At 44.1% G+C, this 57,671-nt stretch carries 51 protein-coding genes; 27 read left to right on the forward strand and 24 right to left on the reverse strand.

From position 1 onward, the window contains the following. Positions 1 to 98 precede the first annotated feature (98 nt). From ttcA to AB6E52_RS10355, 4 genes are all read right to left on the reverse strand, one after another. On the reverse strand, positions 99 to 992 hold the full coding sequence (ttcA, locus tag AB6E52_RS10340) for a tRNA 2-thiocytidine(32) synthetase TtcA (RefSeq protein ID WP_102320198.1): 894 nt from the start codon (positions 990 to 992) through the stop codon (positions 99 to 101). Between the two features lie 320 nt (positions 993 to 1,312). Beyond that, entirely contained in the window at positions 1,313 to 1,963 is a 651-nt protein-coding gene (locus tag AB6E52_RS10345) for a DUF2987 domain-containing protein (RefSeq protein WP_102320199.1), read from the reverse strand. 122 nt (positions 1,964 to 2,085) lie between these two features. Continuing rightward, positions 2,086 to 2,934, reverse strand: coding sequence for a glucosaminidase domain-containing protein (locus AB6E52_RS10350; protein WP_102320200.1), 849 nt, complete (start codon positions 2,932 to 2,934; stop codon positions 2,086 to 2,088). Then, entirely contained in the window at positions 2,927 to 3,754 is an 828-nt protein-coding gene (locus AB6E52_RS10355; RefSeq protein WP_102320201.1) for a hypothetical protein, read from the reverse strand. The genes AB6E52_RS10350 and AB6E52_RS10355 overlap by 8 nt, the downstream gene beginning before the upstream one ends. A 329-nt stretch (positions 3,755 to 4,083) precedes the next feature. Here AB6E52_RS10355 and potA point away from each other — a divergent pair, with 329 nt between their 5' ends. From potA to AB6E52_RS10380, 5 genes are all read left to right on the forward strand, one after another. Then, on the forward strand, positions 4,084 to 5,199 hold the full coding sequence (gene potA / locus AB6E52_RS10360) for a spermidine/putrescine ABC transporter ATP-binding protein PotA (protein WP_017059631.1): 1,116 nt from the start codon (positions 4,084 to 4,086) through the stop codon (positions 5,197 to 5,199). After that, positions 5,183 to 6,040, forward strand: a complete 858-nt coding sequence (gene potB, locus AB6E52_RS10365) for a spermidine/putrescine ABC transporter permease PotB (protein WP_017059630.1) — start codon at positions 5,183 to 5,185, stop codon at positions 6,038 to 6,040. The genes potA and potB overlap by 17 nt, the downstream gene beginning before the upstream one ends. Continuing rightward, a complete protein-coding gene (potC, locus tag AB6E52_RS10370) occupies positions 6,040 to 6,810 on the forward strand; it encodes a spermidine/putrescine ABC transporter permease PotC (protein ID WP_017059629.1) in 771 nt (256 codons plus the stop codon). Before potB ends, potC begins: the two co-directional genes overlap by 1 nt. A 149-nt stretch (positions 6,811 to 6,959) precedes the next feature. Beyond that, positions 6,960 to 7,994 (forward strand): extracellular solute-binding protein, encoded by a 1,035-nt coding sequence (locus AB6E52_RS10375; RefSeq protein ID WP_017059628.1) that lies wholly within the window; start codon positions 6,960 to 6,962, stop codon positions 7,992 to 7,994. A gap of 210 nt (positions 7,995 to 8,204) precedes the next feature. Beyond that, positions 8,205 to 9,242, forward strand: coding sequence for an extracellular solute-binding protein (locus tag AB6E52_RS10380; RefSeq protein ID WP_017059627.1), 1,038 nt, complete (start codon positions 8,205 to 8,207; stop codon positions 9,240 to 9,242). Between the two features lie 94 nt (positions 9,243 to 9,336). Here AB6E52_RS10380 and cobB read toward each other — a convergent pair whose 3' ends face one another. The 11 genes from cobB to AB6E52_RS10435 form a co-directional block, all read right to left on the reverse strand. Continuing rightward, entirely contained in the window at positions 9,337 to 10,071 is a 735-nt protein-coding gene (gene cobB, locus AB6E52_RS10385) for a Sir2 family NAD+-dependent deacetylase (RefSeq protein ID WP_017063867.1), read from the reverse strand. Positions 10,072 to 10,327: 256 nt separating this feature from the next. Then, positions 10,328 to 11,548 carry an ammonium transporter gene (locus AB6E52_RS10390; protein WP_102320202.1) on the reverse strand — a complete coding sequence of 407 codons (1,221 nt, stop codon included), beginning with the start codon at positions 11,546 to 11,548 and terminating at the stop codon, positions 10,328 to 10,330. 376 nt (positions 11,549 to 11,924) lie between these two features. After that, a complete protein-coding gene (locus AB6E52_RS10395) occupies positions 11,925 to 12,341 on the reverse strand; it encodes a hypothetical protein (RefSeq protein ID WP_017059624.1) in 417 nt (138 codons plus the stop codon). Next, complete coding sequence (locus tag AB6E52_RS10400; protein WP_017068194.1) at positions 12,325 to 13,398, reverse strand: formate dehydrogenase subunit gamma; 1,074 nt, start codon at positions 13,396 to 13,398, stop codon at positions 12,325 to 12,327. Before AB6E52_RS10400 ends, AB6E52_RS10395 begins: the two co-directional genes overlap by 17 nt. A 13-nt stretch (positions 13,399 to 13,411) precedes the next feature. After that, positions 13,412 to 14,020 (reverse strand): formate dehydrogenase FDH3 subunit beta, encoded by a 609-nt coding sequence (fdh3B, locus tag AB6E52_RS10405; protein WP_004742271.1) that lies wholly within the window; start codon positions 14,018 to 14,020, stop codon positions 13,412 to 13,414. A gap of 11 nt (positions 14,021 to 14,031) precedes the next feature. After that, positions 14,032 to 16,887 (reverse strand): formate dehydrogenase subunit alpha, encoded by a 2,856-nt coding sequence (locus AB6E52_RS10410; RefSeq protein ID WP_017063869.1) that lies wholly within the window; start codon positions 16,885 to 16,887, stop codon positions 14,032 to 14,034. Between the two features lie 10 nt (positions 16,888 to 16,897). After that, positions 16,898 to 17,098, reverse strand: coding sequence for a twin-arginine translocation signal domain-containing protein (locus AB6E52_RS10415; protein WP_008217926.1), 201 nt, complete (start codon positions 17,096 to 17,098; stop codon positions 16,898 to 16,900). A gap of 78 nt (positions 17,099 to 17,176) precedes the next feature. Further along, positions 17,177 to 17,815, reverse strand: a complete 639-nt coding sequence (locus tag AB6E52_RS10420) for a molecular chaperone (protein WP_017059621.1) — start codon at positions 17,813 to 17,815, stop codon at positions 17,177 to 17,179. A gap of 9 nt (positions 17,816 to 17,824) precedes the next feature. Then, the gene (locus AB6E52_RS10425) at positions 17,825 to 19,492 is read right to left on the reverse strand and encodes a 4Fe-4S dicluster domain-containing protein (protein ID WP_102320203.1); all 1,668 of its coding nucleotides are present in this window, start codon (positions 19,490 to 19,492) and stop codon (positions 17,825 to 17,827) included. A gap of 299 nt (positions 19,493 to 19,791) precedes the next feature. After that, positions 19,792 to 20,475, reverse strand: a complete 684-nt coding sequence (locus tag AB6E52_RS10430) for a DUF3306 domain-containing protein (protein ID WP_102320204.1) — start codon at positions 20,473 to 20,475, stop codon at positions 19,792 to 19,794. Next, on the reverse strand, positions 20,465 to 20,926 hold the full coding sequence (locus AB6E52_RS10435) for a DUF3305 domain-containing protein (RefSeq protein WP_017059618.1): 462 nt from the start codon (positions 20,924 to 20,926) through the stop codon (positions 20,465 to 20,467). Before AB6E52_RS10435 ends, AB6E52_RS10430 begins: the two co-directional genes overlap by 11 nt. Before the next feature lie 397 nt (positions 20,927 to 21,323). On the opposite strand from AB6E52_RS10435, the gene AB6E52_RS10440 reads away from it, so the two are divergent. Next, positions 21,324 to 22,145, forward strand: coding sequence for a formate dehydrogenase accessory sulfurtransferase FdhD (locus tag AB6E52_RS10440; protein WP_017068189.1), 822 nt, complete (start codon positions 21,324 to 21,326; stop codon positions 22,143 to 22,145). A gap of 222 nt (positions 22,146 to 22,367) precedes the next feature. On the opposite strand, the gene AB6E52_RS10445 is transcribed toward AB6E52_RS10440, so the two are convergent. Beyond that, on the reverse strand, positions 22,368 to 23,951 hold the full coding sequence (locus tag AB6E52_RS10445) for an ABC-F family ATPase (RefSeq protein ID WP_009846736.1): 1,584 nt from the start codon (positions 23,949 to 23,951) through the stop codon (positions 22,368 to 22,370). 462 nt (positions 23,952 to 24,413) lie between these two features. Here AB6E52_RS10445 and AB6E52_RS10450 point away from each other — a divergent pair, with 462 nt between their 5' ends. Continuing rightward, a complete protein-coding gene (locus tag AB6E52_RS10450) occupies positions 24,414 to 26,759 on the forward strand; it encodes an ATP-binding protein (RefSeq protein ID WP_102320205.1) in 2,346 nt (781 codons plus the stop codon). 1 nt (position 26,760) lies between these two features. Continuing rightward, complete coding sequence (locus AB6E52_RS10455; protein WP_017059614.1) at positions 26,761 to 27,648, forward strand: mechanosensitive ion channel family protein; 888 nt, start codon at positions 26,761 to 26,763, stop codon at positions 27,646 to 27,648. A gap of 368 nt (positions 27,649 to 28,016) precedes the next feature. On the opposite strand, the gene AB6E52_RS10460 is transcribed toward AB6E52_RS10455, so the two are convergent. Continuing rightward, positions 28,017 to 30,044 (reverse strand): cache domain-containing protein, encoded by a 2,028-nt coding sequence (locus AB6E52_RS10460; protein WP_102320207.1) that lies wholly within the window; start codon positions 30,042 to 30,044, stop codon positions 28,017 to 28,019. Continuing rightward, on the reverse strand, positions 30,034 to 31,497 hold the full coding sequence (locus AB6E52_RS10465; protein ID WP_029235435.1) for a sigma-54 dependent transcriptional regulator: 1,464 nt from the start codon (positions 31,495 to 31,497) through the stop codon (positions 30,034 to 30,036). Before AB6E52_RS10465 ends, AB6E52_RS10460 begins: the two co-directional genes overlap by 11 nt. A gap of 303 nt (positions 31,498 to 31,800) precedes the next feature. On the opposite strand from AB6E52_RS10465, the gene AB6E52_RS10470 reads away from it, so the two are divergent. The 6 genes from AB6E52_RS10470 to AB6E52_RS10495 all read left to right on the forward strand — a co-directional run bounded on the left by AB6E52_RS10470 (position 31,801) and on the right by AB6E52_RS10495 (position 37,172). Beyond that, positions 31,801 to 32,607 (forward strand): substrate-binding domain-containing protein, encoded by an 807-nt coding sequence (locus AB6E52_RS10470; protein WP_017077255.1) that lies wholly within the window; start codon positions 31,801 to 31,803, stop codon positions 32,605 to 32,607. A gap of 209 nt (positions 32,608 to 32,816) precedes the next feature. Continuing rightward, positions 32,817 to 33,515 carry an ABC transporter permease gene (locus tag AB6E52_RS10475; RefSeq protein ID WP_017068184.1) on the forward strand — a complete coding sequence of 233 codons (699 nt, stop codon included), beginning with the start codon at positions 32,817 to 32,819 and terminating at the stop codon, positions 33,513 to 33,515. Positions 33,516 to 33,525: 10 nt separating this feature from the next. Beyond that, positions 33,526 to 34,245: an energy-coupling factor ABC transporter ATP-binding protein gene (locus AB6E52_RS10480; RefSeq protein WP_004733775.1), complete on the forward strand. Its 720-nt coding sequence runs from the start codon at positions 33,526 to 33,528 to the stop codon at positions 34,243 to 34,245. Further along, complete coding sequence (gene mobA, locus AB6E52_RS10485) at positions 34,223 to 34,807, forward strand: molybdenum cofactor guanylyltransferase MobA (protein WP_004733776.1); 585 nt, start codon at positions 34,223 to 34,225, stop codon at positions 34,805 to 34,807. The genes AB6E52_RS10480 and mobA overlap by 23 nt, the downstream gene beginning before the upstream one ends. Further along, positions 34,807 to 36,624: a bifunctional molybdopterin-guanine dinucleotide biosynthesis adaptor protein MobB/molybdopterin molybdotransferase MoeA gene (locus AB6E52_RS10490; RefSeq protein ID WP_102320208.1), complete on the forward strand. Its 1,818-nt coding sequence runs from the start codon at positions 34,807 to 34,809 to the stop codon at positions 36,622 to 36,624. The genes mobA and AB6E52_RS10490 overlap by 1 nt, the downstream gene beginning before the upstream one ends. Positions 36,625 to 36,905: 281 nt before the next feature. Continuing rightward, complete coding sequence (locus AB6E52_RS10495) at positions 36,906 to 37,172, forward strand: DUF2960 family protein (RefSeq protein WP_017063882.1); 267 nt, start codon at positions 36,906 to 36,908, stop codon at positions 37,170 to 37,172. 179 nt (positions 37,173 to 37,351) lie between these two features. Here the strand turns inward: AB6E52_RS10495 and nagK are convergent, their stop codons facing one another. Together nagK and AB6E52_RS10505 are read right to left on the reverse strand one after the other, a co-directional pair. Then, the gene (gene nagK / locus AB6E52_RS10500) at positions 37,352 to 38,260 is read right to left on the reverse strand and encodes an N-acetylglucosamine kinase (protein WP_017068179.1); all 909 of its coding nucleotides are present in this window, start codon (positions 38,258 to 38,260) and stop codon (positions 37,352 to 37,354) included. A gap of 163 nt (positions 38,261 to 38,423) precedes the next feature. Next, on the reverse strand, positions 38,424 to 39,170 hold the full coding sequence (locus tag AB6E52_RS10505) for a tRNA-uridine aminocarboxypropyltransferase (RefSeq protein ID WP_080582212.1): 747 nt from the start codon (positions 39,168 to 39,170) through the stop codon (positions 38,424 to 38,426). 68 nt (positions 39,171 to 39,238) lie between these two features. Here AB6E52_RS10505 and AB6E52_RS10510 point away from each other — a divergent pair, with 68 nt between their 5' ends. Beyond that, the gene (locus AB6E52_RS10510; RefSeq protein WP_102320209.1) at positions 39,239 to 40,042 is read left to right on the forward strand and encodes a sterol desaturase family protein; all 804 of its coding nucleotides are present in this window, start codon (positions 39,239 to 39,241) and stop codon (positions 40,040 to 40,042) included. 207 nt (positions 40,043 to 40,249) lie between these two features. Here the strand turns inward: AB6E52_RS10510 and AB6E52_RS10515 are convergent, their stop codons facing one another. Further along, the gene (locus tag AB6E52_RS10515; RefSeq protein ID WP_102320210.1) at positions 40,250 to 42,295 is read right to left on the reverse strand and encodes a methyl-accepting chemotaxis protein; all 2,046 of its coding nucleotides are present in this window, start codon (positions 42,293 to 42,295) and stop codon (positions 40,250 to 40,252) included. Between the two features lie 104 nt (positions 42,296 to 42,399). Here AB6E52_RS10515 and AB6E52_RS10520 point away from each other — a divergent pair, with 104 nt between their 5' ends. Beyond that, entirely contained in the window at positions 42,400 to 42,885 is a 486-nt protein-coding gene (locus AB6E52_RS10520; protein WP_017059602.1) for a C40 family peptidase, read from the forward strand. A 107-nt stretch (positions 42,886 to 42,992) separates the two neighbouring features. On the opposite strand, the gene AB6E52_RS10525 is transcribed toward AB6E52_RS10520, so the two are convergent. Continuing rightward, positions 42,993 to 43,337, reverse strand: a complete 345-nt coding sequence (locus tag AB6E52_RS10525) for a DUF3802 family protein (RefSeq protein WP_010440912.1) — start codon at positions 43,335 to 43,337, stop codon at positions 42,993 to 42,995. Between the two features lie 585 nt (positions 43,338 to 43,922). On the opposite strand from AB6E52_RS10525, the gene AB6E52_RS10530 reads away from it, so the two are divergent. Both AB6E52_RS10530 and AB6E52_RS10535 read left to right on the forward strand, forming a co-directional pair. Then, entirely contained in the window at positions 43,923 to 44,789 is an 867-nt protein-coding gene (locus AB6E52_RS10530) for a fructosamine kinase family protein (protein WP_017059601.1), read from the forward strand. 92 nt (positions 44,790 to 44,881) lie between these two features. After that, positions 44,882 to 45,085 carry a CPXCG motif-containing cysteine-rich protein gene (locus AB6E52_RS10535; RefSeq protein ID WP_004733789.1) on the forward strand — a complete coding sequence of 68 codons (204 nt, stop codon included), beginning with the start codon at positions 44,882 to 44,884 and terminating at the stop codon, positions 45,083 to 45,085. A gap of 168 nt (positions 45,086 to 45,253) precedes the next feature. Here the strand turns inward: AB6E52_RS10535 and AB6E52_RS10540 are convergent, their stop codons facing one another. Beyond that, entirely contained in the window at positions 45,254 to 45,862 is a 609-nt protein-coding gene (locus AB6E52_RS10540; protein ID WP_017063887.1) for a riboflavin synthase, read from the reverse strand. 439 nt (positions 45,863 to 46,301) lie between these two features. Between AB6E52_RS10540 and AB6E52_RS10545 the strand changes: the two genes are divergently transcribed. After that, positions 46,302 to 47,672 (forward strand): MATE family efflux transporter, encoded by a 1,371-nt coding sequence (locus AB6E52_RS10545; RefSeq protein ID WP_017070849.1) that lies wholly within the window; start codon positions 46,302 to 46,304, stop codon positions 47,670 to 47,672. Between the two features lie 101 nt (positions 47,673 to 47,773). Here the strand turns inward: AB6E52_RS10545 and AB6E52_RS10550 are convergent, their stop codons facing one another. Continuing rightward, positions 47,774 to 48,616 carry a DNA ligase gene (locus tag AB6E52_RS10550; RefSeq protein ID WP_102320211.1) on the reverse strand — a complete coding sequence of 281 codons (843 nt, stop codon included), beginning with the start codon at positions 48,614 to 48,616 and terminating at the stop codon, positions 47,774 to 47,776. Positions 48,617 to 48,927: 311 nt separating this feature from the next. On the opposite strand from AB6E52_RS10550, the gene AB6E52_RS10555 reads away from it, so the two are divergent. The 8 genes from AB6E52_RS10555 to AB6E52_RS10590 all read left to right on the forward strand — a co-directional run bounded on the left by AB6E52_RS10555 (position 48,928) and on the right by AB6E52_RS10590 (position 57,530). Beyond that, on the forward strand, positions 48,928 to 49,257 hold the full coding sequence (locus tag AB6E52_RS10555) for an STAS domain-containing protein (protein WP_050621341.1): 330 nt from the start codon (positions 48,928 to 48,930) through the stop codon (positions 49,255 to 49,257). A 62-nt stretch (positions 49,258 to 49,319) separates the two neighbouring features. Beyond that, the gene (locus tag AB6E52_RS10560; RefSeq protein ID WP_102320212.1) at positions 49,320 to 50,156 is read left to right on the forward strand and encodes an OmpA family protein; all 837 of its coding nucleotides are present in this window, start codon (positions 49,320 to 49,322) and stop codon (positions 50,154 to 50,156) included. Further along, the gene (locus AB6E52_RS10565) at positions 50,153 to 52,252 is read left to right on the forward strand and encodes an SLBB domain-containing protein (RefSeq protein ID WP_102320213.1); all 2,100 of its coding nucleotides are present in this window, start codon (positions 50,153 to 50,155) and stop codon (positions 52,250 to 52,252) included. The genes AB6E52_RS10560 and AB6E52_RS10565 overlap by 4 nt, the downstream gene beginning before the upstream one ends. After that, the gene (locus AB6E52_RS10570; RefSeq protein ID WP_065677467.1) at positions 52,252 to 52,941 is read left to right on the forward strand and encodes a tyrosine-protein kinase family protein; all 690 of its coding nucleotides are present in this window, start codon (positions 52,252 to 52,254) and stop codon (positions 52,939 to 52,941) included. The genes AB6E52_RS10565 and AB6E52_RS10570 overlap by 1 nt, the downstream gene beginning before the upstream one ends. A 554-nt stretch (positions 52,942 to 53,495) precedes the next feature. Further along, positions 53,496 to 54,488, forward strand: coding sequence for an ABC transporter substrate-binding protein (locus AB6E52_RS10575; protein ID WP_017063893.1), 993 nt, complete (start codon positions 53,496 to 53,498; stop codon positions 54,486 to 54,488). Positions 54,489 to 54,635: 147 nt separating this feature from the next. After that, positions 54,636 to 55,535 (forward strand): proline/glycine betaine ABC transporter permease, encoded by a 900-nt coding sequence (locus AB6E52_RS10580; protein WP_019823103.1) that lies wholly within the window; start codon positions 54,636 to 54,638, stop codon positions 55,533 to 55,535. Then, positions 55,528 to 56,760 carry a glycine betaine/L-proline ABC transporter ATP-binding protein gene (locus AB6E52_RS10585; protein ID WP_102320214.1) on the forward strand — a complete coding sequence of 411 codons (1,233 nt, stop codon included), beginning with the start codon at positions 55,528 to 55,530 and terminating at the stop codon, positions 56,758 to 56,760. The genes AB6E52_RS10580 and AB6E52_RS10585 overlap by 8 nt, the downstream gene beginning before the upstream one ends. Before the next feature lie 365 nt (positions 56,761 to 57,125). Next, entirely contained in the window at positions 57,126 to 57,530 is a 405-nt protein-coding gene (locus tag AB6E52_RS10590) for an Hpt domain-containing protein (RefSeq protein WP_017059589.1), read from the forward strand. Positions 57,531 to 57,671 lie beyond the last annotated feature (141 nt).

Consider the following 57,671-nt stretch of genomic DNA (forward strand, 5'->3'; position numbering starts at 1 on the left):
CGCTTGTACGGTGGTGTGAGAGGACGGAGGCCGTGAGGCCTCCTCCTACTCGATTGTCTGTTGTAGGCGCATCTATTGCTCTACAACGATTATTCTTATTATACGTTCGTTACGTCGATGAACATTGACTCATCGATGTTAGAAGATGAAATTTCAGCTTCTTCGAATTCGTACGCTTTGCGGTCTTCACTACGGTCTAGTGGAAGGTTCACGAAGTCAAACAGCTCGCGGTCAGCCAGTTGGCTTGGACTTACGTTCTGGATTGACTTGAAGATCTTCTCAACACGACCTGGCGTTTTCTTATCCCAATCAATTAGCATCGCTTTAATGTTCTGACGCTGTAGATTCTCTTGAGAGCCACATAGGTTACAAGGAATGATTGGGAACTCTTTATGTTCTGCGTATTTGATTAGGTCCGTTTCACGACAGTAAGTCAGTGGACGAATAACAACGTTACGACCATCATCTGAACGAAGCTTTGGTGGCATAGCCTTTAAGCGCGCACCGTGGAACATGTTTAGGAACATGGTCTCAACGATGTCGTCTAGGTGGTGACCCAGAGCGATCTTAGTTGCACCAATCTTCTCTGCGAATGAGTACAAAGTACCACGACGAAGACGAGAACATAGGCCACACGTTGTTTTACCTTCTGGCACTTTCTCTTTAACCACTGAATACGTGTCTTTATCTACGATGTAGTAAGGAATGTTCAGCGTTTCAAAGTACTCAGGAAGAATGTGTTCAGGGAACCCAGGTTGTTTTTGATCTAGGTTTACTGCCACAACATCAAATTTGATCGGTGCTACTTCACGTAAACGTAGCAAAATATCTAGCATCGCAAATGAATCTTTACCGCCACTAATACATGCCATTACTACGTCATTCTCTTCGATCATGTTGTAGTCGATGATGGCATTTCCAACATTTCTTCTCAGACGTTTCTGAAGTTTGTTGAATTCAAGTGTTTCTTTTCTATTATCGTTTTGGTTCATTGCGACTCTCACACCGTCGTATTACCGACTGTAGATTGCTAGTGGGACTGTTTTAGGGCGTGGATTATACGGATTTTTATTTAATGTTGAAATAGTAACGGCAGGATAAACAAGCTGAGTAATAGAAAGATTCTGCTTTTATTGTTCGATAAGCTCCCTAGCTGGTAGAGAAACGCGGTTTCACATGCTCTCGGTTGGTATCGCAGATAAAGAAAAGCAGCCTGATCTAATTCGATGAGGCTGCTTTAAGATATGTCGTAAAAGCTTAGGGGAATGATTCCGCTAAGCTTTTACTTCACTAACAATGATTCCGTTAAAAACTATTGCGCGGGAATGTACGGCAATACGCGAACTGTTGGTTCTGGTAACGTGATGCTGTCACTTCCATGAAGTTCTTCTAAGGTGAATTTCGCTCGCCCTTCTTTGATTGGTAGTTGCTTACCATTTGAAAGCTCGATGTTGCCTTCCAGCTTATTAGCGAACTCTAGCGTTAACCCTTGGATATCTGGCGTGAACCAACCAGAGAACATGCCGCTGACGTCTTCAAGCATCGCCTGCATCTGTGGCAATAGATTTTCTATCTGTGTAACTTCAACAGTTTCAACTAAAGGCTCTTGAGTCATCACGACCAAAGAATACGCACATTCCTGTTCTTGAGTTTGTACAAAGATAAGAGGGTTTGCTGAGCGTAGGTTTTGATCTACCGGTAGAAGCAGTTCATTGGCTGGAGAGACTTTTAGCTCTTCGTAGTGCTCTTCTTTTTCCATCCAAGCTTTGCTGATGTGACAGGTTTGCTGAGCTTGTTGATCAACAAAGAAGACCGCAACTTTGACATCATCATGCCCTTCTTTGGTGTTGTTTTTCAGCTGAGTATAAAGCTTAGAATACGTGAACATGTATTCTTGCGCTGTAGCAGGAAGAGAAACCCCAAGGCTTAATGAGGCTAATAAAGCGAGTGCTGTCTTTTTCATTATTATAATCTTGTCGAAGTTGAGCGTTTATAAATAGAAAGAGCAGCCAATGAGCTGCTCTTTTTGTGATATTACTGGTATAAGCCGACTATCGAAGGCAACCAAGTTGGTATCAAAATGAGTTACTTTTTCCAGTATACCTCGTTGTGACGGATCATAGCTTGTAAATCAGTCACATAGTCGGAACCTCGCTCAGAATATTTTAACAAGCCATTGGTGAGCTCTGTCGCCGTTGCGGTTGTTAAAAGATCATCACCTTGCGCATCAAGTTTTGCACGAATCACTCTTAGATCGGCGTAAGCACGATTACGATTAAGGTTCATGAAATACCGATGTACGGATTCTTGGCTTGAAGAGAATGTTGCGACTTCATGCGAGCTACCTTCGTTACGTTGTAGCGGAACAAGGCCACAACCTTTGGTGTAACACCAGTGTCCAAAATAGTTATTTGCTTTAGTGGCGAAACGAGATGTACCCCAAGCTGATTCATTGGCCGCCTGAGTTAACACAAGCGCTTCAGGTAGCACGTTTACACGATTCAACATTTCTTTCAGCCAAGCGTCATCTAAGCCCGATGAAGGTACAGGCAGGCTATATAGCTTCCCTAGTCTCTTTGCGTATGACGCGTCTTCAGAGTCAACATTGTTTAAACCAGACTCAGAGAGCTTAGTTAAAAACGCGCGCTCTTTGGTGATACGTTTGTTTTCAATATTGATGCTTGGACGTAGGAACGAAAAAAATGTGTCCTTTTTCTCATTCACATCTTCGATGGCCGCAAAGTTCGGTGTGCTCGAAGAAACCGTCAAGTCACCAAACTGGTCAGTTGAGTTGGAGCTCTGCTCTGTCGTTCGTCGACGTTCTTCTTCTTGGTAAATATAAGGACCAATCATTGAAATAGAGCCAACAAGAGCCAGTGCCGTCACTTTAAGCGCAAGTGATTTGCTTGTGCTTGCCTGTGTGTCTTTATGCATCGAACACCTGTGGGTTTTTGTTATTGTCGTCGTTATTGCTATCGTTGTTATCGTCTTCGCTCTTTGGACGATCTGAAGCAATCAGTTTCAACTTGATGCCAAACATTTCACGGTAAAGGATTCCTTTCACGTGGAAGAAGAACGGAAGAACGAAGATTAAGCCAATGCCGTACATCATTGCCGCGACGATGAACATCAGCATTACTAATAGGTAGATAGAAGCAACGGTGAAGATTTTTTTGTTGACAGCACGCAGAGAAAGCAGAAGCGATTGCATTGGTGGTACTTTCTTATCGCAAATCAACAGGATTGAGTGGCTGAATGCAAGTGAGAAGTAAATCGACAGAAACGGCAGAATCATACCTGCAATACCTTGAAGCATCAGGCTGAACAGAGTCACAAGAATTACTGGAATCGTAAACTGTAAGCCTTTACCAATGTGGCGTACTTTGGTCTGTAGGCCAGCGGCGTGGCTCATTGCCATTAAACAGATACCGGCATAGATAGGCGCGCTGATCACTTCATAGCTAAAGTTCGCAATAAAAATCGATTCAACGATTTGTGGCGTGAACGACTCTGGGTCGATAACCGCATCCAAGATAACCGCAGGATCACCAAGCTGTAGTTTTAGTGCGATATAAAAGATAGCGAGCTGCACAAACATCAAAGCAATAATCGCTGGGGAAAACGAAAGAAAGTGACTTATCGTATGTTTCCAAGCTTCTTGGAATACAGCCGTTGCTTTGAGCTCATAATCGCCAGAAAGTGCACGGTTGATACTACCGCCCAAATTAAAATCTTTTTCGATGTCGTTGTTCATATTGATACCTAGGTGTGCCGATTAAGCGAAGCCACCTAACTTATTGATAAAAAATTACCTTCATTATACTCATATGTCGGATACAAACTAAAATATGAATCTGTAACAAGGCTTGCTTTTGCGTCTTGATGGTTAATAATTAGACACTTGTTAGGGTGTAAACCCAGTAAATAACAGTATGGTAAAGGATGTTTACTTTTACCTGCGAAATTTTTTATCTTCGAAAGGTAAAAAATGCTTTGAATTCACGTTTTTGGTGATTATGATGCGCGCCTTAAAGGTGTATAGCAACAGGTCTCAAATAGAACCAAGGTGGAGAAAAACAGACGTTGAACGCTAAAAAATCAGTAGGAAAGCCAGTAGTACAGCTAACTGGCATCAGTAAAAGTTTCGATGGTAAGGAAGTCATCGGCAATCTGGATTTAAACGTAAATCATGGTGAGTTTCTCACGATTTTAGGCCCATCAGGTTGTGGTAAAACAACCGTGCTAAGAATGATTGCGGGTTTTGAAACGGCAGATAGTGGTCAAATACTATTAGCTGAACAAAACGTAACCCAAGTTCCTGCTGAACAAAGGCATGTAAACACTGTATTCCAAAGCTATGCCCTATTCCCGCATATGACCGTTTTCGACAATGTGGCATTTGGCTTACGCATGCAGAAAGTTCCAAACAGCGAGATTGAACCTCGTGTAATGGATGCTTTGAAAATGGTGCGCCTAGAACAAATGGCACAACGAAAGCCACACCAGCTATCTGGTGGCCAACAGCAACGTATCGCAATCGCTCGTGCTGTCGTTAATAAGCCTAAAGTTCTTTTGTTGGATGAATCTCTATCTGCTCTGGATTACAAACTACGTAAACAGATGCAAATCGAGCTGAAACAATTACAACGCCAACTTGGTATCACGTTCATTTTTGTAACGCATGACCAAGAAGAGGCGCTGTCTATGTCTGACCGTATTATTGTTATGCGTGATGGCGTGATTGAACAAGACGGAACACCAAGAGAGATCTACGAAGAGCCTAAGAACCTATTTGTAGCGCGTTTCATTGGTGAAATTAACGTATTCGAAGCGACAGCGAAATCTCGTCAAGATGAAAAACGCATTGTTGCGACAATCGAAGGTGAAGAGTCCATTATCTATCACGATAAAGACGTAACACCGGGTCAAAAACTGCAAGTATTGCTTCGCCCTGAAGATCTTCGAATCGAAGAAATTAAAGAGTCAGAGCAACGCGGTATTGTTGGCCACATTGTCGAGCGAACCTATAAAGGCATGACATTAGATTCAGTCGTAGAACTTGAATCTGGTATGCGTGTCATGGTTAGCGAATTCTTCAACGAAGATGACCCTGATGTTGATCACTCACTGGGCCAAAAAGTTGCAGTAACTTGGGTTGAGAGCTGGGAAGTGGTATTAGAAGATGAGCAAGAAGTTTAATTTACAAAACGCAATTGTTGCTTTAATCACAGGTTGGTTAGTGTTGTTCGTGATGATTCCAAACATCATGATCATTGGTACTAGCTTCTTAACTCGTGATGAAGCGAACTTGATCGAGATGACCTTCACTCTCGATAACTACGTGCGTTTGGCTGACCCGCTGTATTTTAAAGTGTTGATGCACTCTTTCTATATGGCAATTGTCGCAACCCTACTTTGTTTGATTATTGGTTACCCATTCGCTTACATCGTGGCAAAAATGCCGGCGAAGTGGCGTCCAATCATGTTGTTCCTAGTGATAGTACCATTCTGGACGAACTCTTTGATTCGTACATACGGATTAAAAATTGTACTGGGTACGCAAGGTGTCTTGAACAAAAGCTTGTTAGCGTTAGATATCATTGATAAACCGCTACGTATCATGTACTCAGAAACCGCAGTAATGATCGGTTTAGTGTACATCCTACTTCCGTTTATGATTCTGCCGCTGTATTCAGCGATTGAAAAACTGGACGATACGTATTTAGAAGCGGCTAAAGATTTAGGTGCGAACAAACTGCAAACGCTATTGAAAGTGGTACTACCACTAACAATGCCGGGCATTATTGGCGGCTGTTTGTTAGTGCTACTGCCAGCGTTAGGTATGTTCTACATCTCTGACCTATTAGGCGGAGCTAAGAACCTATTGATTGGTAACGTGATTAAGAGCCAAGTGCTCAACGCTCGAGACTGGCCGTTTGGCGCAGCGACGAGTATCGCACTGACCATGGCAATGGCTGTGATGCTGTATGCCTACTACCGAGCAGGTAAGCTATTGAACAAGAAAGTGGAGCTAGACTAATGGGGCGCACAGTTAAGTTCAGCTTTATGGCGCTGGTATACGCCTTTCTATACCTACCTATTATCGTATTGATCGCTAACTCGTTTAATGCCAATAAGTTTGGTATGAAATGGGGTGGCTTCACCACTAAATGGTATGACGCGCTTATTAACAACGACAGCCTAATGCAGGCTGCGTGGCACTCGATCAACGTAGCGGTGTTCTCAGCAACAGCCGCAACGATTGTCGGGAGCCTTACAGCAGTAGCCCTATTCCGTTACCAATTTAAAGGTAAAGGCATCGTAAATGGCATGCTGTTCATCGTAATGATGTCTCCAGATATCGTAATGGCGATTTCGCTTCTTGCGCTATTCTTGGTAATGGGTGTTCAACTTGGGTTCTTTACCCTACTTGCTGCTCACATTACCTTCTGTCTACCGTTTGTTGTAGTAACGGTATACAGTCGCTTGAATGGCTTTGATGTGAAGATGCTAGAAGCAGCAAAAGACTTAGGTGCAAGTGAATGGACGATTCTAAAACAGATCATTCTGCCTCTTGCTAAGCCAGCGGTTGCTGCGGGTTGGTTATTGAGCTTCACTCTGTCTTTGGACGATGTCATCATTAGCTCTTTCGTAACCGGCCCAACGTATGAAATCTTACCACTGAAGATTTACTCAATGGTTAAAGTGGGTATCTCTCCTGAGGTAAACGCCCTAGCAACAGTGATGTTAGTGGTGTCGTTAATACTGGTGATCATTTCTCAGTCATTAGCGAGAGAAAAAATCAAGTAAGTCTCCTACTCTATATAGAGACTGGCTTGATTAAGAAGTTAAGAGACTTCAAGTTCAAAAAAAGTGTTAATCATAAACAGAATGGTAAATTGCCATTCTGTTTTTCTATCTACTGCCTTCGGGCAACGTTTAGTTTGGAGCTAACGTCAATGAAAAAATGGGCTACTCTATTAGCTGGTAGTGCATGTGCGCTTTCAATGTTATCTGCACCATCATTTGCAAAAGATAACAAAGAATTGGTATTCATGAATTGGGGACCTTACATCAACAGTGAGATTCTAGAACAGTTCACTGATGAAACTGGTATCAAGGTGATCTACTCGACTTACGAGTCGAACGAAACCCTGTACGCAAAGCTAAAAACACACAACAAAGGCTATGACCTAGTTGTGCCGTCGACTTACTTCGTATCTAAGATGCGTGACGAAGGTATGCTACAAAAGATCGACAAAACTAAGCTGAACAACTTCAAGAATCTAGATACTAACTATCTAGATAAGCCGTACGACCCAAGCAACGACTACTCTATTCCACACGTAGTTGCGATCACAGGTCTTGCTGTTAACACTGACATGTACGATCCAGAAGATTTCCAAAGCTGGGCTGATCTATGGAAGCCAGAGCTTGAAGGTCAACTGATGATGATGGACGACACTCGTGAAGTGTTCCACATCGCACTGCGTAAGTTAGGTTACTCTGGTAACACAACCAACGAAAAAGAGATCGACGAAGCGTACGCTGAGCTACAAAAGCTTATGCCAAACGTTCTAGTATTTAACTCAGACAACCCAGGCGCGCCTTACATGTCTGGTGAAGTGGGTCTTGGTATGCTGTGGAACGGTTCTGCTGCTGCAGCGCAAAACGAAGGTCTACCAATCAAACTGGTTTTCCCTAAAGAAGGCGGTATCGGTTGGGTTGATAACTTTGCGATTAGCTCTGGTGCGGTAAACGTAGAAGCAGCTCATAAGATGATTGATTTCCTACTTCGCCCTGAAATTGCTGAGCAAATTTCTCGTGACACAGGCTACCTAACGGCCGTTAAAGCGTCTAACGAGAAGTTCAAAGATAGCCCTGCGCTATTCCCATCGCAAGAAGACCTTGATCGTGTTGAATGGCAAGCTGCGGTTGGCGATAAGACAGTGAAGTACGAAGATTACTTCATGAAACTTAAAGCAGGTCAGTAATTTAGCTTATTATCTAACTGTGGCTAAGTAACCAGTTTACTTAACAGGTCAACGTAGATAATCAATAAGTTAAAAATAAGAATATCAATGAATAGGCAGCTTAGGCTGCCTATTTTATTATATCGCTGCTATAATATAGCGCGATTTTTCGAAATCCTTTACCTTGGGTTCACTACCCAGCTCCAAATCAAACAAATGAACGGAACAGTAATGAAAAAAACACTGTATACCGGCGCATTGTGTGCTGCTACTTTACTTTCTACACCCTCTTTCGCAGCTGACCAAGAACTGTATTTTTACAACTGGTCTGAATATATTCCAAATGAAGTACTAGAAGACTTCACAGAAGAGACGGGCATTAAAGTCTACTACTCAACTTATGAGTCTAACGAAAGCATGTACGCTAAGTTAAAAACTCAAGGTACGGGTTACGACTTAGTGGTTCCTTCTACTTACTTCGTTTCTAAGATGCGTAAAGAAGGCATGCTTCAAGAGCTTGATAAAACCAAGCTAAGCCACTTTGCAGATTTGGATCCAAATTACTTAGATAAGCCATTTGACCCAAATAACAACTACTCAATCCCATACATCTGGGGTGCGACGGGTATTGGTATCAACTCAGACATGCTAGACAAGTCTTCAGTTAAAAACTGGGGCGATCTGTGGGATACGCAGTGGGAAGGTCAACTGATGATGATGGATGACTCTCGTGAGGTTTTCCATATCGCTCTATCTAAACTGGGCTACTCTCCAAACACGACTAACCCTGAAGAAATCAAAGAAGCCTACGAAGAACTTCGTAAGCTAATGCCAAACGTATTGGTATTTAACTCAGATTTCCCAGCGAACCCTTACCTAGCAGGTGAAGTGTCTCTTGGTATGCTTTGGAATGGTTCTGCTTACATGGCACGCCAAGAAGGCGCAACGATTGACATTATCTGGCCAGAAAAAGGCGCTATCTTCTGGATGGACAGCCTAGCAATTCCAGCAGGCGCTAAGAACACTGAAGCGGCTCATAAGATGATCGACTTCCTTCTTCGCCCAGAGAACGCTGCGAAAATTGCTCTAGAGATCGGTTACCCGACACCAGTTAAAACCGCTTACCCTCTTCTTCCTAAAGAATTTGCTGAAGACAAGAACGTTTTCCCACCACAATCAGTGATGGATAACGGTGTGTGGCAAGATGAAGTTGGTGAAGCGAGCGTTATTTATGACGAGTACTTCCAAAAACTTAAAGTAAACAACTAAGTTATTGTTAGTTAAGAAGTTAAGTAAATAAAGCGGCGTAAGCCGCTTTATTTTTTCAGATTCAGAAACTGATGTGTGTTATTAAAGACAAGGCTTAGGCCGTTAAAGAACCTTTCTCTGTACATAATAACTCGCCAACCAGTTTAGGCACCTCGATACTCGCCTTGCCGTAGCGCTTCTCTTCAAATTCACTTTCAACCGCACTTGGTTCGAGGTTTATCTCGATAGTATGTGCACCATGCATTTTCGCATCGTGAACAAAGCCTGCCGCTGGATAAACAACACCTGAAGTTCCGATAGAGATAAACAGATCCGCTTCTTCCAGTGCGGAATAAATGTCGCCCATTCTTAGTGGCATTTCGCCAAACCAAACAATATGTGGACGCATTTGTGCAGGGATTTGGCAGCAATGACAAAGTTCACCCGTTTCAATATCGCCTTTGTGCTCTACAACTTGATTGGATTCACTGCAACGCGCTTTTAAAAGTTCACCATGCATGTGAATAATGTTGTTGCTACCGCCTCTCTCGTGCAAATTGTCGATGTTTTGAGTAATGATGGTAACTTTGCCATCAAGCTTGTCTTCGAGCTCTCCTAGCGCCTTGTGGGCTGAATTGGGCTGAATGCTCTCACTTTGCAGGCCGTGACGACGCTTGTTATAGAAGGCTTGTACCAAGTCAGGATCTTTTGCGAACCCTTCAGGCGTCGCTACATCTTCGATTTTGTGGTTTTCCCATAGCCCGTCTTGTGCTCGGAATGTTTGTATCCCCGACTCTGCAGAGATGCCAGCGCCAGTAAGAATTACGATATTTCGATATGGGAAATGCATATAACGTCCTTTTAGATATGTCACTTTGTAACAGCTTAGCACTGTTCAAATTCCAACAATAGTTTTGGGGATTAGACCATAGTCTTAGGCAACTGAATTCATTGGCTATTTGTGACATAACTCGCTTGATAGTTGTGGTTGTTGTTACTCAAATTCTCTGTTTTGCTATCCATAGAAACAAAAAAGCGACCGAAGCCGCTTAGTTCTGTTCAACAGTTGTCTACTTGATGTGCTTTACCCCACCAAGTGAACAACGTTAGTCTTCGTTGATAGAAGAGATCTTATGGATAGAAAGATCCGCACCGTTGAATTCATCTTCTTCACTTAAGCGTAGGCCTGTTAGTTTGCTCAACACACCATAAACAATCATTGCGCCAATCAAAGCCACAGCAATGCCCGCTAGTGTACCGACAACTTGAGAAGCAAAGCTCACGCCCCCTAGCCCCCAGAATGTTTGCGAGCCGAAGATACCCGCTGCAATGCCACCCCAAGCGCCACATATGCCGTGTAGAGGCCATACACCTAATACATCATCAATCTGTGTTTTGTTTTGCATATAAGTAAATAGGTAAACAAACAGCGCACCTGCCACACCGCCCGTCACCAAAGCGCCAAGTGGGTGCATCAAATCTGAGCCCGCACAGATAGCGACGAGACCAGCCAAAGGACCATTGTGGATGAAGCCCGGGTCATTTTTACCTGCAATTAGAGCCGCAAGAATACCGCCAACCATGGCCATGAGAGAGTTCATTGCCACGAGACCGCTGATGCCATTGATCGCTTGAGCTGACATCACGTTAAAGCCAAACCAACCCACACATAAGATCCAAGAGCCTAGTGCTAAGAATGGGATATTCGATGGTGCGAAGTTGGTGTGTTTGCCTGCACGGATTCGACCTTTACGCATCCCTAAGAAGTAAACTGCGACCAAAGCAATCCAACCACCTACGCCGTGAACCACTACCGAGCCTGCGAAGTCATGGAACACGTAACCAAACTGACCTTCTAGCCAATCTTGGAATCCAAAGTTGCCGTTCCAAATGATGCCTTCAAAAAATGGATAGATGAAACCAACCGTAAACAGTGTCGCAATCAAAATTGGATAGAAACGAGCACGCTCTGCGATACCACCAGAAACAATCGCAGGAATTGCCGCTGCGAATGTCATTAGGAAGAAGAACTTAACCAGTTCATATCCGTTGCCTTGCGAAAGTGTTTCTGCGTCTGCAAAAAAGTGTGCACCGTAAGCAACCCAGTAACCGATAAAGAAGTAAGCAATGGCGGAGACACCAAAGTCGGAAAGGATCTTAACTAGCGCGTTGACTTGGTTCTTCTTTCGCACGGTACCGACTTCGAGAAACGCAAAGCCAGCATGCATCAGGAAGACCATGATTGCGCCGAGTAATAGGAATAAAGTATCTGAACTTTGGGTAAGGGTTTGTACTGCACTATGAACTTGAGTCACCGTTTCACTCATTAAAGCATTCTCCTTCGCTTTATCTGATTTGCACTGATATCGTGCGATTCAATGTTGTAATTAATTAAAGACTCAACAGTGAACGCAAGATGTGTTCCAAGTGTGAAGGGTAATTTTCGTGCAACAGTTTTTGCTTTTAACTTACTGATTAATTGATAATAAATTTATCGGTGCACTTTCTTGGTTCTTAATGAGCGTGAAAATGGAAACAAGAATTGCACCAATTAAGGGAGTTGCACCATATTGAAGCGGTCAATACTATGCTTCATTAAGTTTCGTTGCTGATTAGAAACAAAAAGCCCAATGACCGAAATCATTGGGCTTTCAAAAGGACTATTGTGCTAGATAATTCGCTATCTAGTGAGCCGATACTCGACTACAAGTTTGGACCTGTTGTCGGGTTTTGCGGTAGGTTTTGACTTAAACGCTGCATACCTTGATACATACGAATAAACCAAACCACAATCGCAACACCACCGAACAACATGCCTACATACGGTATGTAGTAAGCGATGTCATCGATAATATGATTTTGATACCAGTAATCGTTCACACCGATCAACACGCCATTAGAGGTCGCTACCGTTACGATAAGAACGACAAAGAACGTCAAGTTCAAGAAGAACGAGCGAATCAAGCCGTAGTAATGGGTATCCACTACTTCACCATCTTCGCCTTTATCTAAACGATAGCCCGCGTAGATGATGGCAACCACACCAGAGAGAAGACAAGTAAATGGCGTAAAGCAGCTTAGTATGTAAGCGACCCAAATACCTTTATGAGGTTTGTTCATTCTTATTCACCCCTTCCGTTTTCTCTGTTGCTGCGTTAGCGCTTTGTTCAACGCCGTTTTTCTCTTGTTCCATCACTTCTTTGTACCAAAGATCATGGTGCTCTTTAGCCCAAGTCTCATCAACTTCGCCTGTTACCATGCCTTCTAGTGCCCCTTCCATACCGAACAAGCCGATGTAGATGTGGAACACAAAGCCACAGATAAGGATCAAAGCAGCCAACATGTGGACTAGGTTTGAAAGCTCCATATCACGACGCGTTTGACCGAAGATTGGGAAGTCTAAAACCAAGCCACTGATCGCAGCCACACTACCCATTACAATCAATAGCCAGAACAGCGCTTTTTCACCCGCGTTCGAAAACTCTGCAGATGGATGAGAACCTTTATGTTTCCCAACCATACCGCCCAGTTTCATGAACCACTGTACATCGACCATCTTGAAAATAGACTTGCGCCACCACTTGATGAGAACAGCCATCAACAGCACATAGAAAATCGGGCCGATGTAGTTGTGGTATTGCTTCGCCAATAGAACGATGAAGCCCCAAAGGTCTGTTGGAATGTACGGCTTCAAGAAGTGCTTACCGTAAACCAACATCAAACCACTGAACGCCAGTGTTAAGAAGGTAAACGCCATACTCCAGTGCAAGGCACGGTCTAGTCGAGACCAACGTTTGATCTTACGGCCTGTTCTTGGCGCGCTTAGCATTAGCGGGCCAATCACAACGTACATCAAAGTCACGAAAGCAATACTGCCAAAGATAGCGACGGCACCGGCTGGTGACATCCACTTCTCTTTCAATATGTACCACGTTTGACCTGGAGTACTGATCAACACACCATGCTCAGCTGATTGAGATGTGGTGTAACCTTCCTCACCGTTTCTCACTTGTCGCCAAAAATCGGCGCCAGCAAGTTGTGTGATTTCTCGTTGAGCAGAGCTCGATTGAGTTTGTGATGAGTTCGTCTCAGATGCATGACTCATAGGAGAAAGCATTGTTAGTGCTGCCAACATTGGCAGCACTACAAGGAAGAGACGCTTAAACATTGTAAGCATATGTCTCTCCTACTTAGCTCTTAGTCGCATCGTAAGAAAGGTCGTTGCCGTCTGTCCAACCTGCACCTTTCGCACCACGTTCAACAACACGCTGACGGAAAACATCAGAAACTTTCTCTGCGTCACCCGCTAGCAGTGCCTTAGTTGAACAAAGCGAAGCACACATTGGCAGTTTGCCTTCAGCAATACGGTTCGCACCGTATTTTTGACGTTCTTCCACAGAACCTGGCTCTGTTTCTGGGCCGCCAGCACAGAAGGTACACTTGTCCATCTTACCGCGCTCACCAAACGCTTCCTGTTTAGGGAATTGAGGTGCGCCAAACGGACAAGCAAACAAGCAGTAACCACAACCAATACATAGGTCTTTATTGTGAAGTACGATGCCGTCTTCTGTATGTTCAAAACAGTCTGCAGGACAAACTGCCATACATGGCGCATCAGTACAGTGCATACACGCTACTGAGATAGAGTTTTCACCTGGTTCGCCATCGTTCAGTGTCACAACGCGACGACGTTGAATACCCCATTCCAGAGCATCATCATTTTCATTCTTACATGCAGTGACACAACCGTTACATTCGATACAACGCTTGGTGTCACAAAGAAATTTCATTCTAGCCATTTTAAGACTCCTTACGCTTTACGAATATTACAAAGGGTTACTTTCGTTTCCTGCATCAACGTGACAGGGTCGTAACCGTATGTGGTTGCTGTGTTAGCAGCTTCACCAATAACGTAAGGATCAGTGCCTTCTGGGTATTTAGAACGCAAATCTTCGCCTTGGAACTTACCACCGAAGTGGAATGGGATGAATGCCAGACCCGGTTTCACACGACGTGTAACCATCGCTTTAACCTTAATACGGCCCTTCTCTGCACCCTCAACCCAAACATCGTCACCGTCTTTAAAGCCGATGTCGTTTGCATCTTTCGGATTCACTTCAACAAACATCTCTTGCTGTAGTTCTGCTAGCCAAGGGTTAGAACGGGTTTCTTCACCACCACCTTCGTACTCAACCAAACGACCAGAGGTCAGGATAATCGGGTATTCGCCAGATTTGTCTTGCTCTTGAATCGACTTGTAAAGCGTAGGAACACGGAAGATAGCTTCTTTGTCGTCCCACGTTGGGTAATCAGCAACTAGGTCGCGACGTGGCGTGTAAAGTGGCTCACGGTGCAGTGGTACACGGTCTGGGAATGTCCAAACAATCGCACGTGCTTTCGCATTACCAAATGGGATACAGCCGTGTTTAATTGCCACACGTTGGATACCACCTGAAACGTCAGTCTTCCAGTTTTTGCCTTCAGCAGCCGCTTTCTCTTCTGCAGTTAGATCATCCCACCAACCCAGTTGTTTCAGTAGTTTGTCACTGAACTCTGGGTAGCCGTCTTTGATCTCACAGCCTTTCGAGTAGCTGTCTTCTGCCAGTAGGCTTTGACCTTCAAACTCAACACCAAAACGAGTACGGAAGTTACCACCACCTTCAGCAACCGTCTTAGACGTATCGTAAAGGATGTGTGTACCCGGATGTTTCATCTCTGGTGTGCCCCAACATGGCCAAGGTAGACCGTAAGTCTCGCCATTTGCTGGACCGCCTTCTGCTTCTAGAGACGTTTTGTGGAATGTGTGCCAATTCTGTTGGTGTTCTTTCAAACGCTCAGGGCTTTGGCCTGTGTAGCCGATTGTCCACATACCTTTGTTGAATTCACGTGTAATATCTTCAATCAGTGGTTGGTTGTTCTCAACACGGATGTTTTTGAACAGCTGATCAGAGAAACCAAGCTTCTTAGAAAGCAGGTACATGATTTCGTGGTCAGGTTTAGATTCGAATAGAGGATCAACAACCTTGTCACGCCACTGTAGAGAACGGTTTGACGCCGTTACACTGCCGTAGGTTTCAAACTGAGTCGTTGCTGGTAGCAGGTAAACGCCGTCGGTACGATCATTCATTACCGCTGCAACCGTTGGGTATGGGTCAACAATAACCATCATATCCAGCTTCTGCATCGCTTTTTTCATCTCTGGACCACGAGTCTGAGAGTTCACCGCGTGACCCCAGTAGAACATGGCACGGATGTTTTCGCGTTGGCGAATCTTGTCTTTGTCTTCAAGTACGCCATCAACCCAACGAGATACAGGAATACCTGCACTGTTCATTGGTTTTTGACCGCCGTATGCGTTGTCGTCGAAACGGCCTTTCACCCAGTCAAAGTCGATATCCCAAACTTTTGACCAGTGACGCCAAGAACCTTCAGACAAGCCGTAGTAGCCTGGAAGTGTGTCTGACAGTACGCCAAGGTCAGTTGCGCCCTGTACGTTATCGTGACCACGGAAGATGTTTGCACCGCCGCCTGATTTACCGATGTTACCTAGCGCAAGCTCAAGTACACAGTAAGCGCGTGTGTTGTTGTTACCAGTCGTGTGCTGAGTACCACCCATACACCAAACGATACAACCCGGACGGTTTTCAGAAAGTAGTTTCGCGGTGTGGTATACGTCTTTTTCACTAACACCAGTTACGCGTTCAACTTCTGCTGGGTTCCACTTCGCGACTTCTTCACGGATCTCGTCCATGCCGAATACACGTTGTTTAATGAACTCTTTGTCTTCCCATTGGTTTGCAAAGACGTGCCATAACACACCCCAGATAAACGCAACGTCAGAACCTGGACGAAGAGAAACGTAGTGATCTGATTTCGCAGCAGTACGCGTACGACGAGGATCCGCAACAACGATCTTACAGTTGTTCTTCTCTTTCGCGATCAAGATGTGTTGCATCGCTACTGGGTGAGCTTCCGCTGGGTTTGAACCAATGAACAGCATCGATTTACAGTTGTGCATGTCATTGAACGAGTTTGTCATTGCACCGTAACCCCAAGTGTTCGCAACACCGGCTACTGTGGTTGAGTGACAAATACGTGCTTGGTGGTCAACGTTGTTGGTGCCCCAAAGCGAAGCCATCTTACGGAATGCATAAGCTTGCTCGTTACTGTGTTTCGCACTACCTAGGAAGTAAACTGAATCAGGGCCAGACTCTTTACGAAGTTCTAGCGCTTTGTTACCGATCTCTTCAATCGCTTGTTCCCAAGAAAGCTTCTTCCACTTACCGCCTTCCAATTTCATTGGGTACTTAAGACGACGTTCACCGTGGCCGTGCTCACGAAGTGCTGCACCTTTCGCACAGTGTCCACCAGCGTTGAATGGGTGATCGAATGCAGGCTCTTGACCTGTCCATACGCCATTTTGAACTTCAGCGTAGATACCACAACCCACAGAACAGTGAGAACAGATAGTACGTTTCACTTCTGTTTTCGCTTCTGGATCGACTGATTTAGCCTGTGCTTTCTTCATCATACCTGGTGCAAATAGACTTGCGCCTACCACTGCGCCACCAGCAGCTAATGAAGTGTTTTTCATGAAGGCACGTCGAGACACACCTAGCTGATTGGTTTCTTTGCTCACACTATCGGAGCGTTTGACAAGTTTCATCCGTTATCTCCTAAAGTGTGTCGTAGTAATCGCGAATGTGTTGCGTCTCACGATACCCTGTCTTCTTCACGTCTTCTTTCGAAATTTCAACAGTTTCTGAAGCGGTTGCCACTTTAGTTGTACCAGCGACAACGGCACCAGCAACGGCTGCAGTCGTCAAGCCTTTGAGTAGATCCCTACGGCTTGTATTTATATCTTTATTATCTTTCATCATTGCTTCCTTACCTTACGGTAGATCTTTTTTTGGAGGCTTAATGCCCCTCTATCGATATAATCGCGTACTGCTCGATTACTCGTAATCAGTGACGTTTTTCACATCAATCTTTAATTTGTGCTTACTGCTTTTTGTATTCACGCTAAAACGCACTTGTTCTAACGTTAAGAATGCTTCACACAGTTGAGCGGCCGATTTGTAGAAGTTCGCGCTTTCTGCCCCTTCAAGCTGACGCGTGAAAGAGTTAAACCAAGGGCCAAGGTGCTTATTGAATACCGCCTGTTGCAGTGCTTCTTCTTCAGCCGTTAGCATCGCCATCACTTCACACAGTGCTGCGATATGATCTTCCGGCTCTTTCACTTGATCGTCACGCTCAATGCCTAAAAGCTCTAAGTCATGACGAATCTCTGCCAATGGTTTTTCCATCATGGCGCCAGTGCGATGCCAAGAACCAAATGGAACGACTTCTCCACGCCCAATACCGATGAACAAATCTTGATATTCGTCTTCAAGAGCTTCACGGTTTGATTCTGTTGCCGCTTGTTGAATGGCAATCCAAGCCTTTTGCATTGCGCTTTCAGACGCTTCAATATCGAGTGTTTTTAGAAAGTCGATCACCTCTTCAGAAGGTGCGCTGCGAAACAGTGCGGATAGAACCAAATAGATCTCAGTTCTTAGTGTCTGTTCTTGTGCCTGATCCAAATTCGTTTCCAAGGCTAACTCCTAGTATTTCAATTGTTTCAATGGGTCTTGAGCCATTGAATCGAACATATCCACCACACGGCAGTCTTCACACATAGCAATACGATTAATCGCTGCTTCATCTGAAAAGTGAGAGTGACCGCGTAACTTGTTCTGTAACATGTCAATCATAGACTGAGGTGCGAATGGCTTATGACAACGAATACATTCCGCTGCTTTCTCTTCATGAATTACAACAGCCTTCTGACGCTCTTCTTTAACCCAATTCATGCGAGGCGTTAGAGTCAGAACATTTTCAGGACATGCTTTTTCACACAAGCCACATTGAATACAGTCTTGTTCTACAAACTTAAGTGATGGAGACGCGCCGTCGGTATGAAGCGCACGTGTCGGACACACAGCCACACAACTCATACACAAAGTACAATCTTTGCTTTCACACGAAACGTTGCCGTAAGGTGCGTTTGACGGAAGCTCAACAATATTTTCAACAGGAATACGAGCTGAAGACATCGCATCAAGTGCTGTAAATAGACGTTGGCGCTTGTTGCCTTGAAGATCGCCAAGTGCAAGGTCGAATGAATCCACACAAAGTGTTGGAGGACCTTCACGTAGAGATTCTAAGTACAGAATATCGATGGTTTCTTTTGGAATACCGATTTGGTCTAGCAGTTCTTGTGCGATCCCTACTTCGTTATTCAGAACTCGAATGATCGTTTCTGGCATAAAGCGAGATGCGGCAAACAGAACCTGAGTTGCGCCATTAACTAAAGCTGCAAACCAAGTATCGATACCAATAGATGGCAGTTCTTCTACGACAATTGGAATCACGTTATCTGGTAGCGCTTTAAGAGCCATCACGTTGTAAGTCTCATGACGTGAGCTACAGATAAGTACGATTGGATCCAGACCACCCGCTTGCTCGTAGTTAGCTAGCGTACGTTCAATGAATTTTTGAGTATCGTCAGGGTTAGGTAATGCGTAAGAGATAGCTTCTGTCGGACAGCTCGTTGCACACGTACCCACGCCTTGACATAGGTAAGGGTTAATCTCGATCTTATGACCCGTCTTATCTGAGCCTTCACTTGAAAGTGCACCAGCAGGACAAGCATCAACACAACGCTCACAACCTTTAACACCACGAGAACTGTGTGCACATAGGTCTGTGTCCAAACGGAAGAACTTAGGCTTATCAAACGTGCCCATTAACGTAGGAATTTCTTCTAACGCTTCAGCCAGTTTTGGATAACCACGACCTACTGGGTAATAACCAGGAACAGGCACTTCTTCAGTCATGCAGCTATTCAGACATAAGTCCAAAACCACATCAAAACAGTCATGATTGATTGCTACTTTTGCAAGGTTGTTGGTTCGGCCTTTGTTTTCGATTAGAACTTCGAACGTACCAAGGAACCCTGAAACCTGAACAGCATTTGCGTAGTAAAGCTCTGACTCAGTATTCGTTGCCTTCACACCATCTGTCGAAAGCAGTGTTAGGCTTGTTAACTGAGGTAATTGAGCCGCAGCACTTTCAATGATCGCAGTTGGACCAATAACAAGTGTATTACCGCCGCTTTCGTAGCTAACAGTAGGTGGAATCAGATTTGTTAACTCAACTGTATTTTCAAATGCATACAGTCTTGCTTTAGCGTTATTTGAATTTGCTTGTTCTAATAATTGTTTAAGCATTGCTCAGTTCCATCTTTGGACATGGATAATCTGTTCAACCTTTATTGTAGTAAGCGAGAGAGAACTTGCTGAGTAATCCGTTAACAACTAACCCTTTAGCCAGTGTGTCGTTCGTCAGACCGTGAACTCGTCTATCTACAAAAAAGTTGATAATGAACGTTATTTAGCAAATGCCATGCCAATTTAATATGCCTTATATTTCAGTGATTTAATCCTATATAACGTTTATTGTGCGTATAAAAAAACCGCTTGGGACATTTTGTCGCAAGCGGTTCATTGAGTGTTTAGTCAAAATGTACCTATTCTTTGTGTGGTATATTTTGTCCCACCTCTTTCAGGTCTGCTTCGTCTGACATTGTAGCGTTATTATCCGATACTGTGTTTTTATACAGTTCTTTTTCTTGTTCGGTTATTTCGGCACTTTCTGACGTTTCAAGTTTATTATCAGATACCTCAAGATCGCTTTCAGAATTTTCTAAAACTTCACCTTCGTCTTTATTATCAATGATTTGCTCTTCTTCTGGCGCAGTTTCTTCTTCCGTTTTGTCTTTAACCCAATCACGCAAGGTTTCCGCAACCCCTTCAGAAAGAGACTTCAAATTACTGTAATCGTCGTCGTAATCATCTAAACCATCACGAACGTTGAATTCTTCTGAGAGGAATAATTTACGCAATGCCGCTTTTTTTACGCTTTCTGAAGCTTCTGACACCAATAATTGAGCAACAGACAAGTCTTCAGTCGTTTCTGATGCTATCTCCTGAGAGTCAATAGTTTGAGAATCGACAGCGTGTTCTGGAGACTCTTTTTCCAAAGTTCCACGTTCTAGTGACTCCGATGTTTCTGCGTCTATAGATGAAGCAGCAGACGAAGCCTCAGTGGAAGTAAGCTCAGTTTCCTCAAGCGTTTGTTGCGCTTCTAAAGGTTGGTCGGTTGATTCATCAAGCTTTCGTTGAGACCAACGGCTAAAAAAGTTAGTTGCCATTTGATCGACCCGCGCCTTTACGTTTCTTACGTCTTGCTTCTAATAACTCGCCATGACGACCGATGAATGCTTCCATCCAAGCTTGTACAGGCAATGGCATGTCGTAAGACAATACTTGGTTATCTCCGTCCATGTATTGGCCTGCGACTGTTTGTGATGCTGTCAGTAATTGAATAATAGGTTTACCGGAGTCAACATTATCCATAACTAAGAATAGCTTAGGTTGCTGAGAGCTTAGATTGAAGCGGTAGTCGGTACGTTCGTCTTTGTGCAACTGAAGCAAACATACGTCTGGGGTTTCATGTTCAGGTGATAATTCAAAACCGATGAGTTCCCATTGAGTTGTTACCCAAATACCAGTTTTGATCTCTTTCTCTATTCTTTGGACACCGATTGGCCAAGCTGCTTCTGTTTTTTCATATTGTTCTTTGAATTCTTTTATCTCAGACATACTTCACCCAATTGATTTTCTTTGGTCTGAATGCACTTAGGACATTTTGTACTGTGTGCATTCATATACACCCCATAAAGCAATAAACACGCCAATACGGATTAACTGCGAGAGCGTATCTATAGCGTTCGTTATCAAGTTGTCACTATAACGTTAGTCGATACTGGTTATTTCAGACAACTCCACCCGGTGAACTCTCATATTTTGCGCTATTTTAATCTAATGCTTCATGTTTCCATCAATCCCCGTTATTTTGGAATGAGAATTGCTAAATGCTTGAGTTAAAGCTAAGACTGACTAAGTGACAGAGAACGCATGTATTCTAAAGAGTCGTATGATGACTCTTGCCTAACTTCTTATCCCTTATAATCGCTATCTCATTAAGTAGGACGTGACTGTGGTAAAACCAAACATAATAAAAACCAGTGAAAACCCACTTCAGACCATCGAAGTTGAAGTGTTTGATGAATATGGCGAAAAGCTAACGAAACAAATTGCGTGCGAGCGCCCTCTTACCGTTATGTTGAACTGGAAAGAGATCGTAACTCTAATGACATTAGGTTCACGCCCGGAAGCATTAGTCTTGGGTTATTTGAAAAACCAAAGCTTCCTTTCTGATCCAGAAGCCGTTGAATCAATCATCATCGACTGGGAAACCAGCTCAGCAGCGGTTATCACCAAAGAAGATACGAGCCAACTTGAGCAAGCGCTTAAGAAGAAGACAGTTACCTCTGGCTGTGGCCAAGGTACCATGTATGGCAACGTGATGAAGCAATTGGAAGATTACCAAGTGCCTCAAACCAAGATTAAGCAATCTGAAATCTATACGGCTCTAGAAGCGCTGACTCATTATAACGACACCTACAAGAAAGCGGGTGCGGTTCATGGCTGTGCTGTTTGCAAAGACGACAAGGTTCTATCGTTTGTTGAAGATGTTGGCCGACACAATGCCGTTGATACATTGGCTGGTGAGATGTGGCTTAACAAAGAGACAGGTGAAGATAAGATCTTCTACACCACAGGCCGTTTAACGTCTGAGATGGTGATTAAGGTTGCGCAGATGGGAATCCCTGTTCTACTGTCACGCTCTGGCGTTACACAAATGGGCTTAGATTTAGCGCAGAAGTTCGGCATCACTACGATTGCTCGCGCTAAAGGTTTACGCTTCCAAGTGTTCACGGGTGCAGACAAGATTGACTTTGATGTGAAAGGTGAATAATCAGCAGTCGGAAAAAAGCGTAGGTTTGATTGGTGATTCACTAACCGCTTCTAATTGTAAAGTTCTGATGTAAATAGTTAGTGACCCATCAAGGATAAATACATAGAAACTTAGCTAGATACAAAAACGCCGTCATGCTTTTTAGTATGACGGCGTTTTTAATTTTCAATTTATAGCTTAATTTCCAACGCATAGAGTTGAAAACTAAGGCTAACTTAAAGCTTAGCCGCGTGCTTTCAAGAACTCAGCGTAAGTACCGCGGAAATCGTTGATCTTGCCATCTTTGATTTCAAGGATACGAGTTGCAAGCGAGTCTACGAATACACGGTCGTGAGATACGAAGAACAATGTGCCTTTGTAGTTCTCAAGAGCCAAGTTAAGCGCTTCGATAGATTCCATATCCATGTGGTTTGTTGGCTCATCCATTAGCAGGATGTTTGGTTTATGCATCATGATTTTACCAAGAAGCATACGACCTTGCTCACCACCAGAGATAACCTTTACAGATTTCTTAATGTCGTCTTGACCAAATAGCATACGACCTAGGAAGCCACGAACAACTTGCTCGTCTTCGCCTTCTTGGCGCCATTGGCTCATCCAATCAAACAAGTTCATGTCTGTCTCGAAATCGTGTGCGTGATCTTGAGCGTAGTAACCGATGTTTGAGTTTTCAGACCACTTGTACTCACCTGTGCGAGGCTCAAGAGCGCCAGCTAGTGTGTTAAGTAGTGTTGTTTTACCCACACCGTTCTCACCGATGATAGCAACACGCTCACCTACTTCGAAAATACCGTCGAACTTGTTGTATAGGTCTTCTTCAAAACCTTGAGATAGGTTTTCAACCACAAGTGCGTTACGGAATAGCTCTTTAGACTGTTCGAAACGGATGAATGGGTTTTGACGGCTAGACGCTTTAACTTCGTCTAGTTGGATCTTATCGATCTGCTTAGCACGTGACGTTGCTTGCTTCGCTTTAGATGCGTTAGCAGAGAAACGAGATACGAACGTTTGAAGTTCAGCAATTTGTGCTTTCTTCTTAGCGTTGTCAGACAGTAGACGCTCACGAGCTTGAGTCGCAGCCGTCATGTACTCATCGTAGTTACCTGGGAATAGACGAAGTTCGCCGTAATCAAGGTCAGCCATGTGTGTACAAACAGAGTTTAGGAAGTGACGGTCGTGCGAAATGATGATCATTGTGCAGTTACGTTGGTTTAGCGTATCTTCCAACCACTTGATGGTGTCCATGTCCAGGTTGTTCGTTGGTTCGTCAAGAAGCATGATATGCGGGTCTGCAAACAGTACTTGAGACAATAGAACACGAAGTTTCCAACCCGGTGCTACTTCGCTCATCAGACCGAAGTGCATTGATTCTTCAATACCTACCGCTAGAAGAAGCTCACCAGCTTTAGCTTCTGCCATGTAGCCGTCCATTTCAGCGAACTGAACTTCAAGGTCAGCCACTTTCATGCCGTCTTCTTCGCTCATTTCTGGCAAAGAGTAAATGCGGTCACGCTCTTGCTTAATAGCCCAAAGCTCTTTGTGACCCATGATAACCGTGTCGATTACCGTGAATTCTTCGTAAGCAAACTGGTCTTGGTTTAGCTTAGCAACGCGCTCGTTTGGATCGTAGCTTACGTTACCAGCACTTGGCTCAAGTTCACCAGATAGGATCTTCATGAACGTCGATTTACCACAGCCATTCGCGCCGATTAAACCGTAGCGGTTGCCTTCGCCGAACTTAACTGAAATATTTTCGAAAAGTGGCTTAGCGCCGAATTGTTGGGTGATATTTGCTGTGGAGATCAATGCCATTACCTTTTTAATGTGAAAAACGCCGCAACGTTACTTGTTCAGGGCTTTAACTGCAAGTATTGATTGCAATTACTGGCCATTAAGTGAGTGATAACCTAGCCAAATCATAGTTTGAACTGACTCACATTTTTGGTTTTCTATTTATCGCCGTAAAACCGTCGATTTTAAGGAAAAACAAAATATCGAACAGCGCACCATAATGGGCGGTATATAACGTCCCAAATCATGCCAACCATTGAATATATCGTATGCTGATTGGTCACAGTAAAAGCCAACCCGATCAACGCAACAGAAGACATAATAAAGATGCTCAAATACTAGCCTAATCCCTGACAATTTCATGACAAAATCGCTCGAAACAGGAATAAAGTACTCGCCCCCGACACGGGGTTGGATTTCACAAAGTCAGATTATCTAACTATAGTAATCCTAACCTCATAATTCTAAGAGACTTTTATGCGTTCACTATCGCGCTTCTTAATCCTCACTTTGGCCATTCTCTCTTGGCCTAGTCATGCCAACTTGGAATATGACTTACAATCTCAGCCGCAGGTATCCGATTCTGCTGTTGATCTCGATGATCGAATTGATTCGTTACCCGACCCCCTCTTTATGGAACCGTCGGACAGACGCCAAGTCAATATATTGCTCGCTGAAGTGCTACAAGTTCAAAAGCAGGAAATCAAAACCTTCGAGCAACAGATAAAAGCCTACAGAGCGAACAACGACGCTGATCAATGGTTTGCCGTTCAAACCAGTTACGTCACTTTGAATAGCTTGAATGTGAGCAAGCAACACCTGTTAGAGCAGACGAATTCCGCTAATAAAGAGCGCCTAACGGGTTTTGGCCCCTACGGCGTAACTCAATTTAAGCAAGAGTGGGAATTAACCAAGCTCAACATTGAGTATCTTGTTTATTTCCAAATTCGTAGCTTTAAAGCGCTTGTTAAAGACATCTTTATTTCGCCAGTGCCAGTGATTGGTGCCTCACTAAAAGTGTTATTCATCTACTTCGGTTTAGTGTGGTGGCTTGCCAACAGCACCCGCTTGATTGAACTGTTTCGAATTAACTTTCTTGAAGCGAAAACGAACCCTCCTTTTCTGGTTCGCGTGATTTGGTATATCAGCCGCGCTGATCGTGCGATTGCTTGGCTAATTGCCATCACATTGTCATTGAGAGTGCTTTCTAGTATCCCTAGTCTTCAACATTTGATTTTCCTGGAGATCTTCACTTGGTGGATTCTAGGTGGTTCGATTGCCATCAGCTTTATTTTGGAATTTGCCTACCGTTTAGGTCGTACATCAAATCAAGAAGTGATAGCACTACGCCTATCGACTATTCGTCGTTACGTGTGGAGCTTCATCGTTGCGGGTGTGATTCTCCAGATATCAAGTATTACGCTAGGCAAAGGTACGATTTACAGCTGGATTTACAGCGCTCTGTTTTTCTGGTTTGTGCTGGTCACGATCTCAGTTCTCAGACTATGGAGAGCGAAGGTCTTCGATACGTTGCAACACATCTCTGATCGCCCGGTTTGGGTGAATTGGGCAGTAAACCGCAAGGATACCTTCTTACTTAATATATTGGCGACGGCCATTGGCATCGTGTGGTTGAGTGTTTACAACTTTCAACATCGAATTATGGCCCTGCTATCCAATTACACTTTGTTTAGCCAGGCCTTAGCTTATCTATTTAGAATTGAAGTTGCTAAACAGTCTGACCTTGATAAGAATCAGCAAAACTTGGTTCGAATCAAAGGCGATCAAACCTATGAATACATTCTTCCGGGTAATATCGACAGCACGCTGATTGATTACGCCGGTGATGAGGTTAAGCAACTGTCTCGCTACTTGATGTCAGACAGCCCTGCTATCTGTATTGTTTCAGGTGAACGTGGTGTGGGCGCAACAACGCTGCTTTATACCCTGCTGCACAAAGTCTCTAACGCTGAACCTGTCTACGTAAGTTGCCCTTACGCTGGTTATCAAGAGCTGTTAGCGCATCTAGCGGTGAGCATCGGCTTGGAAGAGAAAGCGACTGAGATTCAGATCTTGGCTCACCTTCGTAAAAGCAAGACCACGTACTTGATTGCGATCGATAATGCACAACGTCTAGTTAAGCCAATGGTTGGCGGCTTGTCTGATCTGATACGTTTAACCAATCTACTGCGTCGTTCTAAAAAGAACCACCGTGTCGTGATATCGATCGCCAAATCAAGCTGGCGGTTTGTCGATCGAGCGCGTGGCGAACGTTTGCTGTTTGACTTGGTGTGTTTCCTTCCGCGTTGGACAGAGAAACAAGTCGGTGAGCTTCTAAATAGCCGTATTAATACGGAGCTTGAGAAGCCGTTATCGTTTGATGGTTTGGTGGTGCCTAAACAGTGGGACCAAGATGACATGAGCGAGGAAGATCGCGCACGCCAAGGCTTCTACCGAATCTTGTGGCATTACTCTGATGGTAACCCTACCGTTGCGTTGCGCTTCTTCCGACTCTCATTGAATCGAAACAAAGATACCGATCAAGCCGTGGTGCGCTTGTTCCATGTTCCAGAAGCACAAGAACTAGAAAACATGCCAAAACCTATGCTGGCTGTGCTTCGTTCTATCGTGCAGTTGGAAATCGCGTCTCCGGAAGTCTTGTCTGATTGTACGCAGCTAAGCACGGCTGAGATAACCGGCATTCTGCGTTACTTTGAAAGCCGTGGTTATATTGGTTGGCATGAAGAAAAGGCTCGAATTTCCGAGCACTGGTTCCGCCACATTACTAACGTTCTCGACCGTCAACATCTACTGGTGAAGTAAAATGAAGAAGTTATTTATCCTACTATTTGTTGGCTTGGCAAGTGCTGTCAGTTTCCCGATCTTTGCGACGGAAGAGTTAGCCAATGTAGAAAACATCTCAAAGATAGCGAGTCTAGTGCGATGGAGCGGCGTGTTCTTCTCCATGATCGTTATTGCTGCGATGTGGTTACTGCTTAAGTTTATCAACTCGATGGTGACCAGTTTTGGTAGCCAATTCGTGCAATACCGAATGCTGCTACAGAAACTGCAGTCGTTTACTCAGTTCTTTATCTATGTGAGCACAGGTCTTATCGTGTTCATGATGAGCTTTAGAATCAACGACCAAATACTGGCTTTGATTGGTGGTACCCTCGCCGTGTCAGTCGGCTTTGCGCTTAAAGATTTGGCAGCTTCATTCATCGCGGGCATCACGGTAATGATTGATAGGCCCTTTCAAGTTGGTGACCGCGTCACGTTCGAAGGCAACTACGGTGATATCATTACCATTGGTTTGCGTTCAGTGCGAATGAGAACCCTGAACGATGACATCATTACCATTCCGAACAACAAGTTCTTAAATGAAGTGACCACCAGTGGTAACTACGGTGCGTTGGACATGCAGGTGGTGATTCCGTTTTACGTTGGTATGGATGAAGACATCACCCTAGCCCGCGATCTGATTCAAGAAGCGGCGTCTTCAAGTCGTTATATCCACTTGCCGAAACCTGTAACGGTTTTGGTTAAACAGACGATTACCGATAACTACCTAGCAATACAGCTAACTTGTAAGGCTTACGTTGTGGATACTGCGTATGAGAAGCTGTTTGAAACCGACATTACTTTGCGTGTGATGAAAGAGTTTAAGAAGCACAACATCAACCCACCGAAAATTTCAGTAGCGGCGCATTAGGCTTGATGCTTTAGACGTTTGTTGCTTATAGCAAATGACTAGCCATAAATAAAAACACCTCCGAACTTATCGCAAGTGCGGAGGTGTTTTTTATGAGCTTTTTATCTTTAAGCTAATAGTCCTATTGATGCTAAACCTTAAAGTATTTCAATTGCTCAGTAAGGTGTTCTGTAGTGTTCGCCATTTTCTGACTGTCTTCTGCGAGCGATTGTGAGGCTTGGAGTACCTCATTTGCAGCGAGTTGAGATTTGGTTTGCGATAGATTAGTAGTGCAGAATTTTCGTGCTTGGGTTAAAACGTTCGTGTAATAGCCCAAGCGCGTTAGAAATATTATCAGATGATAATATCAGTGAATGAGTTCTTAGAACTTATAGGTTTGATACAAGCAATTGAGGTGTCGCTTTCTGTTGAAGATAGATACTAAAGCAACTTCCCTTACCTACCTCCGATTCAACTCGGATCTCGCCGCCAGTTTGGCTCAAGATACTCTGAGATACTGACAACCCTAAGCCCGTGCCATCTCGTTTGGTGGTATAGAAAGGCGAGAAGATACGTTTCAGTTGTTCTTCCTTAATACCGCAGCCTTCATCTTGAACATGAACGATAGCGCCATGAGACACACCATTTTCAACCCAGTCTTCACTCGAAATGGTTAACGTGCCCTGACCGTCCATTGCATGAATCGCGTTCATTTGTAGGTTAACCAGAATCTGTAGCAATTGGTTTCGATTGACCTCGACTGAGGTTTTAGCGTTCAGCTGCGATACGTACACAATGCCTTTCTTCTTCGCACCTGTTTTTACAAGCGTAATACTTTCATCCACTATTGGGTTGATATGTTGCCACGTAATTTCGTCTTGTACGCCGCCGTGACGGCTGTATTGAAGCAGGCTTCGTGTGATATTTCGAATTCGGTCAATCTGCTCCATGATCGCGTGGACTTCCTCATCTACACGGCTCACTTCATCGCCCAGTTCAAACTTCATCAGTTCAACGTTGCCAAGAATCACGGCGGTTGGGTTATTGATCTCATGAGCAATACCTGCCGTTAATTCACCTAACGCGGCCAGTTTTTCATTGACCACCAGCTTATCTCTGGCTTGATTGAGAAGCTTGATGTGCAGTTCGAGTTCTTCAGTTTTCTCTTTCAAACTCGCGGTACGAGAATGCACTTTGCACTCTAGTTCAGACGCCGCTTGTTGAATCTCTTGATTACGCTCGTGCAGTAGATCCAACATCTTATCGAACTGTTTAGCGAGCAGTGTCAGTTCGTGTTGATCATCTAAACCTAGCGTACCAATTCGTTTGTCTTGACCCATCTGTACTAGCTTCACCACTTTATGAATGCGTTCGATTGGGTTGAAAAGATCACGCGCGCCACGGTGAACGATCAAACCGGATGCCAACAACAGCAACACAATGGTAATGCTAATTTCGCCAAGGTTGGTCAAGTAGGTTTCTATCAACGGCCAAATCAAATAACCGGTGTAAAGCATGCCGATCACATTATTAAACTGGTCATGGATTGGTTGGTAAGCTGTGATGTACCAAGCATCGTAAACATACGCTCGATCTAGCCACTCTTTACCTTCATTCAAGACTTTCGAGTGAACCTCGTGAGAAACACGTGTACCAATGGCGCGCCCTACACTGTCTTCACTGCTCAAAGGCACGTTGGTGCTGACACGAAGATCATCAAGGAAGACCGTGACCGTACCAATATGACGATTAAACCCTTCTCGTTGTGGATAGATAAGGTTACTGATTTGGTCAACAAGTTGAGTGCTGTTATTCAGTAAGATCCCACCATCCAGAAAACCAATCACATGATCATGTTCATCTTTGATGGATACAACGGTTCGGCTTACCAATCCTCGAGTCTCGACCTCTTGCCCGTTGAGCATCGGAACTTCCGCTTTTTTAGCGAGGTCACGATCGAGATAATTGAGTTCATTACGGCTTAAGACACTGAAAAACGAAGACTTGTGAGTTAAGTTTAGATACTCGAGTTTCTTTTCCATGCTCTCGACACTGCGCCAACGCAGAAAATCGAGCTCATAGCGAGATTTGTTCTCAGACACCCAGCGAGTTAGCTCTTCGTGTGAAAGATCACTCGCGAGTTTGGTTCGAAAGTTATAAGACTCGGCGAACGCACGAACGTTGTATGCTTGCTGATTTTGGATCAGGTGAATACTGTTATCGGCAACATCCAAGCGTTCATCAACATCAATCAGAGCGCCCTGCCACGTGTAACGTATTGACCAATACAGTGTGATAGCCACAAGCGCGCACAAGGTCAGAATGATCGGAGCTGATGTTAGGAATAATAATCGGTAGCGAACCATGGTTTTGAATCGGAACGCCCACTTTGACCACCAACGACGTCTAATCGGCATATTCAGAGCCTTCTGTGTTCCAATCTTTGTACTTACGCTCTAGCGTTTTACGTGCGACGCCAAGATCTCTTGCAGCTGCCGATTTATTGCCATCATGAAAACTAACCAGCTGTTCTATATGAGATTTTTCTACTTCTTTGAGTGTCCAAGTGTTTGGATAACCCTCGGCAGCGTCTGCATTATTCAAGTTTGGCATTTCCGCACCATGTGACACCGTCACTGAAATGCTAGCGGGAACAGGATCACCATTAATCTCGCGCCAATAGTGTGCTGGTGGCTTGTCTAAAAGAATGCATCGTTCGACTAAGTTTTTAAGTTCACGAATATTTCCCGGCCATTCGTATTCGTTCAACGCCAAGATATCTTCATGTGCCCAATTTGGAACTGGCATGCCAAGCTCGCTCGATAAAAGACGAGTAAAGTATGGAACAAGTTCAATCAGGTCTGACGGGCGCTCTCTCAATGGCACCACATCAATCTTAAGTACATTGAGTCGGTAGAACAGATCGCGGCGGAAGTGCCCTTTATCGACCTCTTCTTGAAGATTTCGGTTGGTCGCCGCCACCACTCGTACGTCAACGGAAATTTCCTTCTCGCTACCGACTGGACGAATGGTTCTTTGCTCTAACACGCGTAACAATGCAGCTTGCATTGGCAGTGGCATTTCACCAATTTCATCAAGGAACAAGGTGCCACCACTTGCGACTCGGAAAAGACCTTCACGGTTTTTCTTCGCACCAGTAAATGCGCCTGATGTATGTCCAAACAGTTCACTTTCTAGAAGCTCTGGAGCAATCGCACCACAGTTGATTGGCACAAATGGACCTGTGCGTTTACTGGCTTCATGTACACCACGAGCAACTAACTCTTTACCCGTACCTGACTCACCTTCTATAAGAACGGATGCTCTTGACGGTGCAAATTGACTGATCAGCAATTTAAGCTGTTTAGTTTTGTCTGAATTGCCGATCAATTCGGTCTTGATATGACGGCTAACATCACGCTTCAACGCATACTGCATTCTTTGATCAAGTCGCTTATCCATACAACGCAGAACCGCTTGTATCATCTGTTCGAGGTTGAACGGCTTAAGAATAAAATCTGAAGCACCAAGCTTAAGCGCGGATATGGTCATCTCTAGATCGGCATAACCCGTCATGAAAATCACATCGGCGCGTTTGTCGTTGTCGTTAAACGCCTCTTCCCACTCAATGCCAGAGCGGCCTGGTAGGTTGATATCAAGGACAATCAGATCAAAATGTTCGCTTGAACGCAGCGTTTCAGCCTCTTCAACCGACCCTGCGCTCGACACCTTGCCAAAGAACTTACCTAGTGCTTTCTTTAAGATAGCCTGCATACCCAATTCATCATCGACGACCAAAACGGAAAAGGCCTGATACTGAGTCAATGTGTTCGGGTTGAGATTGGATGCAGATGAACTAGGTAAAGACATAATGATTAGCCGGTGAGAAAAGTTGGGACAGAGTGTACCAATTAACCTTTTCTCCAACAGGGACAATGTGCGACATTTTGTCCTAGCTCATGTTTTGATTCATTTTAGAGGGCTAAATGACGCAGTTTTGTCCGAAATAACAGCAATTTAATGAGATCTGATGCATGATTTATTGGCATTAAGATTGCTTATAAGGTGTAGATTTCTAATTACATCAATTAGCGTCTTATGCACATGCCCTTTTTTGAGCCCTTTAAAACTGAAGGCATGTCATTCATTTATAACAGAATGGACATAATAATAATGAAAGCAATTCCCCTAACTATTGCAGCTCTATCTATCGTCAGTTACACGGCTAGCAGCGCGGAAGACACCACTCATATTAAGTTGGCGACAACCACAAGTACTTATCACTCTGGTCTACTGGACTACTTATTACCTGAGTTCGAAAAAGATTCTGGTATCAAAGTTGATGTTTTAGCGGCGGGTACAGGTAAATCACTTCGCATGGGTGAGAATGGCGATGTAGACCTAGTGATGACTCACGCACCAAAGGCTGAAGCGAATTTCGTTGAACAAGGTTACGGGGTTCTACCTCGCAAGCTGATGTACAACGACTTTGTCATTGTTGGTCCTCAAAGCGATCCAGCGAAGATCGAATCTCAAAAAGCAGTGACTGATGTGTTCAAAGCAATCGCGAACAATAACGTGACCTTCGTTTCTCGTGGTGACGACTCTGGTACTCATAAGAAAGAGATGGGTATTTGGGCACAAACTAAAATGGAACCAAACTTCGGTGGTTATCGCAGTGTTGGTCAAGGCATGGGCCCTACTCTGAACATGGCGTCAGAGATGCAAGGCTACACCATGACAGACCGTGGTACTTGGTTGGCTTACCAAAACAAATTGGATCTTAAAATCCTTTTCCAAGGTGACAAGAACCTCTTCAACCCTTACCAAGTGATTCTGGTTAACCCTGAGCGCTACCCAAGCATTAACTACCAAGCTGCGAAAGTATTCAGTGATTGGTTGGTGAACCCTAAAGGTCAGAAACTGATTAACGACTTTAAACTGCATGGCAAACAGCTGTTTGTAGCGAGCGCAGAGTAGTTTTTCGTCAGCGTAGATTCGTTTATAACAAGCTGAGAATGGTTTGTTGTAAGTACTAATTCCAATTAGCACTACGCTTAACTAACCAGTTAACTGAAGCATTTAAAGAAACAATAGCTGACCAATACACACTCAAATAGTTTGGGTCAGCTATGATTAACATCAGTCATTACCGATAAAACCTATTATCGATTTACACGAGATACTTCATGACCCTATGGCAAACAACGATTGATGCAATGAATCTACTTGTGAGCTTTGACCACGAATTGTGGAAAATCGTCGCGGTATCCTTCAGCGTATCTTTGTCCGCCATCTCATTGGTGATTGTTCCTGCAATCCTTATGGCTTTCTTATTGGCTTATACCGAGTTCCCCGGGAAATGGGCTCTGCTTTCAGTGATCAACACCCTGCAAGCTATCCCAACCGTGGTTATCGGTTTGTTGATGTACATGATGCTCTCTCGCTCTGGCCCGTTAGGTGATTGGGAATTACTGTTCACCCAAAAGGCGATGATTCTAGGTCAGATGCTGATCTGTTTCCCAATCCTAGTCGCGATGATGCACGGCGCTCTCCAAGCCAGTGACCGCCGAGCGGTTGAAACGGCGCGCACGCTTGGCGTATCAACCACACGTGTGGCATGTACCTTAATTTGGGAAACGCGCTTCCCTCTTCTAGCTGCAACTATCGCTGCCTTCTCTCGTATCGTCACTGAGGTTGGTTGTTCAATGATGGTCGGTGGCAACATTATGGGGATGACAAGAAACATCCCAACAGCTATCGCTATGGAAAGCCACAAAGGCGCATTCGCTCAAGGCGTCGCCCTCGGTATGGTGTTATTAGCATTGGCATTAGCCCTTAACTTTTTCCTTTCCAGTGTGAGAGGAAAAGGCTATTTAAGAACTTAGGAACGCTGTCATGAGTATAAAAATAACAACGCAGCAAATTTCAATGCGCTACAAAGAGCGTGTTTTGTTCCATATTCCCGAATTGTCGATCGGCCCCAACGATGCCATTTATCTCAAAGGAGATAATGGTGTGGGTAAAACGACCCTACTTAAAATATTGTCTGGATTGATTCAGCCAAGCTCTGGCCGCATTCAGTCTCCGACACAAAGCTGGCAGCAGATCTTATTCCCTAGGCTAAAATTTAAAGACATCATCTATCTGCACCAAACCCCTTACCTTTTTGATGGTTCGGTGTACCAAAATGTCGCTTATGGCATTCGCTTTAACAAAGAGAGCCAAAAAGATAAGCGAGCTCAAATAATTAATGCGTTGAGAATGGTAGGTTTAGAAACCCTAGCAGACGAGCACATTTCTGTTTTGTCTGGTGGTGAGCGTCAACGCGTAGCAATGGCACGAGCTTGGATTCTCAAGCCTTCAATCTTGCTGATGGACGAACCAAGTGCCTCTTTAGACAAAGAATCTATTGAAAGATTGGTGATAATGGCCGAAGATCTTCTTCAAAGAGGCGCGAGTTTAGTCATCACTAGTCACCAAACTAACGCGTTAACCGACTTATGTAAGAAGCAATGGTGGATCAAAGACAATACTTTGACCGAATCGCCGCTTCTGCAAGTTATTCAGAAAGATAAAGCACAAGAGAATATTTATGCTGCTTCCAACGCAAACTAGTTGGGTTATTTTGGCTGGCGGGCAGGCCAGCCGTATGGGCGGAAAAGATAAAGGACTCGTTGAGCTCAACGGTTCTCCGCTTATTCAATACGTTATAAACAAGCTGTCACAACAAGATGTCAGCATCACTATCAATGCCAATCGTAACTTAGACAGCTACCAAGCATTTGCTCCGGTTGTTTCCGATTCTTTCCCTGACTACCCAGGTCCGTTGGGTGGCATTCATGCTGGCCTTAAAAACGCGAGCACAGACTGGGTTGGTTTTGTCCCTTGCGACAGCCCACAAATCAGTGACGACCTTGTTGAGCGTTTTTGTTCTGCAGTAAAAGAAGACAGTGACATTCTTGTCGCGCATGATGGCGAATTTAAGCAACCTGTATTCACCCTATTCCACAAACGTGTTCTACCAAAGTTAGAAGCGTTTTTGGAACGTGGTGATCGTAAAATCATCTTGCTATACAAAGAGTGTGTCACGGAATATGTCGATTTTAGCGATTCTCCTAACTGCTTTGTTAATCTGAACACGCCAGAAGAACTCACCCAATTCGGAACGCTTCAATAATGAAAGATTCAAAACAACGCCCTAACCTTCCTCTATTGGGCTTTGCTGCTTATAGCGGTACAGGCAAAACAACGGTACTTGAAGCGTTACTGCCTCTGCTGACTAATGCGGGTTTAAAAGTGGGTGTTCTTAAACATGCTCACCACGATTTTGATGTCGATAAGCCAGGTAAAGACAGTTACCGCTTACGTAAAGCGGGCGCGAATCAAATGTTGATCGCTTCTCGTAACCGTCACGTGATGATGACAGAAACGCCAGAAGCCGAAGCTGATTTTGATTACCTTCTGACACGTTTCGATACCAACACGCTTGATCTGATTTTGGTTGAAGGTTGCAAGAACATTGCTTTCCCTAAAATTGAATTGCACAGAGATGAAGTCGGTAAACCTTGGTTATACCCGAACGATGACAACATTATTGCCATTGCTGCAGACAGCCAAGTGGAATCAGAACTGCCACAAATGGCGATCAGTGACTTAGAAGCGATTCGTGATTTCATTATTGAATATGCTCAGTCGTTTGACGGTTCCTCGAAAATAAGCGAAACCGCTTCTTGTTCGTCTTCAAAAGACAACACGCCTGCAGTGTGTTGTGATTCGTTCTCTCCTGCAGGTTTAACCGTTACTCAAGGCCAACAAAAGATTGTTGATAGCATTGACGCGCTTGATCTCACAGAGAGTGTTGAACTACTGCAGGGCTACGGTCGAGTGTTGGCTGAAGATGTGATCTCGCCAATCAATGTACCTCAAAACACCAACTCAGCAATGGACGGCTACGCAATTCGTAGTGAAGATCTAGAATTGGACAGTTACAACATCGTTGCTGAAGTCATGGCGGGTCACAGCTACGAGCAAATCGTGCAACAAGGTGAAGCCGTTAAAATCATGACCGGCGCACCAATGCCAGAAGGCGTTGATGTTGTCGTGATGCGTGAACAAGCCGTCCAAGATGGCGATAAAGTTAGCTTCCCTGATGCTAAAATCTCGGTTGGACAAAATGTCCGTATGGCAGGTGAAGATTTAGAAATCGGCCAACCTGTCTTTACACGTGGCACACGCATTGAAGCGCCAGAAATGGGCATGATGGCGTCGTTAGGTTTTGGTACCTGCCCTGTTCTGCGTAAAGTGAAAGTGGGTGTGTTCTCTACGGGTGATGAAGTTCAAGCGCCGGGTCACGAGCAAAAACCAAACTCTATCTATGACTCAAATCGTTTTACTATTATCGGTATGCTTCAAAAGCTCGGCTGTGACATCGTCGATTACGGCATCATTGAAGATGATGAGCAGAAGATGATGGATGTGCTGCATTCTGCGTCGCTTGAAACCGATATGGTTTTGACTTCTGGTGGTGTGTCTGTTGGTGATGCGGATTACATCAAGCTTGCGTTAGATAAACTGGGTGAAATCAACTTCTGGCGTATCAACATGCGTCCAGGTCGCCCATTGGCTTACGGTAAGATTGAGAACAAGCCGTTCTTTGGTTTACCGGGTAACCCTGTTGCTGTGATGGTGTCGTTCATTAACTTTGTTGAGCCTGCGATCCGCAAGCTTCAAGGTCAAACGAACTGGACACCAGTAAAAGCAAATGCTGTAGCAACTGAACAACTGCGCTCACGCCAAGGCCGTACTGAATTTAGCCGTGGTGTGTTCTCGATGAATGAATCCGGCGTGCTTGAAGTGAAAACAACGGGTAAGCAAGGTTCAGGTATTCTGCGTTCAATGAGTGAAGCGAACTGCTTAATCGAAATCTCTCCAGCAGTTGATACGGTGAAAGTTGGTGAAACAGTGACGATCATTCCTCTGCAAGGGCGTGTTTGATTCAAAGCTCAAACACCTAAATTGACTTAGCTGCTTTTTAATTGACTTAGAAGCTCATTGCTAAGACATAGACGAAGCCCCTTCTATCGAGCTTTCGATGTTAAGGGGCTTTTTGTTCTTTTCGTTTCGTGAAAGACAACCTGTTCGTTGCCTAAAAGAAAAATAGCTTAAATTACGCTAAACGTTAGAACGATAATCTTAAGATTTCTTATCATAACCTTGAGCCACGTACGCTTTTTATGTAGAGTGCGCGCAAAGTAATAATTCTATTGGAGAGCACCATGGCTCGTACCATTCTGTACACTTACAAAGACGAAGACAAAGAGTTACTGTTTTCAAAACAAGAACACCGCACGATCCAAGAAGCTGTTGCTGCAGCTGAAGGCATCGATATCTCTGAGTATCTAAAAACTGAGCAACAGCTTGAGTTGATTTCTGATACTAAAGCGGTTCGCAACTACCAAGACAACTACTTCCGCAAGCTTGGCTTTACTAAGCTTACGTTGAAGCAAAAAGACAATCTTGGTGTTGGTAAAAAGAAGAAGTAAGCCCTCTTGGCTCTTTTCTTGATATGTCGTTTCTAGCTTTTCGTTTGTAGTTAACAGCTAACAGCTAAAGAAACGAAAGCTCCGAACAATAAAAAATGCCGCAACCTCTTTCGAGATTGCGGCATTTTTATTTGTACTTTTTAACTATCTAACCTTAGCTAGCTTAACTTAAGTCACGATTACTTAATGTTAAGGAATGCAGCACCACGAACGCCGCCTGAATCACCATGCTTCGCTTTGATGATCTTTGGACATTTCGCTACAGACAGTAGGTATTTAGGGATACGCTTTGGCATCTCTTCGTAGATAAGTTCGAAGTTTGAAAGACCGCCACCCAATGCAACTACGTGTGGATCAAGACCGGTAAACAGGTTCGCGAAACAGATAGCCAATAGCTCCATGAAACGATCAACGTGCTCAGCCGCTTTTGCTTCACCTTCGTTGTACGCTTGAATGATCTCGATTGCTTTCTTCTTCTCGCCGAAGTAGTGCTCGTAAATCAATTCAAAGCCACGACCTGATAGGTAGCTGTCTAGACAACCTTTCTTGCCACAACCACAACCGAGTAACGGTGCGTTGTCGCCAAGGTGGAACCAAGCATCAATAGGAAGACGCATATGGCCCAGTTCACCTGCAACGTGGTTACGACCAGAGAACACTTTGCCTTCGTAAACTAACCCGCCACCAAAACCAGTACCTAGAATTAGGCCTGCTACTGATGGTTCGTCTTTAAGCTCGTCATCCCACGCTTCTGAAAGCGCAAAGCAATTCGCATCATTTTCAATTTTCACACTACGACCAATAAGTGCTTCTAGGTCTTTACGTAGTGGTTTCCCCGTTGAAGCTGGCACGTTAACAACCAGCATTGTGCCGTCGTCAGCATCTTCCATACCAGGAAGACCAAGACCAATTTTACCTTCGCAAGAAAATTCACTGTCGTACTTCTTCACCAAACCGGCAATCGTATCAAGTAGCAGTTGATAATCTTCAGTAGGCGTTGGTACGCGTTCTGTTGCTACTCGCTCAAGTTTTTCATTGAACGCACCAAATTCAATTTTTGTGCCGCCAACATCGAAGCCGTAATACATGAAATCTCTCCAATTTTTCCCTAAATTCGGGCAAATAAATTTTTCAAATTAAACATCTAGGACGCATTATCCATAACACCCCCCCTACAAACCGTGATGGATAACAAACTTATCTCGTGTTCGAATCTGTTTGAACAACAAGTCAGCACAAAGCGGTTAAAGGTTAGAGTGACGTCTCATTTTTAGTGTGCTCTATGAAAGCGTTCAGGCTTGGTTTGGTTGGATCGGACTTATAACGCGTCTTACTTAGCATGTAGCTTTCACGAAATGTCTCAAACCACAGCTGTAAAGTCTTTGCGCCCTGCTCTTCACCAGCCTGTTTCAAAACCAAGCTCGCTACTTCTGCAGTCGAGAGATGTTGTTCGTTGTCTGACTTACGCATCATGTATTGCGAAACCGATTCTGGTTCGATCGACAACACCGGTAAGTCTTGCAGATACTCTGAACGACGGAAAATACGTCGTGCTTCACGCCAACTACCATCAATAAAGATCAGCAGCAACGTCTTGTTCGAATCTCGCATTTCAGCAAGATCTGCAACCACACGCGATTTGTCATCGGTATAATCTTCAGGAAAGACCACGACTGGCTGATATTTATCGTCTTTCAGCACATCAAGCATCTCTTGATTCGGTTCAGTGCGGTGCCAAAGGTAGGCATAGCTGTCTTTAACGGTATCAAGGATTAAACGGCCGGTATTACTTGGTTTGAGTATTTCGTTGTCCGATAAGATCAACATGGTCGCGACGTTCGTATTTACGTCTGGTTGATGTTCACAGATACAGCTGTCTTGTTTGATTTTACAGAACTGACATCGAACCACTTTACACCCGCGCGCGTTAAACGGCTTGGTAGAAAGAGACAAACGGTGTTGATATAAACGGTGAAAAGCGTGGATTCTCATGGACAATAACGATAAATCTAGAAAAGTGGCACGATTGTACTTACAGTGTCCCTAGAATGATAGAAGGAATTCCCATGCAAGACCCATCACTGCTTCGCCTTGTTTGTTTTATTGTCGTTTTCGGACTGTGTGCGCTTTGGGAATACCGTTTTCCACGTAAAGCACTGACTCAAAGCAAATGGTTTCGCTGGGGAAACAACTTTGCGTTAGTCGCTTTGAACAGCTTTCTATTGGCTACTATAATTCCTATCGCAGCATTTCAAGCGGCGGTTATCGCACAAGAAAACCAATGGGGTCTGTTCAATACCCTGTCACTTCCTAAAGAATTGACCATTCTGATCTGTGTATTGCTCTTGGATTGTGCCATTTACCTACAGCACTTGGTGTTTCACCGTGTTCCTTGGTTGTGGAAGCTACATCGAGTTCACCATGCGGATCTAGATATCGATGTCACAACCGGAACGCGCTTTCACCCTATTGAGATGATTCTTTCGATGCTCATCAAGGTGAGTTTGGTGATCGCACTTGGTGTGCCTGTCATTGCTGTCGTGATATTTGAAATTGTTCTTAATGCGAGCGCGATGTTTAACCATAGCAATGCACGTCTTCCGCTATGGTTCGATAAACGATTGAGAAAAGTGATTGTGACACCAGACATGCACCGCGTTCATCACTCGGTCATTGTTAAGGAAACGCACTCAAACTTTGGCTTCTTTTTATCAGTGTGGGACATCTGGTTTAAGACTTACCGCGCCCAACCCAAGCTTGGTCATGACAAGGTGCATATTGGTGTTCCCGAGATTCAAGATGGTAAAGAGCAACGGCTAGATTTAATGTTACGTCAGCCATTTGCACGATTCCCGACAACGAAAGATTAAGTTCGAATTCAGTTGAGTCTCAAGCTTATATTGAGACCAACCTTAGCTTAATACCAAAGTTATCTTAATCCGAAAACAAAACGCCCTTAGATTCTTGTGAGAACTTAAGGGCGTTTCTGTATCGATAGAATTATAAGAGCAGTTAGCGCTTCAACTCTTGTGCTGTTTGGCTTAACTCAGCACGCTCGTTTATTTCAGCACGCTCGTTTAGTTTAAAACGTACTTATGAAGCATAGCTTGTTGGTGCCCTGCTATCTCTCCGACTTGCTCTGAACTCTCGATCATAGATTCAAGTTGCAGCTTAGTATTTTCGCCCTGCTCAGACACGCGAGTGATAGAATGCGTTACATCGACAGTCGCACGTGCTTGTTGTTCGGTTGCCACCATGATTTGCTCAACACGCCCTTTGATCTGGCTTACTGCAAATTCTATTTTCTCGAAGGCTTGTCTTACATCACCACTGGTTTGCAGTGCATTGGCCATCTCGCTTCTCGATTCCGTTACAGAAGCACGTGAGCGATCTGCTGCCGCTACTAGTTCGTTCATCATGCTACGAATATTGGTGGTTTGCTGGGATGTGCCGCTCGCCAATTTACGCACTTCGTCTGCAACTACCGCAAAACCTCGACCTTGTTCACCTGCTCGCGCCGCTTCTATCGCAGCGTTCAGTGCCAATAAGTTGGTGTTTTCAGCGATTCCGCTTATCATATCGACCATTTCACGAATCTGTTTCACTCGACCATCCAAGTCAGCCATCGACTCTTCACTCATGCTAAGAGAGTGCTCAAGCGCTTGTAATCGTTGTTGGTTAAGGCCAACCACTTGGCTGCCACTCACTGACTCATCTTCTGCTATTTGAGCATCGTCGTTCGATGCGTTAGAAATACGAGCAATCTCACCAATCGATGCTTCCAGCTCAGTAATGGTGGTGATCATATTCTGAAGTGATTCGTTCTGCTCGTTCAAGCTCGAATTGGTTTGCTCTGCAGCGTCGTGGCTTACTTCTGCCGTTTGATAAAGCGTCTCACAGTTGCGCGTTACTAAACGAACCGAATCTGCGGTTGAATCAACGACCGTATTGAGTTTTGAAGTAATAACTTGCAGCTCTAGCGGCCCCAGTAATTCACTCTGTTTAGAGAAGTCATGATCTGCCAGTGAACTCAACTGTTGAGTTATGTTTTTAAGCCCTTTATTCATCCAACGGCGTAACACGAACCATGAAATCACAATGATTACGGCAATCACTAGCCCGCTGATAAACAACACACGATCAATATTGGTAATGGTTTGATTTACAACCAGTTCACTTTCATCAATCAGGTGGGAAGCGGTGGAAGACAGCTGATTCAATGTGCTAATGACGGTGTTCGCTAAGTTAATGACTTGCGTTAAGTTTTGCTCTTGCTGCTGAACCAGTTCGAGTTTCAAGAGGATTTGTTTGATTACACCTTCTTCGGTAAAGCCTTCTTTCACCATCTCGTAAGGCGCCGTCAAGCTCGCGAACTCAACGATGTCTGGATGCCAATCGGCAAAATCGCTGTAAGCCAAGTTAAGGCCTGCGATTCGGTTTCTCAATTGACGGTATTCGTCTTGTGCTTTATCAATGTCAGATTGCATCATCAGCATCAAGAAGGTGTTCGCCATAGCAGACGCGCTGGATGTAAATCGGTTCGCTGCATCGCTCGCTTCTGGGTTGTCTTCAACCAAGAATGAGCTGATTCGATTCATTTCTGGTCCGATAGATCCAACGCCATAACGGAACTCGCCCATTTTACTGTCGATCAGATTTTGCTTACTTTGAATCTCAATCTGCGCCAGCAGTACCGTGTTGGTCATAGCTTGCAGTTGCGCCATGTCATCGACAAGGATTTGTTGTTGCTCTAAAGAGATCGCATCAGGAAAAGATTGGGAAATAAAAAGAAGTTCCTCTAGCGTGGTATTGCTCTCTGTCGCGAGTTGGTCAATTGAGCCCCTTGTGGCATTCAGTGTATCTAAGTCGGTTGATTGGGTGCTGTAAGTGAGAAGTTTTACTTGTTCTAATACGCTTTGCGTTAATTCGGCGTTATGTAGAGCAAGGGGTAATGCTTGTTCCGAGAGTGCATCAAAATGTCCCCCGACCCGTTCAACGCCCCGAATGCTAACCATTGATAAAAAAGTAACAAGTAAAAGAATGGAAATAAATACAGCAGTGACGGTTTGAATGAGCGAGAATGTATAACGTGAGGGTTTTATTGATAAATTTGTGTCGGGCATGTGAAATCCAGTTTGACTACGAAAAGAGATATCCTTAAGTTAGGTCGTATACTAGAAGTCCTTGATGACGTTTTTATTTCAGTTTTTTGTCAGAAGAGTTACATATGAAAATCAGAAAAATGGCTGTAGTTACAATAACTTTAGCAACATTGGCTGCTTGTAGCTCGTCACCTTCGCCTTCTCAGCTTAGTCAAACCGCACAGAAACCCCTATCAAAGTCAGAACAATTGACTACAAACGCTTATATGAGCGTGTATGAACAGTGGAAAGGCGTGCCATACCATTTCGGTGGGACCTCATTTCGAGGTATAGATTGCTCTGCTTTTGTTCAAATCGCCGTGCAAAATGCGACTCAACAAGCTCTACCAAGAACCACAAAAGACCAGAGTAAAAAGGGAAAAGAAATTGCGTATGGGCAGGCAACAAGCGGTGACTTGGTGTTTTTCAAGACTTCGATGACGGTGCGACATGTAGGCGTTTATTTAGGAAACAACCAATTTCTACATGCCTCGACATCGAAAGGTGTCATTATTTCTAGGTTAGATAACCCTTACTGGGCATCCAAGTTTTGGCACTTTAGGCGTTTATAGCGGTTCGAAAGATAAACCGCTGAGCGAGGTAACTCTAGAAAGATACGACTTAAACGCCCGTTGTTATTATGCTGATTAATTACGACGATAAATGAGCAAACAAACCGTTAATCGTATTTAGCAACAGCAGTATCAAACAGGTTCTTCACTAACGCGATGTACTCATCGAGGAATACAATTTGTTCGTTAGTCGCTTTCTTAGCCCACACACCCGCTAATACTTCACCAAGATCCGCTACTACGGCATCTGCTTCTTTCAAAAGTTGAAAACGAACGCTCGAATGCAACTCTGGGTTTTGCTCGAAAATAGCCATGATGTTTGTTGAAATCATGTCGGTAACAATGTCTTCGACACTTTCGTTTCCAGTATCACCATTACTATTGGTAAACACATCAAGGTTGAATGATAGGTGCTCGATTAAAGCCAAATAGCCATCGGTTTCTACAACCACAATAATTCTCCGTTTTAAGCTCTAGAGCAGATTAATACGTACTTGCCTAATACTATGTAAATGAAGCTATTTGTCATCACTTTATTGCCCAAAACTACATTTTAATGATCCTAGTTAGTATTTCAGCTTAAAATTAAATCGATATAGCTTTATGTGGTATACCTGCCTACTTACGACATAAGTAAATTCACGCTAAAGAAGTGTAAGACAAACTTTGAAGCAAAGTATTGCGCCAGTTAACAATAGCCCTTTCAACTTACTCTAAAAGCTCATTTGATTTAGTCGCTAGACAATAACAAGCTCAAACATCTTTTCCAGTTTGTGGCGTTCAAAACCGTTTCGTTTGTGAGACCAGTTCCAAACTATTTCATCACGTCAGGTTTTCAATTTATGTTTGTATTTCAAAGAGCTTGAATCAGTTCGAGTTCACAATTCGGCCAATTGATTCTACGTAAGATGAAGAAGAGCTAAGAACATTGACGAGTGCGTCTATAAATTGTTCAGATTTATCCTAAACTAACGCTATTAAACAAACAGTATTTCTAACCTTCAACCTTTTTAACTTTCAGTCTTTGAGGATTTCCTATGTGGCAGGCCATTTCTCAACAACTTTCAGATACTCTTCTATTTAACTTTCAGATTACTGAACGTACCAAGGTTTCTGGTGGCGACATCAACGATTGCTATATGATCAGCGATGGTAATGAGCGTTACTTTGTGAAAGTGAATCAGCGAGAATTTTTACCTAAGTTTGAAATTGAAGCTGAGAACTTACGCTTGTTAAGAGAAACCTCCACTGTTTACGTTCCTGAGTTGGTGCTTATTGGCAAAACCAAAGAGTGCTCGTTCATTATTCTGAATTACTTGCCGACCAAACCGCTCGAGACGGGCAACAATAGCTTCGATTTCGGCGTTCAGCTTGCGCGGCTTCATCAATGGGGCGAGCAAAAAGAGTTTGGTTGCGACCAAGACAACTATATCGGCAGCACACTTCAACCCAACCCTTGGCATAAGAAATGGGGTCGCTTTTTCTCTGAGCAACGCATTGGTTTCCAACTGCAACTGCTCAAAGAGAAAGGCATCGAGTTTGGTGATATCGATGACATCGTTGATGTGGTGAATATGCGTCTTGCTGGCCACAACCCTCGCCCTTCTTTGCTTCATGGGGATCTTTGGAATGGCAATGTTGCTAACTCTGCGTTTGGCCCAATTTGCTACGACCCTGCTTGTTACTGGGGGGACCATGAGTGTGATTTGGCGTTAACTGAATTGTTTGAAGGTTTCCCTAAAGAGTTTTATGAAGGTTACCAGAGCGTCAATCCACTCGACGTGGGCTATACTGATCGGAAAGACATTTACAACTTGTACCATCTTCTTAACCACTGCAATCAATTTGGCGGCGAATATTTAGCACACACTGAAGCATGCATTCAGAAGATACAGGCCGTTTAATACCAATCACAGCTAGCTATTGCGTTCTATAACGCTACTGCGATCTTTAAAGCTACTACGATTGGAACAAGTTACAGTGAGGAGAATTCGCGATGCATAAATACACAGAGAAACATGTCTCCTGCCCCCACTGTGGGCATGCCATCAGCATAACGCTTGATGCTTCTAATGGGAGCCAAGATTTTTATGACGATTGCCCAGCATGTTGCAATGCCATTCACCTCGACATGCAGGTAGATGAGGTAAGAGACAGGATTAATCTCTCGATTGATGCAGACGACGAACAAGTCTTCTAACACCTACTCTCTTGTCGAGTTGGCTCTACACCTCGATTTTGAGGCTAGCCTAGAAAAACGCAGAAACACACAAATAGAAAAAGAGCACTCAATGTGCTCTTTTTTAATGTCTGCGACTCTTACTTAGTCAGCGTTTTTTAGGCAAATGCTGTTGATAAACCGCTACTACTATTTCTGGTTCGCTAATACACGCTCGACAGTATCAACAATTGCCTGCGTTTGTGGATCGAACTCAATGTTCACTTGGTCGCCTACTTCACGGCCGCCAAACAGAGTACGATTCAGAGTTTCTGGGATCAGGTGAACAGAGAAACGGTTCTCTTCCACTTCACCAATCGTCAATGAACAACCATCAACACCAATGTAACCCTTACTCAATACGTACTTCATCGATTCTTCTGGTAGTTCGAACCAAAGTGTACGGTTGTTTTCTGTTTTAATCACATCGACTAGGTTAGCCATCAGAGTAATGTGGCCAGACATGCTATGCCCGCCAATTTCGTCACCAAACTTTGCTGCACGCTCAACATTCACTTTGTCACCAACATTCAGTTGGCCTAAGTTCGTCAATCGCAATGTCGCTTGCATTAAATCAAAAGCAATCTGGTTACCTGAAATTTCCGTTACCGTTAAGCAACAACCGTTATGAGCTACTGAAGCACCAATGGCTAATCCTTCAACCATTTCATCGCTTAGCTCAATGGTATGAGTTTGAAACGACTCTTTTTTGTTGATAGCAACCAGTGTTGCCATGCCTTGAACGATACCTGTAAACATAAGATTCCTATTTAGCATTCTAGGGCGTGCTGACCTTTCGTGGTTAAATTTTGTTCGGATGGGGACGCCTAGTCAAAAGCGTTTTAATCGCGGCGAGGGGGAAGTAGCCTAGCATCCTAAGCAAATCCCCCTCAACAAAGAGTAAAACGCTTTTAGCTGAACCCTTCGGGCAGCGTTTGCTGGTCATTTTTACTACGTTATCGGCTTCTCATGTAGGCTAGCTACACATCAAAGCCTCTGCCTTGTATAAAGGCCCAGCAACTCGCTGCAAAAATCAGCTCGAAAGCTCAACACGCCCTAATAACAGTTTTTCATAGCAGTTATTGTGACATTTCTTTATGATTCGTCCAGTGGAAGCTTAAGATCATTGTCTCTGATTCCTTCAGAATGTCCTTTCCTACACTATTATTCTAATTTTCCCTCTTATTTGGAGTTGTTTGTGCATCGTTACAAAGAAGAATCCTCGAATCTAATCAAACTTGCGACCCCAGTATTGATCGCATCCGTTGCACAAACTGGAATGGGTTTTGTTGATACCGTAATGGCCGGTGGCGTAAGTGCTATCGATATGGCGGCGGTTTCGATTGCAGCAAGTATCTGGCTACCATCAATCCTATTTGGTGTTGGTCTATTGATGGCGTTGGTTCCTGTCGTTGCACAACTGAATGGTTCTGGTCGACAAGTAAAAATTCCATTCGAAATTCAACAAGGCGCATTTTTAGCGCTCGTCATCTCCCTTCCAATCATTGGTGTGCTTTTTCAAACACAATTGATATTGGAGTGGATGGACATTGAACAACTCATGGCGGAAAAGACCATCGGCTATATGAATGCGGTGATGTTTGCTGTACCCGCTTTCTTGTTGTTCCAAACATTGCGAAGTTTTACCGATGGTATGTCTTTAACCAAGCCTGCAATGGTGATTGGTTTTATTGGCTTGTTATTAAACATCCCGCTTAACTGGATGTTCGTATACGGAAAACTTGGTGCTCCTGCATTGGGTGGTGTTGGCTGTGGCGTTGCAACGGCTATCGTATACTGGGTGATGTTTGCACTGCTATTCGCTTACGTTTTAACTTCAAAACGGTTATCGAAAATCAACATCTTCGGTACGTTCCATAAGCCGCAACTTAAAGCTCAAATTCGCCTGTTTAGACTTGGTTTCCCTGTCGCAGCCGCTATCTTCTTCGAGGTAACCTTGTTTGCGGTTGTTTCCTTGTTGGTTGCCCCACTTGGCTCGTTGATTGTTGCCGCGCACCAAGTCGCGATCAACTTCTCTTCGCTGGTCTTCATGATTCCAATGAGTATCGGTGCAGCCGTGAGTATTCGTGTTGGGCATAAGTTGGGCGAAAACAACACCGAAGGCGCTAAGATCGCGACACACGTAGGTATCATTGTTGGTTTAGTGACAGCCTTAATGACAGCGGCGTTAACTGTCCTGTTCAGAGAACAGGTTGCATTACTTTACACAGAGAACACTGCGGTAATTACCGTTGCAATGCAGTTGCTGTTGTTCGCGGCGGTTTATCAATGTACTGATGCCATCCAAGTTATCGCTGCAGGTGCTCTGCGTGGCTACAAAGACATGCGTTCAATCTTCAACATTACCTTCGTTGCTTACTGGTTGCTTGGCCTTCCTATCGGCTACATCTTAGGAATGAAAGATTGGATTGTTGAACCTATGGGAGCGCACGGCTTCTGGATTGGTTTCATTGTCGGTCTAACATCAGCAGCGATTATGCTAGGTATGCGCTTACACTGGATGCACAAGCAGGATGATGACGTACAGTTAGAATTTAGTTCTCGTTAGATTCGCACTCGCTTAGTCGGTCTATCTGATTTCGAACACAAAAAAGGGCTCTGATTTTCAGGGCTCTTTTTCGTTTAATGGTTAGGTAGATCGTATCTGCCTTAATATTCACTCTTCTCTCGTACAAAGCGGGCAAACTTGGGTTTTCCGTTTTGAGTAAAACCATTGTAGCGAAAGGTAATACGGCTGCCGATCTCTGGCGGTACAAGTCTCATTTGGTCAGTGAACCCACTACCTATATAAAATTCCACACCCTCTTCTGTGTGAACCAGAATTGACCCCATCATCCCTTTGTACTTCCCTGTCCCACCCCTATAGCCAATAACCGTGGCTTCGGCATCGTGATGCCTTTTAAGCTTTAACAGGTCATTACTTCGGCCTGCTTGATAACGACTGGTGATTTTTCTAAGCATCAAACCTTCGCCATTACGCTCATCGACATTATCAAGTTGATGAAACAAAGCCTCTTCACTGTGAATTGGTACATGTTCTATGTAGCTGACATGAGATTCTCCAATCACGCTTACCCAATGCAAAATGTTGTAATAGCGCTTTTGATAATCTCCCGCAGCGCCGGGCATATCAAACAGCATGAAATCGATTTGGCGCCATGCTGTGTCACTCGGCGTATGGTCGAGAACGGTAGATTGAACAAGGTGGAACTTGCCCCTTCCTGCCCACAACTCTCCTTCGAGATGGACCTTAGGCAAGTTTTCAGTAAACCACTTCGGTGAGTAAATGCGATTACCATTGCGTGTATAAAGATGTTGTCCGTCCCAAAGAGCCCGAATCCCATCAAGCTTTTCACTCTTCCAGTATTCAGAAACATCAATGCCTTGCTGGTAGGAGTTTGCAAGCACCAAACAGTCCGGAGGTAAATAGGATGAATGAGATGAAAGCGAACACACCCATAGAGTGGCTAAAGCCAGTTTGGTTAATCTCATCATCTTCTCCGTATTAATAACTGTAGTGGTCAACAAATGCTTTTAATCGTAAGTGCTCTAACACGCAGTTAGACAATCTTTGCTAGAAGATGCGATCCACTCATCAACCTTATCTAACCCTTGCATCTATTCATTAAATTAATGACTTATGGCTCTCATATGATCCGCCGTTTTTAGTTCTCAAATTGAGAAATGCCTTTTCTCAATTTGAGATGGGAATTCACGATAAATATAAGCCATTGAAAAATAACAACATAAAAGTTGGCACATTCAGTGCAATTGTCCATACATACTGAAAAGGAGATATCGCTATGGAACTACGTAAGATTGATTTAAACACAACGACACTGACACTTTCTATTTTCGGTGATCTGGATGCAGCAGGCAGTCGTGATGCACAAACCGACATCGATGATGTGATTTCTAACGATGGTCACCCTGAAATCGAAGTTGATTTTAGTCAGGTTGAGTTTTTAGATTCATCTGGTGTTGGCGCGATTGTTTATATGTTCAAACGTCTGACTGAACGCGAGCGCAACATGCGACTTGAAAATGTGACGGGTCAACCTCTTGAAATTATGAACTTGCTGCGTATTGGCCACGCTATCCCAGTAAATTCAAAAAATCCTGCAAATTCATGAAGACCCACTAAGCTAGAAGTAACAAAAAATAATAAGAAAAATTAGAAACATAGGACGTTGGCATGAAAATACTGAAAAACTACATAGCCCTTTCTCTGTCCGCTCTCGTTCTGGGTGGCTGTACTAGCTATCCTGAACAAGGCACAGGGGGTTTGGCTGAAAGTTACGATTCTATTAACTATCAAAACTCAGACTTCTCTCCTGTCATGCCAGACGAGCCTCTTGGTCCGGAACATGGATTACGCTTTGATTGGCAGCTCGCTAAATTGCACCTTGATGCTTTGATTCAAGAAGGTGCTCGTTGGTGTTTCCCCGCTGCTGTTGTTCAAGCAATCGAAAAGCAAAATCGTATTGCTCGCGAACTTCAAGGTGGTCTACTACTGGATGCAGCCAACGACTTAGTAATCCAAAGAAAACGCCTAAATGAACTTGAGGTCCAACTGGATTACGTAACTTCACAAGCCCGCTGTGAGCCACCACAAAATGAAAATCAATTTAGAATGCAACTGTCGGTTATTGAACAGTTGTATGACCTACTTAATGTTGACAACCAATTTGCGGAAAACTCGACTGAAGTAAATCCTAAGTATATGGGAAGACTGGCCGAGGCGACCACTTTACTTAAAGAACACAAATCCCTAGACCTTGTTGTTACCGGCCATGCTGATGCAACGGGTGCCGAAGAATACAACGACAAGTTAGCACTTGGACGAGCGAAACAAGTCGAACGCTACCTGACTATTTTTGGACTAGGCGCTCAACGAATCAAAGCCGTATCTGTTGGCGAAACCGTCCCTCTTTTTGAAGGCGAATCTGACGGCACACGTTTAACTAACCGCCGAGTAAGTATCGAAGTTATCTCGCCTAAGAATGCCGAGAAAATGGGAGGTGGAATATGAAATCCTTAATCGCTTTTATCATCACCCTGTCGTTGAGCTTTGCGAATGTTGTCAATGCTAACGACGAGTTTTCAGACGCGGTTCAAGTCGGTGACCTTATCCAAGTTAATGTACCCGGTGAAAGCACCTTAAACACTGGTTTCCAGGTGGATAAGCGTGGACGTATTACCCTTCCTGAAGTAGGCGCTGTGTTTGTTGCAGGTTACGACAGCGAACAGCTTAACAAAGTCGTTCTAGAGTCGCTGGCAACCGCTTATAAAGATCTTTCGAACGCTTCAGTGTATGTAAAAGAGCAGCAAATCATTATCTATGTGCAAGGTTATGTAGAACAGCCTGGCGAATACACTCTCGCATTAGGTTCTAGCATCCAAATGGCACTTTACGCTGCGGGTGGTTTACGCCCGGGCGCGCAACTGGACAAGCTTATTCTTAAGCGAGGCGCGGATAAGAAAGAGTTTAACTACAAACGATTCCTTGATTCAGGAGACGAGTCAACATTACCTACTCTTCAATCACTGGATTCACTATTCGTTCCAGCTTCTCCATTAGTCGGTAACATCGAGCAAGAGTTCGATGCAGCAAAGCTTGCTAACTCAGGTGACAGTGCTGATTCTCGTAACTCCATCAAAGTGTTTGGTGAGGTGAACGCGCCGGGTTCGTTCACTTACAAAGAGAACACCGACCTTGTCGACGTACTTATGCGTTCGGGCGGCGTAACTCGTTATGCCAGTGTTGAGCAAATCCGAGTGATTTCGAACAACACCCCAACGCTATTCAACCTAAAACGTTACTTAGATTCTGGTGACGAAAGTCTGCTTCCAATTTTACGCCCGGGTGCGACCATTTTCGTTCCCAAGCAAGAAGAAGAGATCAAATCCGGCGCCAACATGGTTTACGTAATGGGCGAAGTCGCAGCCCCTGGTGCTTTTGAAGGCAAAAGAGACGCGACCTTTATGGATATCTTGGCGAATGCGGGCGGCCCAACTCGATTTGCAGAGTCACGACAAATCCGTGTTATCAAAGCAGATGGCAGAGTGCTTAAATTCGATTTAGCGGCTTACACTGAAGGCTTACCTAACTCTAACCCTCCTAGCATCAAAGCTGGTGACGCGATTTTCGTTCCCGAGAAAACCGACATGAACGAGAAGTCTTGGTTGAAAATTACGCCAGACCGAGCGGTTAACGTGATTGGTGAGGTGAATCGACCTGGTCGTATTGAATGGTCAGATGAAATGAACTTCATGGGGCTATTGGCACACGTCGGCGGCCCTACGCTACGCGCAGACACATCAAAAATTGAAGTCGTGACTGGTAGAAAGTTGGTTGTGTTTAACCTTGATGATTTTATTCGAAATGGTGCGCCACGTGATCAAATGCCACAAATTCGAGCGGGTTCTATCGTGCGCGTTCACGACTTGCCACAAGATCCTTCAGACAATAAATCACAATGGGTTCGTCAAAGCTCTGATGCTTCGATCTACATCTTTGGACAAGTGAATGCGCCTGGTCGTTACCGCTTCACCAAAGACATGCACTTCCTTGATATCTTGTCAGCGGCTGATGGCCCAACAAAGGATGCCGACATCCACAATGTTCGAGTAACGCATCGTGACAAAACCTATTCGCAAGTAAGCAAACTTAACTTATCACTGTACTTCGAAACCGGTGACGAATCGTTACTGCCAAACGTAACCACTGGCGACACGATTTACATCCCAGAGAAAGGCAAAAACTGGTTAGATACACCGAAAGAAGAAACCGTTCGTGTGCTTGGTGCGATTAACAACCCAGGGCGTTATGTATTCAACGACAACATGACCATTCTAGATATTCTGGCAGAAGCTGCAGGCCCTACCGACAATGCTTACGTAGAGAAAATTACCATCGTCAATATGTCTTGTTGCCAAGGTCAGGCTCGTACTTTTGACCTTGTTGAATTCAGCAAAACGGCGAACATTTACAACCTGCCGGTGCTGCGCGCCGGTGACACGATTTACATTCCAGACCGTCGCGAAAGTTTTATTGAGAAAGCACGAGTCGGACTTGATGACATACTGCGTATCACCACGACCATCGTATTAATAGGAGCTTTATAATGACTATTTCAGCGACCCATGCCGAAGTCGAGCAACTGTATTTAGCTTCTGAACTTAACGGCCAAAAATCAATATGCGTCACCGCCTGCCATTCAGGTGACGGCGTAACATCTATTGCAACCGCATTAGCCGAGCGTTTTCTTCTTGCGGGTCATTCTACGCTTTATGTTGATCTCAACTTATTCAACCCTGCTTTCAAAGATTTGAATATGCTAGAAGATAATCAGCAAGGTCAATTGATTGAACATGTTGAATCTCAGCGTACATTTATCGGTGTCCCTGCTCCACAAGTTGCTTCAACGCAATTGGCTTATAAAGATCCGACAACGTTACAAAAAGTGGTCAACAAATGGTTAGAGAAATACGACAGAGTCATCATTGATACCTCACCGCTTCTCAACATAAACAAAGGAAACATTCCGGCGCAGTCTGTGGCGAGTGCTTGTGAAAGCACACTAATGGTTGTCGCTTATGGTGAAACGTCGAGTCACCACCTAGAACAAGCGAAAAAGCTGCTTGATGCACAAAGTATCAATCTAATGGGCTGCGTGATGAACATGAAACAAAAACCTAGCTTTGCACAAGAGTTGGTCAGACAAATCAATCGAATGAAATTCATCCCCGCTAAGTTTCGCGATAGCTTGGCAAACAAGCTGTATCAAAATGAGTTTTTGAACCTTCCGATGTAACTTTCTTTTGCTACTTTCTGGCTGTCATTAAACCATGACAGCCACCTATCTTATTAGACTTCAAGCTCCAACAGTTCTGAATAAATAAAAACCAAATTGAGTGTTTTTGGCGAAAATATGACTAAAAATACGATTTTAAAAACTATTCAACGCATTTCACGCACGCAAGTTGTGGTCTTACCACCTTTAAACTCATCCAAAAATCAACAGCCCCACTCCTAACTTTAGCGGTAATGTGACACAGACGGTTAAAGTGCCATGTAAATCGAATCAAAGATGGAATTCGTACGATTATTCCCTAAGATTATAAATAGAGGTGGTTTTTGACGAATTTGTAATAGTTTGACAAAGTTATCCGATGGCTGTTGAAACACAGTGGATGAATTGGCAAATCACACTTCACTGACTTTGCACGTTTATCTATTCAAACTTCACCCATCCCTCCTTCTGCTCAAATGGTTCAAATACACGGAAAGGATCACCATCGAGCAATTTAGATAATCAATTTACCTTGGTTACCTTAGTTGTATTATTAAAGAGAAAGGAAACTCAATATGAAATACAAGTTAAGCTCCGTATTTTTGTTAGTAGCAGCAGCCAGCGGTAATGCTAACGCTGGAGAATGTGGCAGCGTAACAATCGCAGATATGAACTGGAACTCTGCAACACTGATCGCCAATATCGACCAATTCATCCTTGAACATGGTTATGGGTGTGATGCTGAACTTATCCCTGGCGACACTATGCCAACAGGCACGTCTATGATCGAAAAAGGCCAGCCTGATGTTGCACCTGAACTTTGGAGCAACAGCTTAAAAGACGCATTAGATAAAGGTGTTGAAGAAAAACGTCTTCGCTACGCAGGTAAAGCACTTGTGAACGGCGGCGAAGAAGGCTTTTGGGTTCCAGCTTACCTAGTAAAACAGTACCCTGAAATGGCAACCATCGAAGGCGTACGCAAAAACGCAAGCTTATTCAAACACCCTGAAGACCCAGATACATCTGCATTCTACAGCTGCCCTGCAGGCTGGAACTGTCAGATCAGCGCCGGAAACTTGTTTAATGCTCTTGAGCTAGAAAACAGCGGTTTCACGATTGTTGATCCAGGCTCGAGTGCCGGCTTATCTGGCTCTATCGCAAAAGCTTATGAACGTGAAGAAGCTTGGTTTGGTTACTACTGGGCACCGACCGCTGTTCTAGGTAAATACGACATGGTTAAAGTCGACTTTGGCAGTGGCGTTAATGAGGAAGAGTTCCTTAACTGTACCACCAAAGAAGATTGTGAATCGCCAAAAGCGACCATGTACCCGCCTTCACCTGTTCACACGATTACCACTGAAAGTTTTGCGTCACGTGCTCCTGAAGCGTACGACTACTTTACTAAACGTGGTTTCACGAACGACAAAATGAACTCGCTACTTGCTTGGATGGAAGACAACCAAGCTGATGGCGAAGAAGCGAGTCTGCATTTCTTAAGTGAATTCCCAGAGGTATGGCACCCATGGGTTTCTGAAGAAGTGGCTAAGAAAGTTGAAGCAGAGCTGTAAGAGCTTGATTTAATAACAAGTAATTACGCTTCAACAATAAAACAGAAATAACGTCGCTATACTTGATGTTATTCATGATTCGGAGCCCTTTTCATTAGCGATTTTCTTATCGCATGGACAAGTGGCTCCGAACTATAAGGATATAAAATGGCTGACAGCAATTGGTTATCAAGCTTTCCAGAGATGGAACGCGGTGATTTACGAACCATAAAAAAGACGCTAGATGGCGCATACCGTGAATTTTCCCGTGAATACGGCGAAATGATTGAATCTCTCTTTGACCCTCTTCTTTCATTCCTTGTTTGGTTTGAAAAACTTCTTATCTCAACACCTTGGATTATTGTCCTTGCCGTGTGTACCAGCCTTGTCTACGCAGCAAGCCGTTCTTGGAAACTGGCTTTAGGTTGTGTTGTTTCACTGCTTCTCATTGGTTACTTTGGAATGTGGGAAGACACCATGCGGACGCTCAGTATCATCACTGTATGTACCTTGGTTTCAATATTCTTGGGCATTCCGATTGGTATTGCGATGGCTCGTTCAAATCGAGCTCAGTCAATTGTTACGCCGATGCTCGATATCATGCAAACCATGCCTGCGTTCGTTTATTTGATTCCAGTGGTAATGCTACTGGGCATCGGTAAGATTCCAGGGCTAATCGCCGTGGTTATCTACGCGATCCCACCTGTAATTCGTCTAACTAACCTAGGCATACGCTTAGTTGATAAAGAAGTCCTTGAAGCCGCTACCGCTTTCGGTGCGAGCAAAAAGCAACGCTTATGGGGTGTTCAACTTCCTCTAGCAATGCCAACGATCATGGCGGGTATTAACCAAACCATCATGATGGCACTGTCTATGGTTGTTATCGCATCCATGATTGGTGTGAAAGGCCTAGGACAACCGGTTCTCAAATCGATTACTAACCAGTACTTCACATTAGGCTTGATGAATGGTTTCGCCATCGTTGCCCTCGCAATCCTTTTTGACCGCGCTTCTCAGGCGTACGCAAGAAGAACTAATGCGCATTTAGGAGGATTCAAGCATGACTAAACCATTGATTGAAATTAGTGGTCTGTACAAGGTGTTTGGACCGAAACCAATGTCTGTTATGAACCGAGTTCAAAACGGCGAACACAAAGATCAGATTCTTGCGGATACGGGTCATACTGTTGGTTTAAAAGAGATTAACCTTGAGATTAACCGTGGCGAAATCTTCGTTATCATGGGGCTTTCTGGCTCGGGTAAATCGACGCTGATTCGCCACTTCAACCGTTTGATTGACCCGACTCAAGGTAAAATCATGGTTGAAGGCATTGATGTCATGAGCCTCAACACTAAACAGTTAGAAGAGTTCCGTCGTCATAAAATGTCGATGGTATTCCAACGCTTTGGTTTAATGCCTCATCGCACAGTGGTAGAAAACGTTGCTTACGGGTTAGAAGTACAAGGCATTAAAAAAGAAGACCGTTTAGCAAAAGCCAATGAATGGTTAGAAACGGTGGGCTTGAAAGGTTACGGCAAGCAATACCCTGCGCAACTTTCAGGTGGTCAGCAACAACGTGTTGGCCTTTCTCGCGCTCTGTGTACTAACGCTGAAATCTTGTTAATGGATGAAGCCTTTTCGGCACTCGACCCTTTGATTCGAAGTGAAATGCAAGATCAGCTTATCGAACTTCAAGAGAAGCTTCATAAGACGATTGTTTTCATCACTCATGATCTGGACGAAGCACTCCGTCTAGGCGATCGAATCGCAATTTTGAAAGACGGCGAGTTAGTGCAACAAGGCACACCACATGAGATTCTGCTAACTCCAGCCGATGATTACGTGGAAGCGTTCGTGAAAGACGTAAACCGTGCTCGTGCATTGACCGTTGAAACCGTTATGCAGCCTCCTCTGTATCGAATCACATCAGAAACGATTGAAGGTGCTCTGGCACAAATGAAGATGCTTAAAAACGATTACGCTTATCACGTAACGGGTGACGGCTATCAAGGACTAGTCACACAAGAGAGCCTACAAGACGCTGTTGAAGATTCATCGGTACATGACTTTAGTGATGAGATATACGAAGAAGTCCCTGCCATCTTACCTGATGCGGTGATTGAAGAAGTGCTACCAGACACAATGTCTTGTGACTACTCTCTTCCGGTTGTTGATGAAGACGGTAATCTAAAAGGTGAACTAGAGAGAAGCGCTGTTGCTGATATCTTCTCAGAAAGTAGCGAGGAAGAAGTAGAAGCCGACCCAAAGCCAAAGATTGCTAAAGCTTCGTAGTTCTACTTTTCGTTATTTAGAGCACGGCTGTTTAAATTATGGCTATTTGGATTAACACAAACTACATAACCCGCTCTAAGACCACTGCTGTTAATTCACTGCAGTGGTCTTTTTTTATTTGTATTGGCCTCGTTTTATCCTGAGATCTACCCGCATCTTAGGCTTTATAGGCACCTAAGTTTATATTTCATAAGAGAAAACAAAATTAAATCAGTCCGTTAGGTTTGTCACAAAGCCAGTAGCAAGATGAACGAGATGCCAAATAAATGCGCTATTTGTACGGCAACCAGTTGAAATTATTCTAGAAAATGACTAGAACTTAATAGTATTAACAGATATTAAGCTCAATAAAAGGACTTAGTTTGATGAATTCTACTTTAGCGTCAGACGCAGCTACAAATCTAAACTCACAACAAGTGAGCGAGCTTGTCGATGAAAGCGTTCTGGAGCAAATGATTCGCGATACAAGTGCGGACATTATCCCTATCTTGATCGACCATTATGTCGAAGAATCACAAACACGCTTGGTCGCTATAAAAGAGGCAGTCACGCAGAAAGACGCTCAAACACTTGAGTTCGAGGTCCACACTCTCGGCAGCACAGCGCTTTCGTTAGGTAATCGCCCTTTGGGTGAATTAGCTCGAGCTTTAGAAAAGCTATGTTTAGAACAGAGTCATGATGCGGCATTTCGACAAGTTGATGAATTACTAGAGCTCGCAGAGCGTTCAATAAAAGCCTTGCTTGAAAGGAAAGAGGCAGGCTTCAGCTAGCTTTGCATGTTCATTATCGGTATCAGATTAAAAACTCAAAACAGTCGTTATTAATATAGTCGCCATAAGATGGGCTCCATCATGAACAGCAATGCGAGAAGTTATACAGGCCGCTTCTTAAAAGATTGCATGTGGTAGATA

The sequence above is a fragment of the Vibrio sp. 10N.247.311.13 genome, assembly GCF_041467595.1.
GTDB lineage: Bacteria > Pseudomonadota > Gammaproteobacteria > Enterobacterales > Vibrionaceae > Vibrio > Vibrio crassostreae_C.

Bases quoted from the DNA above. Each gene is read 5' to 3' on its own strand.
- AB6E52_RS10580 (WP_019823103.1), top strand. From the start codon at position 54,636: ATGGCTGACAGCAATTGGTTATCAAGCTTTCCAGAGATGGAACGCGGT.
- AB6E52_RS10390 (WP_102320202.1), bottom strand. From the start codon at position 11,548: ATGAGTGAAACGGTGACTCAAGTTCATAGTGCAGTACAAACCCTTACC.
- AB6E52_RS10465 (WP_029235435.1), bottom strand. From the start codon at position 31,497: ATGTCTTTACCTAGTTCATCTGCATCCAATCTCAACCCGAACACATTG.
- AB6E52_RS10530 (WP_017059601.1), top strand. From the start codon at position 43,923: ATGTGGCAGGCCATTTCTCAACAACTTTCAGATACTCTTCTATTTAAC.
- AB6E52_RS10350 (WP_102320200.1), bottom strand. From the start codon at position 2,934: ATGCATAAAGACACACAGGCAAGCACAAGCAAATCACTTGCGCTTAAA.
- AB6E52_RS10570 (WP_065677467.1), top strand. From the start codon at position 52,252: ATGACTATTTCAGCGACCCATGCCGAAGTCGAGCAACTGTATTTAGCT.
- AB6E52_RS10480 (WP_004733775.1), top strand. From the start codon at position 33,526: ATGAGTATAAAAATAACAACGCAGCAAATTTCAATGCGCTACAAAGAG.
- potB (WP_017059630.1), top strand. From the start codon at position 5,183: ATGAGCAAGAAGTTTAATTTACAAAACGCAATTGTTGCTTTAATCACA.
- nagK (WP_017068179.1), bottom strand. From the start codon at position 38,260: ATGTATTACGGCTTCGATGTTGGCGGCACAAAAATTGAATTTGGTGCG.
- AB6E52_RS10380 (WP_017059627.1), top strand. From the start codon at position 8,205: ATGAAAAAAACACTGTATACCGGCGCATTGTGTGCTGCTACTTTACTT.
- AB6E52_RS10510 (WP_102320209.1), top strand. From the start codon at position 39,239: ATGCAAGACCCATCACTGCTTCGCCTTGTTTGTTTTATTGTCGTTTTC.
- AB6E52_RS10495 (WP_017063882.1), top strand. From the start codon at position 36,906: ATGGCTCGTACCATTCTGTACACTTACAAAGACGAAGACAAAGAGTTA.
- AB6E52_RS10540 (WP_017063887.1), bottom strand. From the start codon at position 45,862: ATGTTTACAGGTATCGTTCAAGGCATGGCAACACTGGTTGCTATCAAC.
- AB6E52_RS10575 (WP_017063893.1), top strand. From the start codon at position 53,496: ATGAAATACAAGTTAAGCTCCGTATTTTTGTTAGTAGCAGCAGCCAGC.
- AB6E52_RS10590 (WP_017059589.1), top strand. From the start codon at position 57,126: ATGAATTCTACTTTAGCGTCAGACGCAGCTACAAATCTAAACTCACAA.
- AB6E52_RS10535 (WP_004733789.1), top strand. From the start codon at position 44,882: ATGCATAAATACACAGAGAAACATGTCTCCTGCCCCCACTGTGGGCAT.
- AB6E52_RS10415 (WP_008217926.1), bottom strand. From the start codon at position 17,098: ATGAAAGATAATAAAGATATAAATACAAGCCGTAGGGATCTACTCAAA.
- AB6E52_RS10345 (WP_102320199.1), bottom strand. From the start codon at position 1,963: ATGAAAAAGACAGCACTCGCTTTATTAGCCTCATTAAGCCTTGGGGTT.
- AB6E52_RS10425 (WP_102320203.1), bottom strand. From the start codon at position 19,492: ATGCTTAAACAATTATTAGAACAAGCAAATTCAAATAACGCTAAAGCA.
- AB6E52_RS10455 (WP_017059614.1), top strand. From the start codon at position 26,761: ATGAAGAAGTTATTTATCCTACTATTTGTTGGCTTGGCAAGTGCTGTC.
- ttcA (WP_102320198.1), bottom strand. From the start codon at position 992: ATGAACCAAAACGATAATAGAAAAGAAACACTTGAATTCAACAAACTT.
- AB6E52_RS10550 (WP_102320211.1), bottom strand. From the start codon at position 48,616: ATGAGATTAACCAAACTGGCTTTAGCCACTCTATGGGTGTGTTCGCTT.
- AB6E52_RS10565 (WP_102320213.1), top strand. From the start codon at position 50,153: ATGAAATCCTTAATCGCTTTTATCATCACCCTGTCGTTGAGCTTTGCG.
- AB6E52_RS10460 (WP_102320207.1), bottom strand. From the start codon at position 30,044: ATGCCGATTAGACGTCGTTGGTGGTCAAAGTGGGCGTTCCGATTCAAA.
- AB6E52_RS10470 (WP_017077255.1), top strand. From the start codon at position 31,801: ATGAAAGCAATTCCCCTAACTATTGCAGCTCTATCTATCGTCAGTTAC.
- AB6E52_RS10375 (WP_017059628.1), top strand. From the start codon at position 6,960: ATGAAAAAATGGGCTACTCTATTAGCTGGTAGTGCATGTGCGCTTTCA.
- AB6E52_RS10475 (WP_017068184.1), top strand. From the start codon at position 32,817: ATGACCCTATGGCAAACAACGATTGATGCAATGAATCTACTTGTGAGC.
- AB6E52_RS10515 (WP_102320210.1), bottom strand. From the start codon at position 42,295: ATGCCCGACACAAATTTATCAATAAAACCCTCACGTTATACATTCTCG.
- AB6E52_RS10490 (WP_102320208.1), top strand. From the start codon at position 34,807: ATGAAAGATTCAAAACAACGCCCTAACCTTCCTCTATTGGGCTTTGCT.
- mobA (WP_004733776.1), top strand. From the start codon at position 34,223: ATGCTGCTTCCAACGCAAACTAGTTGGGTTATTTTGGCTGGCGGGCAG.
- cobB (WP_017063867.1), bottom strand. From the start codon at position 10,071: ATGCATTTCCCATATCGAAATATCGTAATTCTTACTGGCGCTGGCATC.
- AB6E52_RS10400 (WP_017068194.1), bottom strand. From the start codon at position 13,398: ATGCTTACAATGTTTAAGCGTCTCTTCCTTGTAGTGCTGCCAATGTTG.
- AB6E52_RS10585 (WP_102320214.1), top strand. From the start codon at position 55,528: ATGACTAAACCATTGATTGAAATTAGTGGTCTGTACAAGGTGTTTGGA.
- AB6E52_RS10435 (WP_017059618.1), bottom strand. From the start codon at position 20,926: ATGTCTGAGATAAAAGAATTCAAAGAACAATATGAAAAAACAGAAGCA.
- AB6E52_RS10430 (WP_102320204.1), bottom strand. From the start codon at position 20,475: ATGGCAACTAACTTTTTTAGCCGTTGGTCTCAACGAAAGCTTGATGAA.
- AB6E52_RS10355 (WP_102320201.1), bottom strand. From the start codon at position 3,754: ATGAACAACGACATCGAAAAAGATTTTAATTTGGGCGGTAGTATCAAC.
- AB6E52_RS10395 (WP_017059624.1), bottom strand. From the start codon at position 12,341: ATGAACAAACCTCATAAAGGTATTTGGGTCGCTTACATACTAAGCTGC.
- AB6E52_RS10560 (WP_102320212.1), top strand. From the start codon at position 49,320: ATGAAAATACTGAAAAACTACATAGCCCTTTCTCTGTCCGCTCTCGTT.
- AB6E52_RS10410 (WP_017063869.1), bottom strand. From the start codon at position 16,887: ATGAAACTTGTCAAACGCTCCGATAGTGTGAGCAAAGAAACCAATCAG.
- potC (WP_017059629.1), top strand. From the start codon at position 6,040: ATGGGGCGCACAGTTAAGTTCAGCTTTATGGCGCTGGTATACGCCTTT.
- AB6E52_RS10520 (WP_017059602.1), top strand. From the start codon at position 42,400: ATGAAAATCAGAAAAATGGCTGTAGTTACAATAACTTTAGCAACATTG.
- fdh3B (WP_004742271.1), bottom strand. From the start codon at position 14,020: ATGGCTAGAATGAAATTTCTTTGTGACACCAAGCGTTGTATCGAATGT.
- AB6E52_RS10450 (WP_102320205.1), top strand. From the start codon at position 24,414: ATGCGTTCACTATCGCGCTTCTTAATCCTCACTTTGGCCATTCTCTCT.
- AB6E52_RS10555 (WP_050621341.1), top strand. From the start codon at position 48,928: ATGGAACTACGTAAGATTGATTTAAACACAACGACACTGACACTTTCT.